Annotated in this window: 46 protein-coding genes (1 of these 46 cut by a window edge); 18 read left to right on the top strand and 28 right to left on the bottom strand. The window is 62.4% G+C overall.

What is annotated here, in order from left to right:
• From IEW06_RS20150 to IEW06_RS20040, 24 genes are all read right to left on the bottom strand, one after another.
• Window positions 1-424 (bottom strand): DUF6503 family protein (locus tag IEW06_RS20150; RefSeq protein ID WP_308422050.1); only part of this gene is annotated, 424 nt, incomplete at its 3' end.
• 85 nt (window positions 425-509) lie between these two features.
• Window positions 510-983 carry a DUF2625 family protein gene (locus tag IEW06_RS20145; protein WP_229743193.1) on the bottom strand — a complete coding sequence of 158 codons (474 nt, stop codon included), beginning with the start codon at window positions 981-983 and terminating at the stop codon, window positions 510-512.
• Window positions 984-1,393: 410 nt separating this feature from the next.
• Window positions 1,394-2,173 (bottom strand): DUF6122 family protein, encoded by a 780-nt coding sequence (locus IEW06_RS20835; RefSeq protein WP_229743192.1) that lies wholly within the window; start codon window positions 2,171-2,173, stop codon window positions 1,394-1,396.
• Window positions 2,174-2,196: 23 nt separating this feature from the next.
• A complete protein-coding gene (locus IEW06_RS20135) occupies window positions 2,197-4,584 on the bottom strand; it encodes a multicopper oxidase domain-containing protein (RefSeq protein WP_187734547.1) in 2,388 nt (795 codons plus the stop codon).
• 6 nt (window positions 4,585-4,590) lie between these two features.
• A complete protein-coding gene (locus IEW06_RS20130) occupies window positions 4,591-5,709 on the bottom strand; it encodes a DUF2231 domain-containing protein (protein ID WP_188548845.1) in 1,119 nt (372 codons plus the stop codon).
• A 319-nt stretch (window positions 5,710-6,028) separates the two neighbouring features.
• Complete coding sequence (locus IEW06_RS20125; RefSeq protein ID WP_187734544.1) at window positions 6,029-6,226, bottom strand: hypothetical protein; 198 nt, start codon at window positions 6,224-6,226, stop codon at window positions 6,029-6,031.
• Window positions 6,227-6,320: 94 nt separating this feature from the next.
• On the bottom strand, window positions 6,321-6,527 hold the full coding sequence (locus IEW06_RS20120; RefSeq protein WP_187734543.1) for a heavy-metal-associated domain-containing protein: 207 nt from the start codon (window positions 6,525-6,527) through the stop codon (window positions 6,321-6,323).
• A gap of 150 nt (window positions 6,528-6,677) precedes the next feature.
• The gene (locus tag IEW06_RS20115) at window positions 6,678-7,316 is read right to left on the bottom strand and encodes a hypothetical protein (protein WP_223285034.1); all 639 of its coding nucleotides are present in this window, start codon (window positions 7,314-7,316) and stop codon (window positions 6,678-6,680) included.
• A gap of 163 nt (window positions 7,317-7,479) precedes the next feature.
• A complete protein-coding gene (locus tag IEW06_RS20110; protein WP_187734542.1) occupies window positions 7,480-7,815 on the bottom strand; it encodes a four-helix bundle copper-binding protein in 336 nt (111 codons plus the stop codon).
• A 257-nt stretch (window positions 7,816-8,072) separates the two neighbouring features.
• Window positions 8,073-8,489 (bottom strand): response regulator, encoded by a 417-nt coding sequence (locus IEW06_RS20105; protein WP_187734541.1) that lies wholly within the window; start codon window positions 8,487-8,489, stop codon window positions 8,073-8,075.
• 22 nt (window positions 8,490-8,511) lie between these two features.
• The gene (locus IEW06_RS20100; RefSeq protein ID WP_187734540.1) at window positions 8,512-10,536 is read right to left on the bottom strand and encodes a PAS domain-containing sensor histidine kinase; all 2,025 of its coding nucleotides are present in this window, start codon (window positions 10,534-10,536) and stop codon (window positions 8,512-8,514) included.
• Window positions 10,537-10,775: 239 nt separating this feature from the next.
• Window positions 10,776-11,330: a helix-turn-helix transcriptional regulator gene (locus IEW06_RS20095; RefSeq protein ID WP_187734539.1), complete on the bottom strand. Its 555-nt coding sequence runs from the start codon at window positions 11,328-11,330 to the stop codon at window positions 10,776-10,778.
• 48 nt (window positions 11,331-11,378) lie between these two features.
• Complete coding sequence (locus tag IEW06_RS20090; protein WP_187734538.1) at window positions 11,379-11,690, bottom strand: DUF6122 family protein; 312 nt, start codon at window positions 11,688-11,690, stop codon at window positions 11,379-11,381.
• A gap of 3 nt (window positions 11,691-11,693) precedes the next feature.
• On the bottom strand, window positions 11,694-14,915 hold the full coding sequence (locus IEW06_RS20085) for an efflux RND transporter permease subunit (RefSeq protein ID WP_187734537.1): 3,222 nt from the start codon (window positions 14,913-14,915) through the stop codon (window positions 11,694-11,696).
• Window positions 14,916-15,013: 98 nt separating this feature from the next.
• Window positions 15,014-15,541, bottom strand: a complete 528-nt coding sequence (locus tag IEW06_RS20080) for a YybH family protein (protein WP_188548844.1) — start codon at window positions 15,539-15,541, stop codon at window positions 15,014-15,016.
• Window positions 15,542-15,579: 38 nt separating this feature from the next.
• Window positions 15,580-16,725, bottom strand: a complete 1,146-nt coding sequence (locus IEW06_RS20075; RefSeq protein ID WP_187734534.1) for an efflux RND transporter periplasmic adaptor subunit — start codon at window positions 16,723-16,725, stop codon at window positions 15,580-15,582.
• A complete protein-coding gene (locus IEW06_RS20070; RefSeq protein ID WP_187734533.1) occupies window positions 16,709-17,323 on the bottom strand; it encodes a hypothetical protein in 615 nt (204 codons plus the stop codon). The genes IEW06_RS20075 and IEW06_RS20070 overlap by 17 nt, the downstream gene beginning before the upstream one ends.
• A 1-nt stretch (window position 17,324) precedes the next feature.
• Window positions 17,325-18,584, bottom strand: coding sequence for a TolC family protein (locus IEW06_RS20065; RefSeq protein ID WP_187734532.1), 1,260 nt, complete (start codon window positions 18,582-18,584; stop codon window positions 17,325-17,327).
• 101 nt (window positions 18,585-18,685) lie between these two features.
• Window positions 18,686-19,240 (bottom strand): heavy metal-binding domain-containing protein, encoded by a 555-nt coding sequence (locus IEW06_RS20060; protein ID WP_187734531.1) that lies wholly within the window; start codon window positions 19,238-19,240, stop codon window positions 18,686-18,688.
• 46 nt (window positions 19,241-19,286) lie between these two features.
• Window positions 19,287-19,868: a DUF305 domain-containing protein gene (locus tag IEW06_RS20055; RefSeq protein WP_373285394.1), complete on the bottom strand. Its 582-nt coding sequence runs from the start codon at window positions 19,866-19,868 to the stop codon at window positions 19,287-19,289.
• Between the two features lie 197 nt (window positions 19,869-20,065).
• Window positions 20,066-21,025 (bottom strand): DUF8832 domain-containing protein, encoded by a 960-nt coding sequence (locus IEW06_RS20050; RefSeq protein WP_187734529.1) that lies wholly within the window; start codon window positions 21,023-21,025, stop codon window positions 20,066-20,068.
• 68 nt (window positions 21,026-21,093) lie between these two features.
• Window positions 21,094-21,225 (bottom strand): hypothetical protein, encoded by a 132-nt coding sequence (locus tag IEW06_RS20895; RefSeq protein WP_262891932.1) that lies wholly within the window; start codon window positions 21,223-21,225, stop codon window positions 21,094-21,096.
• 136 nt (window positions 21,226-21,361) lie between these two features.
• On the bottom strand, window positions 21,362-21,844 hold the full coding sequence (locus IEW06_RS20045) for a hypothetical protein (RefSeq protein ID WP_187734528.1): 483 nt from the start codon (window positions 21,842-21,844) through the stop codon (window positions 21,362-21,364).
• Between the two features lie 286 nt (window positions 21,845-22,130).
• Window positions 22,131-23,171 (bottom strand): DUF1259 domain-containing protein, encoded by a 1,041-nt coding sequence (locus IEW06_RS20040; RefSeq protein ID WP_187734527.1) that lies wholly within the window; start codon window positions 23,169-23,171, stop codon window positions 22,131-22,133.
• A 247-nt stretch (window positions 23,172-23,418) separates the two neighbouring features.
• On the opposite strand from IEW06_RS20040, the gene IEW06_RS20035 reads away from it, so the two are divergent.
• The 17 genes from IEW06_RS20035 to IEW06_RS19955 all read left to right on the top strand — a co-directional run bounded on the left by IEW06_RS20035 (window position 23,419) and on the right by IEW06_RS19955 (window position 43,134).
• Complete coding sequence (locus IEW06_RS20035; RefSeq protein ID WP_188548843.1) at window positions 23,419-25,692, top strand: heavy metal translocating P-type ATPase; 2,274 nt, start codon at window positions 23,419-23,421, stop codon at window positions 25,690-25,692.
• 4 nt (window positions 25,693-25,696) lie between these two features.
• On the top strand, window positions 25,697-26,074 hold the full coding sequence (locus tag IEW06_RS20030) for a cupredoxin domain-containing protein (protein ID WP_187734526.1): 378 nt from the start codon (window positions 25,697-25,699) through the stop codon (window positions 26,072-26,074).
• A complete protein-coding gene (locus IEW06_RS20025) occupies window positions 26,075-26,713 on the top strand; it encodes a helix-turn-helix domain-containing protein (RefSeq protein ID WP_229743191.1) in 639 nt (212 codons plus the stop codon). It abuts the gene before it with no gap.
• A gap of 99 nt (window positions 26,714-26,812) precedes the next feature.
• Window positions 26,813-27,427 (top strand): DUF305 domain-containing protein, encoded by a 615-nt coding sequence (locus IEW06_RS20020; protein ID WP_187734525.1) that lies wholly within the window; start codon window positions 26,813-26,815, stop codon window positions 27,425-27,427.
• A gap of 220 nt (window positions 27,428-27,647) precedes the next feature.
• Complete coding sequence (locus tag IEW06_RS20015; protein WP_188548842.1) at window positions 27,648-28,283, top strand: DUF305 domain-containing protein; 636 nt, start codon at window positions 27,648-27,650, stop codon at window positions 28,281-28,283.
• Window positions 28,284-28,356: 73 nt separating this feature from the next.
• Window positions 28,357-29,340, top strand: a complete 984-nt coding sequence (locus IEW06_RS20010) for a DUF4396 domain-containing protein (RefSeq protein WP_188548841.1) — start codon at window positions 28,357-28,359, stop codon at window positions 29,338-29,340.
• A gap of 536 nt (window positions 29,341-29,876) precedes the next feature.
• Window positions 29,877-32,087: a TonB-dependent receptor family protein gene (locus tag IEW06_RS20005; RefSeq protein WP_188548840.1), complete on the top strand. Its 2,211-nt coding sequence runs from the start codon at window positions 29,877-29,879 to the stop codon at window positions 32,085-32,087.
• A gap of 164 nt (window positions 32,088-32,251) precedes the next feature.
• On the top strand, window positions 32,252-32,602 hold the full coding sequence (locus IEW06_RS20000) for a DUF6660 family protein (protein WP_188548839.1): 351 nt from the start codon (window positions 32,252-32,254) through the stop codon (window positions 32,600-32,602).
• A 191-nt stretch (window positions 32,603-32,793) separates the two neighbouring features.
• The gene (locus IEW06_RS19995) at window positions 32,794-37,215 is read left to right on the top strand and encodes a CusA/CzcA family heavy metal efflux RND transporter (protein ID WP_188548838.1); all 4,422 of its coding nucleotides are present in this window, start codon (window positions 32,794-32,796) and stop codon (window positions 37,213-37,215) included.
• A 22-nt stretch (window positions 37,216-37,237) separates the two neighbouring features.
• The gene (locus IEW06_RS19990; RefSeq protein WP_187734520.1) at window positions 37,238-38,407 is read left to right on the top strand and encodes an efflux RND transporter periplasmic adaptor subunit; all 1,170 of its coding nucleotides are present in this window, start codon (window positions 37,238-37,240) and stop codon (window positions 38,405-38,407) included.
• Between the two features lie 2 nt (window positions 38,408-38,409).
• Complete coding sequence (locus IEW06_RS19985) at window positions 38,410-38,856, top strand: Fur family transcriptional regulator (RefSeq protein ID WP_187734519.1); 447 nt, start codon at window positions 38,410-38,412, stop codon at window positions 38,854-38,856.
• Between the two features lie 68 nt (window positions 38,857-38,924).
• The gene (locus IEW06_RS19980) at window positions 38,925-39,539 is read left to right on the top strand and encodes a hypothetical protein (protein ID WP_187734518.1); all 615 of its coding nucleotides are present in this window, start codon (window positions 38,925-38,927) and stop codon (window positions 39,537-39,539) included.
• Between the two features lie 50 nt (window positions 39,540-39,589).
• Window positions 39,590-41,683, top strand: a complete 2,094-nt coding sequence (locus IEW06_RS19975) for a heavy metal translocating P-type ATPase (protein WP_223285040.1) — start codon at window positions 39,590-39,592, stop codon at window positions 41,681-41,683.
• A gap of 3 nt (window positions 41,684-41,686) precedes the next feature.
• Window positions 41,687-42,040, top strand: a complete 354-nt coding sequence (locus IEW06_RS19970; RefSeq protein ID WP_187734608.1) for a DUF3703 domain-containing protein — start codon at window positions 41,687-41,689, stop codon at window positions 42,038-42,040.
• 92 nt (window positions 42,041-42,132) lie between these two features.
• Window positions 42,133-42,525: a metal-sensing transcriptional repressor gene (locus IEW06_RS19965; RefSeq protein ID WP_187734607.1), complete on the top strand. Its 393-nt coding sequence runs from the start codon at window positions 42,133-42,135 to the stop codon at window positions 42,523-42,525.
• A 54-nt stretch (window positions 42,526-42,579) separates the two neighbouring features.
• Window positions 42,580-42,852 carry a glutaredoxin gene (locus tag IEW06_RS19960; protein ID WP_187734606.1) on the top strand — a complete coding sequence of 91 codons (273 nt, stop codon included), beginning with the start codon at window positions 42,580-42,582 and terminating at the stop codon, window positions 42,850-42,852.
• Window positions 42,853-42,936: 84 nt separating this feature from the next.
• The gene (locus IEW06_RS19955; protein ID WP_187734605.1) at window positions 42,937-43,134 is read left to right on the top strand and encodes a hypothetical protein; all 198 of its coding nucleotides are present in this window, start codon (window positions 42,937-42,939) and stop codon (window positions 43,132-43,134) included.
• A gap of 192 nt (window positions 43,135-43,326) precedes the next feature.
• On the opposite strand, the gene IEW06_RS19950 is transcribed toward IEW06_RS19955, so the two are convergent.
• Window positions 43,327-47,646 carry a multicopper oxidase domain-containing protein gene (locus IEW06_RS19950; protein ID WP_188548837.1) on the bottom strand — a complete coding sequence of 1,440 codons (4,320 nt, stop codon included), beginning with the start codon at window positions 47,644-47,646 and terminating at the stop codon, window positions 43,327-43,329.
• A 674-nt stretch (window positions 47,647-48,320) separates the two neighbouring features.
• On the opposite strand from IEW06_RS19950, the gene IEW06_RS21055 reads away from it, so the two are divergent.
• Window positions 48,321-48,674: a DUF389 domain-containing protein gene (locus IEW06_RS21055; RefSeq protein WP_373285393.1), complete on the top strand. Its 354-nt coding sequence runs from the start codon at window positions 48,321-48,323 to the stop codon at window positions 48,672-48,674.
• Window positions 48,675-48,984: 310 nt separating this feature from the next.
• On the opposite strand, the gene IEW06_RS19945 is transcribed toward IEW06_RS21055, so the two are convergent.
• From IEW06_RS19945 to IEW06_RS19935, 3 genes are all read right to left on the bottom strand, one after another.
• A complete protein-coding gene (locus IEW06_RS19945; protein ID WP_188548836.1) occupies window positions 48,985-49,254 on the bottom strand; it encodes a hypothetical protein in 270 nt (89 codons plus the stop codon).
• A gap of 280 nt (window positions 49,255-49,534) precedes the next feature.
• Complete coding sequence (locus IEW06_RS19940; RefSeq protein ID WP_187734601.1) at window positions 49,535-50,929, bottom strand: toprim domain-containing protein; 1,395 nt, start codon at window positions 50,927-50,929, stop codon at window positions 49,535-49,537.
• Window positions 50,930-51,071: 142 nt separating this feature from the next.
• Window positions 51,072-51,431, bottom strand: partial view of a DUF3945 domain-containing protein gene (locus IEW06_RS19935; protein WP_188548835.1) — the 3' portion only. The gene runs 1,002 nt beyond the window's last position; only the last 360 of its 1,362 coding nucleotides appear in the window; the start codon falls outside the window, past its right edge — the gene reads right to left on this strand; its stop codon occupies window positions 51,072-51,074.

Below are 51,431 nucleotides of genomic sequence, written 5' to 3'. Positions count from 1 at the left end.
AGGCATCGTTCAGACCATAAGGCAATAAGGCAAAATAGATAACAGAGTTTACAGAGTTTGAGTAGGCCCGTTTTTTATCTTCTGACAGGTCAATCCTTTGGCCATTGACTTCCCGGTAAAAGCCGTTGTTCTGCAGCACGTCCTTCACATGGCCAGAAGAATCTCTAAAAGCTCTTGTATAGGTAAAAAAGCCATCATTTCTAAAAGCGGTATACTGCCTTTCTCGGAAGGTGAAGCGAACCAAGATTTTATCAAACAATTTGCCGCCGTGAGCTTTTATAGATAAGTCTACCACCTCCTGGGCTTTGCTTTTAGCCTTTATTGAAACGGGTATTTTATCGCCTCCCTTCTGGCACGAAAGAACCGCGACTGCGTGTATTACAGCCAAAAAAAATGTACAACCTCGAAACCAATTATTTCTCATAAAACCAGCTAATCATTTTTTTTATTTTTCTACATTCCCTTTCCTGTTGCAAGGAGAAGGCAATGAAACATCGAAAATGTGACCCCTAGAAAACCATATTCATCCTTGACACCGAAAAAGCTTTTAAAGCAAGTTTCCCAAGTTGCCTCGCCTTTATAACATCGTCGGCAATCAGCAGCATACCCGCTGGCTTGCCTTGGTTCCACTCCATCAGGGTCCTATTCAGGGCCGGACTGCCCGAGCCCAGGATCCGGAGCCACCCGCCATCCACCAGCAGCCCCCCGGTTTCATAGATGATAGCACCCAGGGGCGAGCGCGTGGTGACTTGCGCCGCCAGCAAGGTGCTATCGGCCCGCGCCGGGGTTTTGGGTAACACCTGCACCGGGTTTTTAGCTTCGCGCAGCCACTGCGAAACGAGCGCCCACCCAGGCTCTTGCTGATTGATTAGCTCCGCTAAGGGACGCGGGGCCGGGGTTTGAGCAGTGAGGCAAGCGCCAGTAGAGAGCAGCAGAACCAGACTAAGCCAGAAGCGAGAACTAGAGGGAGAAATACGGGCCACAAACTAAAAAGAAGGAAACGACCACCCAGCCAGGATCGGTCGTCTGCTAGGGATACGATATCGATAAGAGGGGATGGCCCGCCAGAGCGAAAAGCAAGGCAGGCGATACGTTTTCTCCTCTTCTCGCTTAGGCCGATCTAAAACTAGTGCTTCAAACTGGAAATGGGCTAATCTTGAGTGCCCAGAATGGTGCTAGGAGCTAATAATTATTCCAAGTCCACTCTTATAACTCACATTACGTTAACCAATGTTACTGCTTGGGGCTTGGGTTTGTTACACCAGTCGAGTGCCACGCCAAGCTTAACTATGACTTGCATAATTTCCACGGACCCACTTCTGGTACCTACTCAGTGGTCGTAAACGAGCACGTAGAAGTGCTCCTTCTACTTAACCTTCTCCGCTACTCTAACTTACTCAGCTACTTCACGGCCCAGTAGCTTCCGCACCCAGTTGCGCAAGGCATAAATACGAGAGTTGAGGTAGCACTCGCGGCAATGGCTGAAGTTCCATAAGCAGTCCACCGTGTCAGTGAAAAGGTGGAACAGCAGCCCCACGGCGACCATTTGCGTCGCCGGCAGCAGGAGCAGTAGCGCATACACGGGGATGGCATAAAAGGAGTGCAACGGGTGATACCCGATGCTGCAGCGCAACGGGTCGAAAATGGGTTTGGCCAGCAGGTGGTCCAAGTCGATGGCCATCGTGGCCAACATAATCAGGTAAGCGGTTTGCCACACCAAGGGGAAAAACACCAGCGCCAACACGACTGGGAAAACAAAGTGCAGGCCATAATGCACCAGCGTTTGGGCACTGAATAACGTGGGGGAGGCGTACTGGCGGGGCTCGCGCGGGGCCACCGGCCGGGTAGCGCTACGCACGGTATCCCCGGGCGTTGCTCTGGCATACCGGCGGCCTGGCTCGCCCGCTGGCTCCTTTTTCTCCCTGCGCACGTGGTCCCGCGTGTCCGCGACTTGGGGCCGCCCTTCCGCCTTTACCCGCCTGGGCAGGGTGGTGCGGTACTCCTGGGCGGTGACGGCCGTCGTCGTGTCGACGCGAGGTACCGGCCGCGAAGGGTGGTACTTGCCCGTATCTGAAAACGTAGGGACAATAGCGGAGGACCGGCAACCGGTTAATGCCAGGACCAGGCCGGCGGCGACGGACAGGAGGCGGCGGACAACAGACAAGGGCAGCATAGGCTGGACTATGATAGGCCGGATTAGTAGTGAATCGTCAGGCCGGCCCCCCACTTGTAGTCGCTGTCGTAGTTGGTGCTCAACGACACGTACTTGCTGACCAGGTAGCGAAAGGTGAGGTTATACTCCCGGTCCGTGTTCACCAGCAGGTCGGCGAAGAAGTTGTTGCTCAGGGGCAGGTCCGTGCGTTCCAGCTGCAGGCGCACCTGGCCGTTGCTGTCCAGGCGCAGCTCCGAGCGCACGAGCAGGGGCAGCAGGTAATAGGCTCCCACGTCGAACACTCGTCGGTTGTTTTTGGTGTTGCGTTCGCCTTCCGCGAGCAGCGTGCGGTTGTTGCGGTAGTCGAAGCCGACGAACGCGGCGAGAAACTGCCGGTTGTCGAGGTAGCGCAGCAGGTGGGTTTCGGTTTCGAAGTTACCCTGGTAGTTCACCCGGCCCTCGAATTCCAGCGCGTGGCGGTTGTTGGAGAGGGTAGTTTCCAGAAAAGTGCCTTGCGAGTGCGCCATCAGGTCGGCCCAGAGGTAGGGCCGGTTGTCTTCCTTTTTCAGCACCTTGTAGTCGGTGCGGGCAAATTCGTTTTGCGGGGAGCCTTCGTAGCTGATGACGCGGGCCATGCCGGCCATCATGTGGTAGAGGATGTGGCAGTGGAAAAACCAGTCCTGCTCCTCATTGGCGTCGAACTCGATAGTGACCTTGCCCATGGACTGAATGTCGAAGGTGTGCTTCATCGGCGAGTAGGCGCCCTGGGCGTTGACGAGCCGGAAAAAGTGCCCGTGCAGGTGCAGCGGGTGGCGCATCATGGTGGTGTTGGTGAAGGTCATGCGCACGTTTTCGCCCTTGCGGATGGGAATCTTGTCGGCCTCGGACAGGGTCTTGTTGTCGAACGACCACACGTAGCGCAGCATGTTGCCGGTCAGGGTCAGGTTGATTTCCCGCCACGCCTGGGTGGAGTCGAGCGTGGTGGGGTTGAGGGCCCGCAGCTGGTTGTAGTTGAAGTCGCCGGTGCTGCCCCCCATGTCCATGCCCGCCATGCTGCCCATGTCCTGCATGCTGCCCATGCTCTTGCCGGCTTTTTCCTGGGTATTCGCGGGCCGGTTCTGCGGCGAGGGCGCCGTGGTGGCGGGCGCCGCGCCGTGCTGCATGTCCATGCCCGGCATCTGCGAGCCACTAGCCGGCTTCTGGCCCGGCTGGCCCGACATGTCCATGCCTGTCATTTCCCCACTGCCCTGCTGCTGCTTGGTCATGCCGGCCCCGCCCATGTCCATGCCGCTCATGCCTTCCATGCTGCCCATTTCGCGCATCATCTGGAAGTAGTTGATGCGGGGCAGGTCCGGCGCTTTCATCGGCTCGCCCTCCCCGATGTAGGTGGAGGTGTAGCCCGTGATGTCGTTGGCCGTAGCCCGGAACTCGGCCGCGCCCATCGCGGGCACACTCACCAGCAGGTCGTAGGTTTCGGCCGTGGCAATTTCGAGCTTGGTGACCGGAAAGGGCTCCACGTTGATGCCGTCGGCGGCAATCACCTGCATGGGACCACCGGCGTACTGGAGGTAGAAATACGAGGAGGCGCTGCCGTTGATGACGCGCAGTCGCACCACCTCCCCGGGCTTGGCGTCCTTGAAATAGCCCTTTTCCTGCCCGTTAGTCAGAAACTTGTTGTAGTAGATGTCCGTCAGGTCCATGGCCGGCATGCGGCCCCACTCCTGCTTAAGCTTGTCCTTGAAGTAGCCGGCGGCCAGGGCCTCCCCGTAGCTCTGGGTGGCGCCTTTCTGCACGGCAAACCATTCGCCCGCGCGCTTGAGGTAGCGCAGCACTTCCTTGGGCTTGTGGTCGGTCCAGTCGGAGAGCACCAGCACGTACTCCTTCAGCTCGTGGGGAATCCGCTTGGGGTGGATGACGATGGAGCCGTAGAGTCCGGACTGCTCCTGCAGCATGGTGTGGGAATGGTACCAGTAGGTGCCGCTCTGAATCAGAGGAAACGTGAACGTGTGGGTGGTGCCCGGCTCGATGGGGGCCGTGTTGAGGTAGGGCACGCCGTCTTCCTCGTTGGGCAGCAGCAGGCCGTGCCAGTGGACGGAGGTTTCCATAGCCATCTGGTTGTGCACCCGGATGACGGCCGTGTCGCCCTCGTTGAAGGTGAGCGTGGGGGCCGGTATCTGGCCGTTGATGCCCATGGCGTGGCGGGTGCGGCCGGTGAAGTTGACCAGGCGCTCGTCGACGTACAAGTCATATTCCACGCGCTTGCCCACGTAGCTGCTGCGGGGCGTCACGACGTTGCCCCGCAGTTCGGCGGCGGGGGGGGCGGACTGGGTCAGGTGGGGCTCGGCGCCCTTAGTCATGCGCATGCCCGGCATGCTTTGCGCCCAGGCGGACAAGGTAGCCAGCAGCGCACCCAGTAGAAAGAGTATTCTCATTGTCAATTAGTTATTACTTTTGGGTTGGTTGCGCGCGGGGTTGTTGTCCTCGAAGCGAAACTTGTCCAGGGGACTGGGCATCGCCATGCCCGGCATTGTCCCCGCGCCCTTCCCTTCCATTCCCTTCATGTCGCCCATACTAGGCATGGATTCGCCCTTTTTCATGCCCGGCATGCCCGGCATGTCGTTCATGGACTGGCGGGTCGTGGCGGGCTTTTGACCGCCGGCGGGCGGCATGCCGGGCATGTTCTCCATGCCCTTCATCGTACCCATATTGCCCATGGCGGGCTGATTCCGGGGCGTATTTTTAGAGCGGGGGGGGCCCATGTCCATGCCCGGCATGTTGCTCATATCCATCGGGGCGGGCTGTGCTTTACGGCCGGGGGCCGGGGCGGAGGAACGCGGCGTGCTCATGCCGGGCATGTTCATCCCCGGCATATCCGCCATGGCCCCTGGCCGCGGGGTCTCGGCCGCCGGGGCCCGCGAGGGTTGGCCGCCGCGCGGTTGAGGGGGCATGTTCATGCCCTCCATTCTGGGTTGGGCCTGGTTGGGCGAGCCGCTGGCCGACGGGCCTGCGGGCGGCGGCTCGTGCGGTACAGGATCCAGGTGGGGCGCGTCGGTGCCGGGCGCCGGCATGTCCATGGCGGGCATGGCTTCCTCGCCCCCGTGGCCGTGGCTTTTATCGAGCAGGTTGCCCTGGGGCCCCACACCCTCTACGTAAACTAACTGGGCACCCCGGTGGCCGGCCACGGAGAGCACGCCGGCCGCGGCCACAGCCACAACCAGCACCAGCCCTTCGTAGGACCGGCGCTCAATCTTAAAGTATCGGCCTACGCCGGCCAGCAGCAGGGTGATGCCCGAGAGCCACAGGGTATAGCCCGCGTACTGCTCGTGGGCCGCGTACACCGCCGCCGCCCGGGGCGACAAACCAGCCGCCGCCGCGTGGAACACCGTGCTAGCCGCCAGGGCCCCGGCAAAGCCGCCGGCCATGATACCCAGCGTTATCCAGCGCACCGGGGGCCAGTCGCGATACACCAGCAGGCCCTGCAGGGCGGCCGCTAGCATAATCAGAACGATGGGCACGTGCACCACCAAGGGGTGCAGATTGGGAAAATCTGAAAACATAGAGCCGAATGGAATAAGGCTGGTACACGAGAAAACCCCGGCTCACCGCAAGCAGCAGCGCGGGGGACACATCCCGAAGGGCGAGGGAGAGAAGCGCTGACCGCCAGTTCTAGCCAAGTGGTCGGTGCTTTTCCTTGTGCTTCCATACGTGGTCAACTCTCCCCAATGTTTGCATGCACAGGGTCGCCCGGTTGCATAATTTCAAGCAGAATGGTTGACGGCTAAGCGTGCCGGACTCGGCTTTGAGCGGCTTTGGTGGGCCGCTAAAACGAAAAACGCCCGGCCGCAGGGCCAGGCGTTTACAACGAGCAAAATCAGCTTACTTGGCAGCGCAGCAGTCAGGGGCACCGGTCGCGCAGGCCGGCGTACCGGCCTGGGCGCAGTTCTCTACCAGCGGGCAATCGGGCGTGCCTTTTAGCGGGCAGTCCGCGGCGGTAGGCGCGGGGTTGGTAAAGCCAAACAGGGCGCCACCGGAGAGCAGCGCCGCAGCGCCGAACATCATCATTTTGCGTTTCATCGGTTCGAGTGGTTAGGGTGAGCCCGCCGGTACGGCCGCGGGATGGTACAACTAGCCACGGTCCGTACGCCGTGGGTAATGATAAAGAAAGTAATTAGGCTTTTTGAGCCTTGAAGCCGGCATCTTCCACGAGCGCCAGTACCTGCTCTTCGGTGACGTCGCCGGTCACGGTGAGCACCTTATTGGGGTTGGTCGTGTCCACCTGCCAGGAGGTGATGGCCTTCTCACCATTAAGGGTGGGCGTCACGGCCTTGATGCAGCCGCCGCAATTGATGTTGGTTTTGAATTGGAGCGTTTTCATAAGAAGAAATGAGTAGCGCCCAAGGCGGGCGGGTTCGGGATTAAAACACCCAAAAGTAGCGGCCCGTGCCCGGGAAGGGGTACAGAATTAGGCTTCTGGCTTGCATGATTTGAAGTCTACTCCCCGCGCTGGTACCAGTAACCAGTACCTTTAATGGTGGCCCATGCCCCCGCTTAGCAGGTGCTTGCCAAGAACAAAAAGTAGGCCCAGCGCCAGCAGGATCAGCAGCAGGTAACGACTCCAGGGGGTGGGTCCCGCCGACGCGGGCAACCCTCGTTCTACCCGATCGCGCCTTGCTTGTCGCCACTGACCGATGCGGCCCCAGGGCTTATAAACGGAAATAGCCGTGGCCGTGAGCAGCACCACTAGCGCGGCCGCGGCGTCAGCCAAGAGCTGCAGGCGCAGCCCGCGCAGATCGGTGGCGGACAGGTCCGTTTTCGCGGCTACGTCCGCTAGATAGGTCACGGGTTGCATGTGCAGCAGCAATAGCAGCGTGGCCCCCACCGTGAGCACCAGCTTGACCAGCACCCAGTAGTGCTTAAATAATCCCCAGGGGGTACCCAGGGCCTGCGCCACCCCCGTTGCGAGCGCGCCCAGGTTGGAGGGTACGATGACAAACCAGCCGCTCAGGCCCATGGCCAGGTAGGCCGCTCGCACCAACTGCGGGTCCGAGCTGACTAGGCCCGCGATGGCCAAGGCCAGAAAGGCAGCGACGGCCCCCAGCCAGCCCACGGAAAAGGTAATGTGAGCCGTGAGCACGAGCTTGCGCAGCGGCGGGGAGAATGACATGGGATGGGAATTGAGAGGCGGGAAATAAGTAGTAAAGCTACCGACCCCCGGGGTGGGTAGCCGTATAGAATTGCGTCGCAAACGTGCTTAAATTCCCGGCCGGCAGAAATGCGGAAGCCGGCCTGTAATGCTACAAGCCGGCTTTTCAGCAACGGAAACCCGACTAAGCGGTTACGCCGGCCAAACAGGCTTCTTCGCACTGCTTGCAGGCCTCAGCGCACATACGACAATGGTCGTGGTGCTCGCCGTGCTGGGCACATTCCACTCCGCAGGCATGACAGATTTGAGCACAGAGTTGCAGCAGGTGTTGGGCGTGCTCGGATCCACGGGCCACGAAGCGGGCAGTCAGGGCACAAATATCGGCGCAGTCGCGGTCCAGCTGAATACAGCGGGCCATCATCTTCACGTCCTGCTCTTGCAGGCAGGCGGTGGCGCAGTGCTCGCAGGCAGCGATACAGGCGTTGAGGGCAGCGAGGAGGCTTTGATTCTGATTGTGCATAGGAAAGAGGGTTAGGTGAACAGATAAGGCAACCCAACCGGGCCGCTATATAGGTATACCCCCCCTGCTATCTGCGGTTTTATATATTACATCCCTTCCCTTGCATGATTTTGGGATTTCTCCACCGTAACTGGCACCACTTCGGCCTTGGTTACAAGTTTGGTCCAACTGTTACATTTCCCTTCTTAGCAGGGGGAACTGGTAGTCAGTCGGCGCAGGGGAAAACCCGCGTGAATCGTGGAGGGAAGATCTTCCCCCTACCCGGGAGCCGGGAAATGCTCGGCTAGAATAGCGGTGACCTTTTCCTTGGTCAACGGTTTGCTCAGAAAGCCAGCAATGGGCTGTCGCTGGACACGTCCCAAGTCCAGGGGGTGGAGCGAGGTAGTAAGCATAATGATGACAATGGCTGACTGCTGGTCCCGGGGCAGCTGCGCGTACGCTTCGAGAAAGGCCAGCCCGTTCATGACAGGCATGTTCATATCCAGCAGGATTAACTGCGGGCAGGGCGCGGCGGCCGGCGCCGAGCAGGTCTGCACGATGGTGCGCAAGGCCTGCTCGCCATTCTCGGCGAGCAGCACCTGCTCCGCTACCCCCATCCGGGTCAGCAACAGTTTGTTGAGGAAATTGGTGGTGCTGTCGTCATCGACTAGGAGCACGGTAGTTAACGGCGGCATAGAGCAAAAGAAGAAAAGGCGCTTAGGCAGGAAAGGTGACGGTGAAGGTCGTGCCCTGATGGGGCTGACTCTGCACCGAAATGGTGCCGCCCGCATTCTCCACCAGGCGCTTGCTGATGTAGAGACCCACGCCCGTGCCTTCCACGTGCGTATGCAACCGTTGGAACAGGCCGAAGAGTTGGCGCTGCTGCACCTCGCTCATGCCCAAACCATTGTCTTGCACTGCCAGCACCACTCCATTGGGCGTTTGCGCGGCGCGCACCAGCACCACCGAAGGCCGGTCGGGTGCCCGATACTTGATGGCGTTACTAAGCAGATTGTAGACCACGCTCCGCAGATTGGCCGGGGCGAAGGACACGACCAACTCCGGCGTCAGGTCCACGGTGAGCTGGGTCTGGGCGGCCAGGAGTAGGGGGGTTAAATCCAGGCGGACATCCTCCACCACCTGGGCCAGCACCACCGGTTCGACGGGACCGGTGTGGGCCAGTTGCAGCCGGGTCATATCGGTGAGCTGAGTGATGGTCACCTGGAAGCGGGCGATTGTTTTGTCCAGCAGCGCCAGCAGGTGGGCCACCATCTCGTCGTGCTGCACGGCGGCCGGTAGCGTCTCGCGCAAAGCCAGGACAATGCTTTCGATGTTGGTGATGGGCGCTTTCAAGTCGTGCGAGGCCGTGTAGACGAACGTATCCAGGTCCACGTTGGTGCGCGTGAGCTGCGTGTTGCTTTGGTTCAGCTCCTCGTTGGTGACTTGCAACTCCTCGTTAATGGCCGCTAGTTCTTCATTTAAGTCCTGCACCTGCTGGCGGGCCCGTACTTGGGCGGTGACGTCTACGGCCACGCACATAATGCTGGTGGTACGTCCTTCGGCATTGCGCAGGGGCACGTAGCTGAAGTTATAATAGCCCGGTTCCCCGTCGCGATGGTGGGGCAGCTGCGCCGCCTGCTCGTGGGCCACGTACTCCTGGCCCGAGTGCCAGATCTGCGCGAGCAGGTCGCGGTAGCCTTGGTCGGCCAGGGCCGGGAGCAGGTCGAAGTAACGTTGACCCAGTATTTGGTCTGGCGTGCTGCCCAACATCTGCCCCATGCTGGGGTTCACGACGTCGAAGATGTACTCTTCCCCGCGTACCACGAAAATGGCGACCGGCGCCTGTTCGAACACGTCCTGCAACTGCCGCTGCTGCGCGGCGCGTTCCTGGCGTGCCAGCACCTGCTCGGTCACGTCGTAGGCAAAAATGGAGATGCCCGCTACCTGACCGTTTTCCCGGTAGGCCTGGTAGGTGAAGTTGTAGTAGGCGCGGCGCGGCGGCTGCCCGGGCGGGGGCTGCGCCGTGAAGGGCATCTCCTGACCAAAGTAGGTCTCGCTGGTCTGGTACACGCGGTCCAGCAGGTCCCCAAATCCTTGGTCTTGTAGCTCGGGCACCGCCACGGCCAGGTCGAGGCCTACGAGTTGGCGGCCGGGGAACAAGGCCTGGTAGGCGGGGTTAACGTACTCGAAGCGGTGGCCAGGGTCGCGCAGCAAGGCCACGAGCGCAGGGGTTTGCTCAAACACCCGGTAGAACGTCAGGCGCTCGGCGGCCTGGCGCTCGGCCTCGGCGCGGGCGTGCTGATCGGCGGCATGGCTTGCGCGCAGGTGCACTTGGGCCTGCACTTCGGCCGTGACGTCGCGCGCGGAATGGAGTATGTAGAGTACCCGGCCCTGCGGATCCAGTAGCGGGGTATTGAGCGGGTGCCAGTGGCGCTCGACGAACTTGCCGGGGCGCTCGGGGTCGGGCACATCGTAGTGCTGGGGGGCCATCTCGTGCGGCTGCCCGGTGACGAGCACCTGCGTGAGCGAAGCGCGCAGGTTATGCACACTCTGAGCCTCGGGCGAGAGCGGGTTGTCGGGGAAGGCATCAAACAGGTACTGCCCTACCAGGCGCTCCCGCTTCGTCAGCGTGGCCCGCAGGTAGGCGTCACTGGCGGCTTCAATCACCAAGGCCGGTGAGAGCAGCATGTAGGGTGTGGGCAGCGCATGGAAGAGGAGCCCTACATCTAGTGCAACTGGCATAGTTATAAGTCAAGAAAGCTCGTAGCCGTAACGAAGGTACACGGTTTACCTACCTGACCTAACACTGAAAAATCAGAGCGCTGCAAACGAGTACGACCTGCCTACCAGGCCTCATGCCTCTTAGCTGGAGTGAATTCTAAAGATAGCCAGACCCATTTCAGAGAGCTATGCTGCTTCGATGGTAACGGCTGCTGGAGAATTCAACCCAATTAAACCCATGTAATATTTAAACCAAACTTTCAATCAAGGCCCACCTCGGCCTGCTGCAGCCGGCGGTACGTGGAAGGCGAACAGCGGGTCAGGCGCCGGAACTGACCGGAGAAGTGAGCCAGGCTGCTGTACCCCAGCCGCCGGGCAATGAGGCCCACGCCGAGGTCCGACGAGGCCAGCAGCTCCTGAGCATAGGCCAGGCGTTCGCCGAGGAGGAAACCCGCCAGGGTTTGGCCGGTGCCCAGCCGGGCAAAGGCCGCGCTAAGCTGCGGATACGACAACCCCAGCTCCTGGGCCACGGCCGCCCCAAAGGCCCGGTGCCGCAGCACCTCCCCCGGTTGACGCAGCCGCCGGTTTACCGCTCCGCTCACTCGTTCCACCAGCGTCTGGTGCCAGGTTTCAAGCAGCGCGAACCGGGCCGCTTCCAGCGCGGCCCGCACCCGGGGCCAGTCCACCGCTTCCGCCGGGCCGGCGACCGTAGCGGCGCCCAGCCGCACGTCGAGCACCTGCAGGCCCAGCCCTTCCAACTCCTGGCGCACCACCCGAATGCCGCGCGCGCACACCATGTGCTTGATGTAGAGCACAGTGGTAGGCGAAGCAGCATCGGGGTAAGGGACCATTAGTGCGCGGCGTTAAGGCAGGTAGATGCCGCGTTGCCAGCACTCGATGTAGTCCAGCCCCATGTGCAGCAGAAAGCCCACGGCCCACACCCGGGTGCGGGCGGGCACGAGCAGCAGCCCGTAGCCGCCGATGGCCCAGTAGGTGTGGAAGGTGTGGAAGTTGATGCTGCAGCGGTCCGGGTCGTAGAAGGGCGTGGCCCACAGGTGGTCCAGGTCGAGCAGCAAGGCCGCGGCCAGCACCAGCCAGACCCGCCGCCAGTGGGGCCGGTAAAATCCCAGGGCGACGAGGCCAGGCACCGTGATATGGAGAAAAGCGTGGAGCATCCCTTAGCGCACGGGCAGTACCGGATTGCGGTCCCCGGCCGGCGTCAGCGGCTGGGCATCCAACTCCTGGGGGTGGTCGTCGAGGCTCACTTCCTGGTGGGAAGCAAAGTATTGGGCTAGGGCCTTCTCGCCCACCAGCCAGAACACGACGGGTGTGACGATGATGTCCAGGAACGTCGAGGAGAGCAGGCCGCCCAGAATCACGGTAGCCACCGGATACAGGATTTCCTTGCCCGGCGCGTCCTTGGCCAGCGTCAGCGGCACCAGGGCCAGGGCTGCTACCAGGGCCGTCATCAGCACGGGCACCAGACGCTCCAACGAGCCGCGCACAATCATGCGCCGGCCGAACTTCTCGCCCTCGTGCTCCACGAGGTGGATGTAGTGGGATATCATCATGATGCCGTTGCGCGAGGCAATGCCGGTGAGCGTGATAAAGCCTACCAGCGAGGCGATGCTGAACGTGCCCCCCGTGAGCAGGACTGCCACCACCGAGCCAATCAGGGCCAGGGGAATGTTGAGCATGATCTGGCCGACCATGTAGGTGGACTTGAAGTGCGAGTAGAGCACCAGGAAAATGCCGGCCAGCGAAAACAAGCTCAGCCACAGGATCTTCTGGGAGGCCGACTGCTGGCTCTCAAACTGCCCGCCGTAGGTCAGGTAGTAGCCCGCCGGCAGCTTGACCTGCTGGCTGACTTTCTGCTGAATCTCTTTCACGGTGGAGCCCAGGTCGCGCTCGGCCACGTTCAGGGAGATGGTAATGCGGCGCTGGGTGTTTTCGTGGTTGACGGTGTTGGGGCCGGGCTCGTAGAGAATGTCGGCCACCTGACTGACGGGGATCAGCGCCCCGGTGGGCGTTTCAATGCGGGTCTGGCCGATGGCGGTCAGGTCGTTGCGCTGGTTTTCGGGCAGCTTGACGATCAAGTCAAAGCGCTGCTGGCCGTTAAGCATCTGCGACACCACGGCGCCCTGAAAGAGCGTTTCCAGGTCCTGCACCACTTCGCCCCGCTCCATGCCGTAGGCGCGCAGGGCGTCCTCGCGGGGGCGGATGAGCAGCTGGGGGATCTGCACCTGCTTTTCCACTTGCAGATCGACCACGCCCGGCACCGTGGCGGCCGCGGCGCGGATCTCATTGGCGTAGCGGCGCAGCTCCAGCAGGTCGTTGCCAAACACCTTGATGGCGACCTGGGCCCGCACGCCCGAGAGCAGGTGGTCCAGGCGGTGGGAGATGGGCTGGCCGATGTTGACGTTCACGCCGGTGATCAGGCTGAGCTTGTCGCGCATGTCGGCCAGGATCTCGTCCCGGCTGCGCATCTCGCGGCCTTCCTTTTCCAGCTCCTCCTCGGTTTTGAAGGCCACCTCGATTTCCGAGTTGTTGACGGACTCGGCGTGCTCGTCGAGCTCAGCGCGGCCCGTGCGGCGCGCCGTATAGGCCACCTCCGGAATCTTGAGCATCTGCTCCTCGCCGATGGTGCCCAGGCGGTTGGACTCGGTGAGGGAGGTGCCGGCGGGCGCGGAGAAGTTCACCGTCAGCGAGCCCTCGTTGAAGGGCGGCAAAAACTCGGTGCCGAAGAAGGGCACCATGGCCGCCGCCATCACAAAGAGCAACGCGGTGGAGGTGAGCACCAGCTTGGGGTGCTGCAAGCCCCACCCCAGCAGGCGGGTATCCTTTTTCTTGAGCCAGCGCACCAGGCCCCCGTCGGTTTCGGGGTGGTCCATCTGCTTCATCTTCGGCAGCAGGTAGTAGCAGAGCACGGGCGTGATGGTGAGCGAGACGAACAGCGAGGCCACGATGCTGGTGATGTAGGCGATGCCCAGGGGCGCGAAAATGCGCCCTTCCATGCCCTCCAGGGCAAACAGGGGCAGGAACACGAGCACCACGATGATGGTGGCGTACACGATGGAGTTGCGCACCTCCGAGCTGGCGGCGTAGATGACTTTCAGCACTGGACGCGGCTTGGGTAGCTGCCGGTTTTCGCGCAGGCGCCGGTACACGTTTTCCACGTCCACGATGGCATCATCCACGAGCTCGCCGATGGCAATGGCCAGCCCACCCAGGGTCATGGTGTTGATGGAGATGCCCGCCGCCCGGAACACGAGCGCCGTCACCAGCAGCGAGAGGGGAATCGCCACCAGCGAGATGAAGGTGGTGCGCACGTTGAGCAAAAAGGCAAACAGCACAATGATCACCAGGATGGCGCCGTCGCGCAGGGCTTCCTCCACGTTGGTGATCGACGACTCAATAAACTCCGACTGCTTGAACAGGCGGGTGTTTACCTGCACATCCTTAGGCAGGGAGGGCTTGAGCTCCACCAGCGCTTTTTCCACGGCCTCGGTCAGGCCCACGGTGGCCGCACCCGGCTGCTTCTCGATGCTCAGAATCACGGCCGGCTTGCCGTTCACGCTGCCGTCCCCGCGCTTGAAGCGGGCGCCGAACTCTACGCGGGCGATGTCGACCACGCGCACCGGTGACTGCTCGCGGTAGCCCACGATGATGTTTTCAATGTCCGTGACCGAGCGCAGGCGGCCCAGGTTGCGGATGAGCACCTCCGAGCCGTTGCGGTCGAAGAAGTTGCCGGTGGTGTTCAGGTTGGAGTTGCGCAGCGCGTCCTCCACCTGGTTGACGGTGATGCCCGTCGCGTTCAGGCGGGCCATATCCAGCAGCACCTGGTACTGCAGGTTGTCGCCGCCAATGGGGATGACCTGGGCCACGCCGGGGATGCTGAGCAGGCGCTGGCGCACGGTGTAGTTGGCCAGGGTGCGCAAGTCGGCCGCGTTCGTTTCCTTGCCTCCCGACAGCCCCACGAGCATGATCTGGCCCATCACCGAGGAGATAGGGCCCAGCACCGGCGTGATGCCCGTGGGCAGCTGCTCGCCCACGGTCTGCAGCTTTTCGCTGACGATCTGGCGGGCGGTGAAGATGTCCGTGCCGTAGTCGAACTCCACGAACACCATGCCCAGGCCGATGGCCGAGTTTGAGCGCACGGCCGACACGCCGGTGGCCCCGTTCAGGGCCGTTTCCACGGGCAGCGTCACCAGCGCCTCCACTTCCTCGGGGGCCATGCCCGGGGATTCGAGGAAGACGGTCACGCGGGGACGGTCCAAGTCAGGCAGCACGTCCACGGGCAGCTGCTGGGCCGTGTACGCCCCAGCCAAAAGCAGGCCCACGGCGAAGGTCAGCATGAGCAGGCGGTTCTGCAGGGCAAAGCGAATTATCTTATCAAGCATCGGTGGTTAGCGCAAAAGAAGGCGGCGGGGTGCCGGCCCTTCGGGTAAGCCCAGGAAATGGGGAGGTGCTGCGGGGGTTGCGGTCGGCCGGTTCCGCCCTATTTTTTGGGGCGAGGGGTGCGAGCTGAGGAGTGGGTGGTCATGATTTGCCACTGGCCGGTGGCGTTCTTGCGCAACACGGACGTGGCCACCCCGCGGCGGACGATGGGCGCCTTGGCTTCCTTCTCCTTGGGATCGGGTTTCAGGTTGATGGTATAGGTGTAAGTTTCCGTGGCGAAGGCGTAGGGGCCATCCACCTGCACCGCGGCTTTGTAGTCGCTGAAGGTGAAGGCCTTGAACTCCTTCAGCTCCGGCGCCAGGTGGTGGGCGGCGTAGTGTTGGTAGGTGCCTTCCACGCCCCCCGACTCGAACACCTGCGAGTTGGCCGTGAACAGGCGGTGGGTGCCCGTGGTGTCCAGCTTCTGCACGGCCTGTTGGTACTTGGTCAGTGTCGTTTTGACGGCGGCCTCGTCAGCCGCGGACCCGGGGACAGAGGCCACAGCGGCCGGGGTGGTCTGCGCCTGCGCAGATTGGGTGGCAACAGAGAGGGTAGCGGTCAGCGCCGCGAAGGCAAGAATATCTTTCATGGGCGGGGAAGAGAAGGCCCCCGGTGGGGGCTGATAGATTACTGGTTGAGGTAAATGGATTTGAGCTGGTAGGTGCCCGTGGTGACGACCCGGTCATTTTCGTTGACCTCCCCCTGGGTTAGCACGGTCTGCTCGCCGTTGACGGCGCCGGGCTGCACGTACTGAATCTTAAAGCGCTCGGGCGCGGTGTGCACGAACACCACGGGCTTGCCGTTCAGGTCGGTGACGGCCGAGGTAGGCACCACCAGCTGGGGCTCGCTGCCGCCACTTTGGCCGACTACCTGCACGTTCACGGCCTGGCCCGCGCGGTAGGCGCTGCCGGCCGCGCCGTCGAGTTCGAGCACCAGCTGTCGGGCTTGATTCACGGGGTTCACCACGTTGCTGAACACCACCAGGCGGGCCGCTACCCCGGCCTGGCCCTGCAGGCCTTCCACCCGGAACTTCGCCCCGGGCGACACCTTGGCCATATCCTGGGCAAACACCTGGGCTTCGACCCGCAGCTTGCTGGGGTTGATGACGCGGAAGAGCTCATCCCCCTGGTTTACTTGCTGGCCCACGGCCAGCGAGAAAACGTCCACCGTGCCGCTGATGGGCGAGAGGATAGACACGCGGCGGTTGCTGGCCTGGTCGTTGTAAATGCTGGCGTTCTGCCGGGCCTGGCGCAGGCGCAGCTCGGCGGCCACCACGTCCTTGCGGGCGGCGATGTCGGCAATGCTTTGCAGGCGGGCGTACTCCTGCTGAGCCGCGCGCAGCTCGGCCTGGGCGTTGGCCCGCTCCGTGCTGAGCCCGATCTGCTCGGTCGCGGCCAGGGTTTGCTCGATGACGGCCAGCGTCTGCCCGGCCCGCACTTGCTGGCCCACCCGGGCGGGGAGGCTGACAATGCGGCCCGTTTGGGGCACCACAATCGGCCCTTCGCCGCCGGCGGCGGCCGAGACCGTGCCGTAGAGCGTGGCCCGGCTGTAGGTTTGCGAGAAGCTGGCCAGGCTGGTGCCTACCTTGAACAGAAACTGGCTTTCCTTGGGCAGCAGCACCTCATCGGTGAGGGCCAGGCCGGGGCTTGCGGGGGCGGCGGCCCCGTGGTCTTCTCCCCCGTGGCCGAGCACCGCGGCGGGTGGGGGCAACAGCACGGAGAGCACCAGCGTGGTGGCGGCCGCGGCGGCGAGGAATTTATGCTTGGTTTTCATAGACAGCAGGTGTAGGCGTGGAAAGGGACTCTTCGGCGCGGCGCGGGCGGCGGCGCAGCAGCAGGGCCGTCAGGCCAATGCCGAGGGCAAAGGCGCCCACCAGGGCCAGCACGGTTTTCCAGGAGGAAAACGGGGAGGTGGCCACCGGCGCGGCAGCGGCTACGGGCAGCTTTTGGCCGACCTTAATGCCTTCGAGCAGCAGCAGATCCGCTTGCTCCCCGGCCACGATGTTGGCCGTGAAGCTGTAGGTCTTGTTGGCCGGAAACTCCCCTTCCACCAGGTAAATGCCGGGTTCCTGCTCCGTCACCGCCCACTTCAGGTTCGCGTCTTCCGGGTTGGTCAGGGTCAGCTTGGCGCCCTTAATGGGGGCGTTGGTGGCGTAGTCGGACAGGAACAGGCGTAGGTCAGCGGGCTGGCCGCCTTCCAGTGGCTCGTAGCGCAGCAGCACTTCAAACTGTTCGGACAGGGCCGCCACGGAAAAGGAGGTGGCCCCGGCGGGCGTGCCGGCTTGGGCTCCCTCGCCGTGGTCTTCGCCCCCGTGGGCGTGGGCGCGGCTCACGAGCAGCAAACCCAGCAGTAGCATCAGCAGTTGTTTCATCTTATTCACCTCGCAGGTAGTTGAGCTCCACCAGCGCCTGCTGGTAGTCGCGGATGGTCGTCAGGTAAGTTTGTTGAATGGTGAAGGCCTGATTCAGACTTTGGATCAGGAACAGGTAGCTGATTTCGCCCGCCCGAAACAGGCGCTGCGACTGGCTGATGATGGCCCCTGCCTGGGGCACGCCGGTTTGCTCGTAGTACGCCAAGGAAGTCGAAAACTTGCGCGTGTCCGCCAGCGCCTGTTGGTACTGGCTGCCCAGCTCCAGGCGCTGGGTTTGCAGCTGGTAGTCAGCGGAGCGCGCGCGGGCCGTGGCCGCCTGCAGCTGGGAGCGGTAGGTCCAGAACCAAATAGGTACCGACACGCCAAACTGAAAGCGGTACTTGAGCGCCGAGTTTTCAAAGGCCTGATTCTGATAGCCTACGGTCAGCGCCGGCGTGCGCCGGGCCCGCACCAGGCTGATGCCGGACTGGCTCAGGGCCACACCCTGGGTGGCGTAGGCCAGGGCCGGGCTGCGCAGCAGGGCGCTGCTGTCTTCCTGGGGTAAGCCCCGAAGCAGGGCCGCCCCCGTTTGGGTGAGCTCCCGGCCCGTTTGGCGCAGGTCGGTGCTCGCCACCAGCGTCGCCGTGGGCTGGCCCAGCAGCAGGCCCAGGCGGCGCTGGGCGGCGCGCAAATCGTCGGTGGCCTGCTGCAGCTGCACGGTTATCTGCCGGGCCTCCGCGTCGGTGCTGATGCGCTGCAGGGAGGTGACTTCCCCGGCCGCGAATAGCCGGTCCGTGGCCAGGCGCAGGGCCCGATACAAGCTGTCCTGGGCCGTGAACTGCCGCACCTGCGCCGCGGCGAACTGCAGGTTCAGGTACGCAAGCCGGGTGTCGCGCAGCACGCTAGCGCGGCTGACCTCGCGGTTGCGCTCGGCCAGGGTGATGCCGGCCTGGGCCACTTGGCGCTGCCGGCGGTACACGTTGGGCAGGTCAATGGTTTGCACCACGCCCGGGGCCCACATCTCGCCCGTGGGCGCCGCCAACAGAAAGTCGGGATTGGCGGGCGCGAAGGAGCCCCGTTTGAGGGCGCGCTGCTCGGCGATGTCTTCGTCGGCCTGGCGCAGCCGCGGGTGGCGGCGCAGAGTCTGGGCCTCGGCGCTGTCCAGGCTCAGGACCGTCTGCGCCCGTACCGGCCCTGTGCCGACGCCCAGCAGCAGCCCCAGCACGAGCCCGAGCAGGGAAAACCAACTCCAACCTATTCCTTTCATTTCAGGGTACTTCATACAATCAGGTTTTAACTCGCCTTCGCGCCGTCCCCTACTGGTGGGGGACGGCGCGCGGCCCAGAGGCTTGGGGTCAGGATGGCCGCCCCGGCCGACGTTGCTTAGCTCTTTTTGACCAGGGCCATGCCGCACTTAGGGCAGCTGCCGGGCTTGTCGCTGGCACTGCCTTCGCACTGCATGGGGCAGAGGTAGGCGGCCCCCACGGCCTTCGCCTGCGCGGGCTTGGCCGCGTTCAGCTTCTCAAACCGCGCCGACAGGGTTTTGCCCCCCGCTTTCAGGTTGACAATGGCCGTGCGCAGGGCCGTGCCGGCGGGCAGCTTGGCGACCAGGTGGTCCCCGGTCGGGGTGAGCGCCACGGTGCTGGTTTTATTGGCCGTGGTCAGCAGCATCACCGAGCCGGTCGGCCGGGCGGGGGTTACCGTCGCCTCGTTGGCGTCGAGCAGGTACACGTGGAGCTCCGTGGGGTGCTGCACGAGTTCGATGTGCAGGGTGCCGGCCGTGCGTACGATGCCGCCGTGGGGGGACTTATGCGCGTGCGATTCGCCCGCGGCTTTGTGGCCGTGCGGCGCGGTATTGGGCTTGTGGCTGTGCTGGGCCGAAAGGGATAGAGGGGCGGCGAGCAGCGCAGCGGCTATCAGGAGGTGGGAGAATTTCATGGAGAGGGGGTTAAGAAAGGTAAAGAGAGGTAAGGGACCGCAGGGCCTACATTTTGTCGGCGTTCTGCTGGTGCCAGGCCTTGAAAGCAGCGATTTCCTGCTGCTGCGCGGTGATCATCTGCTGCGCCATTTCCTTCAGCTTGGTGTCCTTGCCGTGGGCCAGCTCGGCCTGGGCCATGTCCACGGCGCTCTGGTGGTGCACGGTCATCAGCATGTTGAAGTTCATGTCCGGGTCAGCCACGGGCTTGGGCATGTTCTGCATCATGCCGTCCATCGACGCCTTCATTTTGCTGGTGAAGGGGTCCGCAGGATCATTGGGCTTATAGTTGGTGGGGGCATTGTCGAGGCGGGTGGCCGCCGCTTCTAGTGCCGCGATTTCCTGTTGCTGGTCGGCTTTGATCTTCTCCGCCATCTGGCGCATGGTCGCATCTTTGCCGTCACGCAACTGAATGTCCGCCATGACTACCGCGCCCTTGTGGTGCTCGAGCATGTGGTGGGCAAAGTCGTGGTCGGTGTTGCCCTTGGGCTTAGCCGCGTGCATCTTGGTCATCATCTCGTTCATGGCCACCAGCTGCGGCGAGCTGCCGGCCGCGGCGGCACTATCGTGGCCCATGGCCGAGTGGTCCATGCCCGCCATGTCCCCGGAGGCAGTGCCTTCGGATGTGGTCGTTTCGGTCGTGGTGGCGGTGGAATCGGCCGTCTTATCGCTGTTGCAGCTGGTGATCAGCAGGGAGCCCGAGCAGAGGGCGGCGAGGAAAAAAGCGGAGTGTTTCATACGGGTTGGTTGAGAGAGGTGAAAGGAAGCCGGGGACGAGCTGCGGCCCGTTAGCTGACGGCGGGACCGCCGACGTTAATGGTGAAGTCGCCGGTGTGAATCTTGCCCCCATGGTTGAACTGCAGGAAGACACGGTAGAGACCGGGCTTCTCGAAGTTGGTGTTGAAGCCGATGTTAGGGCCCTTGTCGGCCTGGTCGTTGGGGTGCACGTGCAGGTACTGCTCCGTGTCCTCGCTGATCACCACCACGTGGCCTAGGGCGCCGAGGTAGTTCTCCAGGTTCGTCACGGGCTGGCCGCCCTGGGTGATGTTGATTTTCATGCCCAGCAGCTGGTCCGTTTGCAGGGGCTTGTCAAAGGAAAGGGTAGCCTGGTAGCCGTCCTTCTCCCACTGCATATCGTCATTTTTAAACTTGACCGGCGTGTAAGCCGGGCCCTTGACAGTGAGGGGCTGACGGCCCAGCTGGTGGCCAGCGCCCGTGGGGGTGTAGTCCTGAAACAGCACATAGTCGCCGCCCTTGGGGAAGGTGTACTCCACCTTATAGTCGCCCGCGGCGGTGTACTCAGGATGCTCGTGGTAGAACTGGCCCAGGTCCTTGGAGACGATGATCAGGTGAATTTTCTTTTCGTGGACCACGGCCAGCGGCACCGGCGCGGACTCCTTACCCGTTTCGCGAGGCGTGAACGCCAGCGTGGTGGGCTGCCCGGCGGTGACCTCCGTAGGGGTCGGTACGAGCTTCATCTCGTAGGATTTGCCGTTGGCTACCTGATCGTTGTGCTCCAGGTTCATGCCGCACTTGGGGCACTTCTCCCCTTCCTTGGTGCTGGTGACTTCGGGGTGCATGGGGCAGGCGTAGGTGTGGCCGCCGCTGTGCTCGGCGGTGCCTTCGGCCGGGCCGTTGGTGGGCGTAGTGACGGTGTTGGTGGCGCTGCTGGACGCGGATTCGGACGAGCAGCTGGCCGTGGTGAGCAGGCTGGCCACAGCCAGCAGGGAAAGCGGTAAGCGGTACATAAAGAAGGGATTGGGGGTTGAACAGGGGGCCACTTAGGAGGTAAGCAGCCCAGGGCGCCGCCGGGGCGTTAGGCCTGCCACTGCTGCCAGAGCACGAAGCCCAGCACGGCGGCCACCCCGGCGTAAAGCAGGAAGGAAAGCAGGCGGCGTACCGGCCCCCGGGGGGGAGGGGCGCCTGCCTCTTGGCAACAACTCTTCATTGTCGGGCAGGTAAACCAGGAAGAAAAGGAGAAGGTGGGGGGAGCGCACTTAGGCGCTCGGAGGACACGCCAACGCAAAGGCTCGCCCCGGACATAGCATAGCTATCCCGGGGCGAGCCTTTGGCACGTCAAGGAATCAGACCGTCAGGGACTGAATGAAAATCCGGATATCGGGTATTTTAGGGGGTAGGTGCTCGCGGAGCACCAAAACGACGGCGTGGGTGCGGTCCCACTGGCCGGCGGCCGGCCGGAAAAAGAAGTCGGTGCTGGCCGGCAGCAGGGCCGGAGCGGTTGATACCAGGTGCTTTTCGCCGGGCGTCGCGAGCGACTTAAGAATGGCAGCCGAGTTGTCCTGGCAGCAGTCCTGGTCTTTGCCCGCGGGCTTGGAGTCGTGCTTAGCAGTGGCGTGCTTCGCTAGCTTCTGCTGCGCTGTTTTCTTCGCGTGGCCCTGGCAGCCGGGGTGCGAGGGTTTTTCAGCCACTACCAAGGCCTTAGCCACCGGCGCAACCGGCACGGGCTGGAGGGTGGCGCACCAGCACTGGCCCACGAACACGTTGACGAAGACGAGCAGGAAGCTCGTCGCCAGCAAACGGCGGAACAGGAACAGGCTACGGAACATAACGGGTGCTAAGCAGCTGCAAAACTAGGCTTCTGCGCAGAAAGTGCAGCACTGCTCCTTTACTGTTATTTCCAAGGAAGAGTTCCAGCGTGGGTCAATCGCCCCCTGGGCCCCAGGGTCAAATAGGCGCTTTACAAGGCATATAACAAGTTTCTGACTAAGGAATGACCCGCGGACAGCTTTGGCGACCGCAAAATTATGCAAGCGTGCGACCCAATTATATAAATCGGTGCCGGGGAATAATGCCCCCTTGCCCCCAGTAAACCCCCGCTGGGCTCGGTTTTGGTTAATGCTTCATAGGCACCCCGGCGGGTGATTTCCCCTTACCGAGTTGATCCAGGGCGGCTCGAAAGCCCGTGGCCAATTGCGCAGCCGGGCCGCGCCCGTAATAGTGCAAGAACATCATCCGGGGCTGATCGAAGAGCATGTGGTTGTGGACGGCCACCACCTCCAGGTTGTGGGCCCGCAGGACCTTGATTACTGGGTTCACCTCGTGCTCGAGCATGGTAATGTCCCCCGCGATGTGGCTGTCGGCCTGCTTGCCGGCAAAGGCCGCCCACGAGTTCAGGCCGATGGCGGCCGTCATCTCGGTGCCCATCATGATTGACTGCAGATCGGCCCGGCCCACCGTGTACTTGTAGGTGGGACCGTTCACTACGCCCTGATACCCCACCAGCTTGTCCAAGGCCGGCAGGTCAAACAGCTCCTTGCCCGTGGGCGGCCCGGCGCTAGGCGGGGCGTTGGTGCCCGGCTGCGCCGGCGTGGTCGCCACGGCGGGCTTCGGTTGATTGGCCGGCAGCAGCTTGGAGTCTTTCAAGGCCGCGGCAAACTTCTGCGCCAGCTCCGCCGGCGAGCCCATGCCGTGAATGTGCATGTAGAAGATGCGGGGCTCCTCGTAGAAGAAGTGGTTGTGTACGGCGCCGATCTCTAGGCCCTGCGCCAGCGCCGCTGACATCAGTGGGTTGACTTCTTCCTGCAGCAAAACGGTATCACTCATGAGCATGGCGGACTTACCGTCCAGGGTGTGCTTGAGGGCCACCCAGCCGCCGAAGCCCAACGAGATGGGCACGGGCTCCCCTTTGATGGTTACCTTCAGATCGTTGCGGGGCAACGCCGTGGTGTGGGTTGCTTGGGGTTCCACATAAGTGCCTTTCTTGCCCAGCGCGGCTTCCACGGCCGCTATTTCCGCGGCCGTGAGCGCCGGGGTTTTAGCGGCGACCGAGGCCGCTTCACTAGCCGGAGCTGGCAGGGTGCCCAGCAAGACCGGGGTGGTAGCCAGCGCGGCCGTCTTGAGCCAGGCACGGCGGGAAAAGCGGGAATCAGGCATATAGCAGAGCTAGAATAGCGTTACACGGCAGTTTATACGCAGCCTACGTAAAGCGCCAGCAGAGAGTACAGCGGATCGGCTTTAGCCCTACCCCTAGCCACCGGATCGGCGCTTCAAATTATGCAAGTTTGAGGTAGGATTTCGTACCAACTCCGGGCGTAACCCGCCGTTCCTTTGTAAGGTGTTTATGGGTCCTGTTCAGTTGCTACGTATGCTCCTGTCCGGCACCCTTTGCCTCTACCCTCTTATGGAACCTACCACTAAAACCGAGACCCTGGACATTGAAGGCATGACCTGCGCCTCCTGCGCGTCCTTCGTCGAAAAGTCCCTGACCCGTACCCCCGGAGTGCATCGGGCTGTGGTCAACTTTGCCACGGAAAAAGCCACCGTGGATTACGTGCCCACCCAGGCCACTCCCGCCACGCTGAAAGAAGCCGTCGTGAACGCCGGCTACGGCGTCACCGAGCGCGCCCCCGACACCAGCGCCGCCGACCGGCAGGCCGAAATCGACCAGCAGAAAGCGCTGGCTTACCAAAAGCTCAAGCGCCGCTTCTGGGTGGCTACCGCCTTGGCCGTGATCATCATGCCCCTGAGTATGCTCATGCTGTGGCCGGCCCTGATGCAGCGCATTAATATGCAGTGGCTCAACTACGGCCTGCTCGTGCTCACCCTGCCCGTGCTGCTCTACAGCGGCCGCGAGTTCTTTACCTCGGCCTGGAACGGCTTCAAGCACCGCGCCGCCAATATGGATACCCTCATTGCCGTGGGCACCGGCGCGGCCTTTCTCTACAGCCTGGCTGCCACGGTAGCACCCGACTGGTTTATGCGCCGCGGGCTGATGCCCGAAGTGTACTACGACACCACCGCCACCATCATCGCCCTGATTCTGCTGGGCAAGGTGCTGGAGCTGCGGGCTAAAACCCAGACCTCGGCGGCTATCAAGGCCTTGATGGGGCTGCAGGCCAAAACCGCCCGCGTGGTGCGCCCGGGCGGTCAGGAAGTAGACGTGCCCATTGAGCAGGTCCAACTTGGCGACCTGGTGGTCGTGCGCCCCGGCGAGAAGGTGGCCACCGATGGCCTCATCGAGGAAGGCCACTCGGCCGTGGACGAGGCCATGCTCACGGGCGAGAGCCTGCCCGTGGAGAAGAAAACGGGGGACCCCGTATTTGGCGCTACCCTCAACAAAACCGGCTCCTTCCGCTTCCGCGTCACCAAGGTCGGCGCCGACACCATGCTCGCGCAGATTGTCAAGCTGGTGGAGGATGCCCAGGGTAGCCGCGCCCCCATCCAGCGCCTGGCCGACAAGGTCAGCGCCATCTTCGTGCCCACGGTGGTCGTCATTGCCATTCTCACCTTCGTGCTCTGGTTTGATTTGGCCCCCGTGGAAGCGCGCCTGCCGCTGGCTTTAGTCAACTTCGTGGCGGTGCTTATCATCGCCTGCCCCTGCGCGCTGGGATTGGCCACCCCCACCGCCATCATGGTCAGCACCGGCAAAGGGGCCGAGCATGGCGTGCTGATTCGCAACGCCGAGGCCTTGGAAAAGGCCTATCAAGTCGATACCGTGCTGCTCGATAAAACGGGCACCATCACCCGCGGCGAACCGGCCGTCACGGACTTTGTGCCGGCGGATGGGCAGCCGGCTGACCAACTCCTGCAGGTCGTGGCAGCGGTGGAACGGCAGAGCGAGCACCCGCTGGCGGAAGCCGTGGTGCGCTACGCCGATGCCCAACAGGCCCCTGTGATTTCCGCCACGGGTTTCCAGGCCATCGAAGGCAAAGGGGCTAAGGCGTCCGTGAATGGGCAGGCGGTGCTCATCGGTAATGCGCGGCTGCTGGAGGAAGCGGGTATTATGCTGCCGGAGGCCGTGCGCCGGCAGGCTGAGGAGTTGCTCGCCCAGGCCAAGACTGTGCTATATGTCGCCGTTAACAAGCAGGCCGTGGGCCTTATCGGCGTGGCCGACACCGTGCGGGAGACCTCGGCCGCAGCCATCAAACGGCTGCAGGCGATGGGCATTGAGGTGGTGATGATGACCGGTGACAACCCCCAGACCGCAGCCCAGGTGGCCGGACAGGTCGGCATCAAGCGTTTCTTCGCCGAGGTGCTGCCCAGCGGCAAGGCTGGCAAGGTGAAAGAGTTGCAGGCCGAAGGGCGCACGGTGGCCATGGTCGGCGACGGCATCAACGACGCGCCAGCCCTCGCGCAGGCCGACATCGGCTTGGCCATGGGCGGCGGCACGGACGTGGCGATGGAAGCGGCCGGCATCACGCTCATGCGCTCGGATCTACAGGGCGTGGTCACCGCCATTGACCTCTCGCGCCAGACCATCCGTACCATCAAGCAAAACCTGTTTTTCGCCTTTATCTACAACACGTTGGGTATTCCCATCGCGGCCGGGCTGCTGTACCCCTTCTTTGGGCTGCTGCTCTCGCCCATGCTCGCCGCCGGGGCCATGGCCCTGAGCTCGGTGTCGGTGCTCACCAACTCGCTGCGGCTGCGCAGCTTCTCTCCCGTTAAAAACTAAGTGTATGGATATCGCCGAAATCATCGTGACCCTGACGGGTGTGGCCCTGGCCGGGTTTGTCATCTGGTACTTCTTCTTCTCCGCGCGCCAGACGGCCAGCGCCGTCTCTTCATCCAGCGGGGTGCAGGAGGTAGATATCACCGTGAAGGGCGGCTACTCGCCCGACGTGATTGAGGTGGAGCGCGGCAAGCCCGTGCAGCTGAGCTTCTACCGGGATGAAGAAAATAGCTGCTCGGAGGAGCTGCTCATGCCCGACTTCAGCATCCGCCGGGACCTGCCCGCCTTCAAGACCACCCTGGTGGAGCTGCTGCCCCAGCAGGCGGGTACCTTTACTTTCACCTGCGGCATGGGCATGCTGCGCGGGAGTCTGGTCGTTAAATAAGTGAGTTTTCCTACCATGACGCACCACGTGAACCCCTCGCACACGCTGCCAGCGCCCGGCACCCGGCGCCTGCTGATTAAAAACATGGTCTGCCCCCAGTGCATCCGCGTGGTGCGGGAGGACTTGAGCGCCCTGGGTTTGCAGGTGCATCACGTGGCCCTGGGCGAGGCCGACGTGACCGTGCCCGGGGAGGCCGAGCCGGACTGGGCCGCGATCCGCGCGACCCTGCTAGCGGCGGGCTTTGCCCTGCTGGAAGACCCCCGGGCGCAGCTGGTGGAACAAATCAAAACCCACCTGGTCACCCTCATTCACTACCCACCGCCGGGCCCGCGCCTGCTCAACTACTCGGATTCCCTGGTCGAGGAGCTGGGCCGCGACTACCACTACCTTTCCCACCTTTTCTCCGCCGAGGAAGGCCTCACCATTGAGAAGTTCATCATCCGCCAGAAGGTGGAGCGGGCCAAGGAGCTCATCGGCTACGGCGAGCTGACCATCGCCGAAGTGGCCCAGCAGTTGGGCTACAGCAGCCCGGCCCACCTCTCGCGGCAGTTCCGGCAGGTGACGGGCCTCACGCCCACCGAATTTCAAAAGCTGGGACCGGCCAGCGCCGCCCGGCGTAGCTTAGACTCCTTGGTGTAGGTCGCTAAATTATGCAAGAGAAAAGGCCGGTGGCATAAAAACCGGGGCAGTAAGCGGGGGGTTTGTATAGCTCACCCTACTCCCCCCTGTCCCGTGAATATGTTCCGCCTTTTCCGATTGCCCTTGTTGTTACTGCTCGTTATTAGCGTCCTGTTCACGGCCTGTCAAAAGGGCCACGACATGGACGACATGGCTATGGACAGCGCTTACATGAACATCATGATGGACATGATGACGCAGATGGATGCGCAGGTTAAAACGCAGGACCCCGATCACGACTACGCCGCCCAGATGGTCCTGCACCACGAGGCCGCCATCAAGATGGCGGAAGAGCAGCTGCGGACGGGCACCAACCAGGAAATGAAAACCACGGCCCAAGCCGTTATTACCAAGCAACGCGCCGAAATCGCCCAATTCAATGCCTTCCTGAACGGGCACCAGCCCATGCCGCCCTTCGTTCCGCAGTTCAACCAGCTGCAGAAAACCAACATGGACAAGATGATGGCCGCCAGCGACGCCCGCAGCATGACGGCCAAACCCGACGTTGACTTTGCCCAGCTCATGGTCGACCACCACCAGGCGGCCATCGACAACTCCGAGGCCCTGCTGCAGTACGGGCGCAACGCCACCACTCGCGCCCTGGCCCAGGCTATTATTGCCGACCAGCGCCAGGAAATTGCGGCGCTCCAGAATTGGCTCACGCGCAATCGTTAGTCCCGCCTCACCCACCAAAAAAGGCAGCTCCCCATGAGCTGCCTTTTTGCGTTTGGGGTGCCGGTAATGTAGAGAGCGTTGCCCCGCTCGGCCCCAGCAACTGCGTAAGCGATTGATAGGCAGCGGGAAATTATGCAAGCAGAAGCGAGTGGAGGATAAATCCACGGCGCTGTCGGGCCGTTTTGGTAGATATCTATGTCTCACTAATTTACTACCTGCTATGAACAAGTTTTTTCGCTTCCCCCTCCTCGCGCTGAGTTTACTGAGCATCAGCCTCTCGATGGTCAGTTGCAGTAAAGATGAGGGGGGCTTGGTCCTGGTCACCCCCCACGATGCGAGCCCGTACATGCGTAACATGCACGAGGGGATGACCCTGATGGAGTCGATGCCGAAGACCCAGGATCCGGACATCGATTACGCGAGCATGATGATTGTGCATCACCAGATCGCCATCAAAAACAGCCAGGAGGAGCTCCGCAGCGGCAAGGACAGCGAAATGAAGGCCATGGCGCAGATGATTATTGCAAAGCAGGAGGCGGAGATCGCCCAGTTTCAGGCTTTCCTGGCGGGCCACCCCGCGCACGCCCCGGCCGTGCCGGCGTTCAATATGCTGCAAATGATGAACATGACGCAGATGATGCAGGCCGTCGATCTGCGCCCGCTAACGGGTAATCCGGATTTTGACTTTGCCCAGCTCATGGTCGACCACCACCAGGCGGCTATTGAGAACTCGGATGCCCTGCTCAAATACGGCCGGGAAAATGTGACCAAGGCTTTGGCCGAGCAAATCATTGCCGACCAAAAAATGGAAATCAAGGAATTGCAGGAGTGGCTGCTGGCCAACAAGAAATACTAGGCCCGCTTTCCTCCTCTACTAACGGCAGTGGGCTTTTTAGCCCGCTGCTTTTTTTCATGTTACCCTTCTGCCCATGAACACGCACAATACCCCGTGGGCCCCCGCCTGGGCGCTCTGGCTGTGGTTCGCGCTCACGCTGGTCTCCGTGCTGTATGTGGCCTGGGACCTGATTACCCGGACCCCGGAGATGAAGGTGATGAAGTGGGGCTGGGTGCTGGTGACCCTGTATACGGGGCCGGTAGGCCTGCTTATCTACTGGTTTTCCTGCCGGGAGCCCTCCCCCGGCACGCACGAGGCGTTTGTGGCGCCGCTCTGGAAGCAGGCCGTAGGCTCCACGATCCACTGTGCGGCGGGCGACGCGACGGGCATTATCGTGGCCGCCGCTATCACCGGCTACTTCGGTCTGAGCATGGGCGTGGACATCTGGATAGAATACGCCGCCGGCTTTGCCTTCGGGCTGTTCATTTTCCAAGCGCTGTTTATGAAGGACATGATGGGCCTGAGCTATGGGGAAGCCCTGCGTCAGTCTTTTCTGCCGGAGTGGATGTCGATGAACGCCATGATGGCCGGCATGCTGCCTACCATGGTCATTCTGATGAGCCGCGACATGCGCGCCATGGAAGCTACGTCGCCCTGGTTCTGGGCGGCCATGTCGGCGGCAACCCTAGTGGGCGTGGTGGTTTCTTACCCGGTCAACTACTGGCTCGTTAAAAACCAGCTCAAGCACGGCATGGGTACCGAGCGGGCGCTGGGCAAAGGCGGCACGGCGAAAGAAGAAGTCAGTTTGCCGGCGCATGACGGCCATTTTATGGCTAGCATGTCGCCCGCCCTGCCCCCGGCCGCCGCGCACGCGGGGCACACCAGGGCCGCGCTGCCCATGGACATGGCGGGCGGCGGCCGGGTATCGGGCTTGCGCAAGGCGGTTGTCACCTTGCTTACGCTGCTCATGCTCGCGGTCGGCTACTGGCTGGCGGCCCGCTACGGGGACTTATCAATGCGACCGGGGACGCCCATGGAGGCTATGCCGGGCATGGACATGCCGGGCCACCAGATGTAAATAGCCCGCTGCCGTCTTTCTGGATAGGCCCTTCCGATGTTAGGCTTAGCTGCCGCGCCAGCCGAAGGCCGGCGGATGACGCCCCTGCGTTGAGTTGCCTGCTCTTGAGTGCTTCTGGGCATCCTAGACGCTTTATTGGCCGGGGGCAGGTAGCCAACCGCACCAACAGGCCATCCAACGAACCCTGCTGGGTTACTTTCGGGCCGTTGGTGGTGCGCTTAGTTTCGGGGTAGAGCAACCACCGCCCGTTAAGTGCTGCTGTTCAGGCTGGCCTTGATTTTCTTGTGTGGCTTGTACTACTTAATTAACTGCGCCCTAAAGTGAGCGCTGCGCCATTTCACTACGCCTACGGCCTAAGCTGTTACGGTGAACAACTGGAAATTATGCAAGCCACAGTTAACTTTCTTTATTTGTACAAATTCTAAATAGATCTACCTTTGTGCCATTATTACCCCTAAGGCACTCTGATGACCCGTTTCGCATACCCTAACTCTGCCCTTATTTGGGGCAGTCTGGCGCTTTTTACCCTACTTTGCTTGCCGCCGGCCCTAGCGCAGCAAGCCCCCGCCGCGGATACCACCCGCCACCAGACCCTAAGCGAAGTCACCGTGACCGGCGCGGCCACGCATTTTGCGGCGCCCGTGGATGGCACCACCATTACGGCTGGTCGCCGCAACGAGCTCATCACGCCCCGCGACGTCAATGCTAATTTAGTGCAGAACAACATGCGCCAAGTGATGGCCCGCATTCCCGGCCTGATGGTGTGGGAAAACGACGGCTCTGGTCAGCAGATTAACGTGGCCACCCGAGGCCTGAGCCCCAACCGCAGCTGGGAGTTCAACACGCGCCAGAACGGCTACGATATGAGTGCTGACGCTTTTGGCTACCCCGAGGCCTACTATAATCCGCCCATGGAGGCGGTGGAGCGCATCCAACTGCTGCGCGGCGGCGCGGGCCTGCAGTTCGGACCCCAGTTTGGGGGCTTGCTCAACTACGAGCTCAAGCGCGGCGCCCGCGACAAGAAAATCGAATTTGAAACCAGCAACACGGCTGGCTCCAACGGCTTGTTTAACTCCTACAACGCCGTGGGCGGCACCGTAGGCAAGGTAAACTACTACGCCTACTACCGCCACCGCCAGGGTGACGGCTGGCGGCCGTCCAACCAGTTTCGCGTCGACGATGTGCACGGCAACGTGCACGTGGCCCTCACCGAGCGCCTGACCCTGAACGCGGAGCTGACCTACCTGACCAACCGCTTGCAGCAGCCCGGCGGGCTCACGGACGCGCAGTTCGCCCAAGACAGCCGCCAGAGCACTAGAGAGCGCAACTGGCTCAGCACCCCCTGGCTGATTCCGGCCCTCACCCTGGACTACAAGGCTAGTGAGCGGACGCGCGTGAACCTGAAGACCTTTGGCCTGGTGGCGTCGCGCAACAGCGTGGGCTTTGTGGCCGGGCTGCCCGCCCCGGACAGCGTGAACCGCCGCACCCAGCAGCTGGCTGCCCGCCAGGTGGACCGCGACGACTACCGCAACCTGGGCGCCGAGCTGCGCCTGACCCAGGACGTGGACCTGCTGGGCCGCACCCACACGCTGGCCACCGGTTTGCGGGCCTACCGCGCTACTACCTTGCGGCGCCAGCGGGGCACGGGCACCACGGGCTCCGACTACGACCTGAGCTTGACCGGCAACGGGCTTTTCACCAACGAGTTTGATTTCACTACGACCAACGCCGCCGCGTTCGCTGAGCTGCTGCTGCACCTGAGCCCCCGGCTGAGCGTCACGCCGGGCCTACGCTACGACTACCTGCGCAACACGGGCCGCGGCTACCTGGGCCGGACGGCCAACGGAGGCGAAAACCGCGTACCCGACCAGCAAAGCCAGCGCAACGTGCTGCTCTATGGCTTGGGCGCTGAATTTATCGTCTCGCCCACGACCAACCTGTACGCCAACTACTCGCGAGCCTTCCGGCCCGTGCTCTTCGGCGATTTGGTGCCGCCGGCCACCGCGGACGTCATCGACCCCAACTTGAAGGATGCGCGCGGCTACACGGCCGAAGTGGGGTACCGCGGCAACTATAAGAACTGGCTGCGCTTCGATGTGGGCTACTTCTTCCTCAACTATGAGGACCGCATCGGCACCATCCGCCGCCCCGTGCCCGGGGGCACGGTGGGCCAGACCCAGCAGTTTCGCACCAACCTGGGCCGCACCCAAACGCACGGGCTGGAAGCCTACGCCGAGCTGGACCTAATTCACTCGCTGACCGGCAATTTCAACTTGCCCCACCTCGATCTGTTCGCGGCCCTGAGTTTGCTTGACGCCCGCTACGGCAGCCTGCCCGTGACCACCCTCACTGGCACCGGCACCGGCACCCAGATTGTGGAAAGCAACCTCGACGGCAAGGTTGTGGAAAACGCCCCGCGCCAAACCCTGCGCACGGGCCTCACCTTCGCCCACAAAGGGCTGTCCATGACCGGGCAGTTCAGCCACGTGGGCAAAGTGTACGCCGATGCCAACAACACCGAGGAGCCCACGGCCAACGCCCAGACCGGCGCCATTTCGGCCTACCAGGTCGCCGACTTTTCCGCCACCTGGAAGCTGGGTCAAAAGGGCCGCTACCGCCTCAGCGGCGGGATCAACAATGTGTTCGATGCCCGCTACTTCACCCGCCGGGCGGGCGGCTACCCCGGCCCCGGCATCCTGCCCGCCGACGGCCGCACCTGGTTTGCTGGCCTGGGCCTGACGCTGTAGCCGCGCGAGCGAATAGCGACAGTAAGCGAGGCAAGGTAAGCTGGAGATGGCCTGACAAGAGCACACGGGAAGGCTTACCTAGAAGTACTTACCCTCACACACTTATTCCTCACTAGGAACCTTTGCCGGAGCAAGACAGTAAAGGGGGAGCCGACAAGTTGCTCTTGTCGTTACCTTTGCCACTGATGCGCCTGCTGTCTCTGTTTTTCGCCCTCTACTTCGCGTGCCTGTCAACGATGACGTGCACGGACGAGGTAGTAGTGTGCCAGGACCAGACACCCACCACCGTCACCGCGGCCTCCCATTCGGACGGCGGCTCGGATGCTCTGGGCGATTGGTGCTCGCCCCTGTGCCAGTGCCACTGCTGCGGGGGCGTCGTCATGACCTGGTCTACCCCCGCGGCTGGGGACTTTCCCCACCCGGTGGAATGGGGCAGTAGCCCCCCCCACGGCCAGCTGGTCATGGCGGCCCCCACGCGGGCCTTAGGCGCGGTGTGGCAACCGCCCCGGGCCTAACCCTTCCTTTTTTTCCTGCTGACTTCCCGCCCGGGTCGCCGCTTGCTGTGTGCAAGTGGGCCACCCGGCCGCGGGGCGTACTGCGCCCCCTCGCAAGTCATTCCGCCCCAACCGCTTCCGCTGTCACTAGCCGAAGTCGCCGGGCCGCAGGGTCCTTTTCGGAAGTGTTAGACTTAACCCCCTCGCCACGGATGTTCGACCGGCTGATTCATTTCTCCATTCACAACAAGCTCATCATCGGAATACTGACCCTGGCCCTGGTGGCCTGGGGCAGCTACTCGTTAAGCCGGCTGCCGATCGACGCGGTGCCGGATATTACCACCAACCAGGTCGTCGTCTACACCGTGGCCCCCTCGCTGGCCGCCGGCGACATCGAGCGCCTCGTCTCCTTTCCCGTCGAGCAAAGCTTGGCCACCATCCCCAACCGGGAGGAAGTGCGCTCCTTCTCGCGCTTCGGCCTCTCGGTGGTGACCATTGTCTTCGAAGACGATGTCGACATTTACTGGGCCCGCCAGCAGGTCGCGGAGCGCCTGCGCGAAGCCGAAAGCCAGATTCCCGAAGGCATCGGCCGGCCCGAGCTGGCGCCCGTCACCACCGGCCTGGGCGAAATCTACCAGTACCTGGTGCGCGCCAAGCCCGGCTTCGAGAAAAAGTACGACGCCCGCGAGCTGCGCACGATTCAGGATTGGATCGTGCGCCGCCAGCTGCTGGGCACGCCCGGCGTAGCCGATGTGGCCAGCTTTGGGGGCCTGCTTAAGCAATACGAAATTGCCCTCGACCCCACGCGCCTGCGCTCCCTGAACGTGACCGTAGACCAGGTCTTCCAGGCCGTGGCCGCCAACAACCAAAACGCCGGCGGCGCCTACCTCGATCAGAAGCCTACGGCTTATTTTATCCGCACCGAAGGCCTGGCCGAGAACGCGGCGGACCTGGGCAACATCGTCGTGCGCAACACCCAGGGTGGCCTGCCCGTGCTGGTGCGCGACGTGGCCGACGTGCGCCTGGGCTCGGCCGTGCGCTACGGGGCCATGACCCGCAACGACGAAGGCGAAGTGACCGGCGGGCTGGTGCTCATGCTCAAGGGTGCCAACGCCAACGACGTGATTACGGCGGTAAAAACGCGCATGCAGACGGTGGAGAAATCCTTGCCCGAGGGCGTGGCCATCGACGTGTACCTGGACCGGTCCGAGCTGGTGGGCCGCGCCATTGGCACGGTGAAAACCAACCTGATGGAAGGCGCCCTGATCGTGCTCTTCGTGCTGGTGCTCTTCTTGGGCAACTGGCGGGCGGGCTTGGTCGTGGCCTCCGTGATTCCGCTGTCCATGCTCTTTGCGATTGCCATGATGCGCCTGTTCGGCGTGTCAGGCAACCTGCTCTCGCTCGGGGCCATCGACTTTGGCCTCGTGGTGGACGGCGCGGTCATCATCGTGGAGGCCATCGTGCACCGCCTGCACAACCACGTGGGCATGGCTTCCCCTCCGGAGGGTGCCAACGGCCGGCTGACTCAGAACCAGATGAACGAGGCCACCTACGAGGCAGCCTCCAAAATCCGCTCTTCGGCCGCCTTCGGGGAAATCATCATCCTCATCGTGTACCTGCCGCTGCTGGCGCTGGCCGGCATCGAGGGCAAGATGTTTGGCCCCATGGCCCAGACCGTGGCCTTCGCTATTGTCGGGGCTTTCATTCTCTCCCTGACCTATGTGCCCATGATGTCGGCGCTGGCCCTGAGCCGCAACACCCAGCACCAGCCCAACTTCTCGGACCGGATGATGCGCTGGCTGGAAGCTCGCTACCGCCCGGTGCTGGAGTGGGCGCTGCGCCGAAAAGCCGGGGTGCTGGCTTCGGCCGTGGCGCTGTTTGCCGGGTCCCTACTCTTGTTTCGCACCTTGGGCGGGGAGTTCATCCCCCAACTGGCCGAAGGGGACTTTGCCATCGAGATGCGCACCCTGACGGGCTCCTCGCTGAGCTACACCATCGACAAAAGCCAGCAGGCCGGGGCCATCCTCAAACAGCAGTTCCCCGAAGTCCAGGAGGTGGTCGCCAAAATCGGCGCGGCCGAGATACCCACCGACCCCATGCCGGTGGAAGCGGCTGACGTGATGGTCATCTTGGAGAAAGACCAGGATAAATGGACGTCAGCCGACACGCAAGAGGAGTTGGCCGAGAAAATGGCCGAAGCTTTGGAAGTAATCCCGGGCGTCACCTTCGGCTTTCAGCAGCCCATTCAGATGCGCTTCAACGAGTTGATTTCCGGGGCCAAGCAAGACGTGGTGCTTAAAATCTACGGCGAAGATCTCGCCCAGCTGGCCACTTACGCCGAACGGGCGGCCCGCCTGGTGCGCCAGGTCGAAGGGGCCGAAGACGTGTACGTGGAGCAGGTCACCGGCCTGCCCCAAATCGTGGTCAAGCTGGACCGCAACCGCCTGGCCCGCTTTGGCCTAAACACGGACGACGTGAACCGCACGGTGCAGACCGCGTTTGCCGGGCAGACCGCCGGGCAGCTCTTCGAGCAGGAGCGCCGCTTCGACGTGGTGCTGCGCCTGGCCCCCGAGCTGCGCCAGAACATCAACCAGGTGCGGCAACTGCTCATCGCCACGCCGGCCGGCGAGCAGGTTCCCCTGGAGCAGGTGGCCACGGTCGACCTGCAGGAAGGCCCCAACCAGATTCAGCGCGACGACGCCAAGCGCCGCATCACGGTGGCCTTCAATGTGCGGGGCCGCGACGTGGAAAGCGTCGTGACCGAGCTGCAGGGCAAAGTGGACCGCCAGCTCCCGTTCGCCCCCGGTTACTACACCAGCTACGGGGGCCAGTTCGAGAACCTGCGCCAGGCCACCGAGCGGCTGAGCATCGCTGTACCCGTGGCCCTGGGGCTCATTTTCACCCTGTTGTTCTTCACCTTCGGCTCCCTCAAGCAGTCGGTGCTCATTTTCACGGCTATTCCGCTCTCGGCCATCGGCGGGGTGCTCGCCTTGTGGCTGCGGGGCATGCCCTTCAGCATCTCGGCCGGGGTGGGCTTCATCGCTCTGTTCGGAGTGGCCGTGCTCAACGGCATCGTGCTCATCGGCTACTTCAATCAGCTCAAAGAAGAAGGCCACAGCGACCTCTACCAGCGCATTCTAGAAGGCACCCAGGTGCGTTTGCGGCCGGTGCTGATGACGGCCACCGTCGCCTCGCTGGGCTTCCTGCCCATGGCCCTGTCCCAGTCGGCGGGCGCCGAAGTGCAACGCCCCCTGGCCACGGTGGTCATCGGGGGACTAGTCACGGCCACGCTGCTTACCCTGTTGGTGCTGCCCATACTCTACGCCCTGTCCGAGCGCAACGCTAAACCCCAGGAAGCGGGAAAGCGGCACCCTACGGCTGCCGTCCCGGTGTCGGTGGTGTTGCTACTGGCGCTGGCGGGGCTGCTTGGCAGCGCACCCGTCCAAGCGCAAGGGGCGCTGACGGCTACCCAGGCCGTGGGGCAGGCCTTGCAGGCCAACGGCACGGTGCAGGCCGCCCAACGTTCCCTGGAAGCCCAGCAGGCCCTGCGCCGCACCGCCGTCGATGTGGGCCGCACCACCATCCTGGGCACCTACGGGCAGGTGAACTCCCCCCTTTCCGACAACGTGCTCAGCATCGGCCAGTCGCTGGCCCTGCCTGGCTACTATAAGGCTCAGGCCGGCCTGAGCCAGGCCCAGATTGGAGCCCGGGAGCAGCAGCTTTTGCAGGTGCAGGCGGAGCTGCGCCGGCAAGTGCGCCTGAGCTACGAGCGGGCCGTGCACGCCCGCCACCGCCTGCGCACGCTGCGCGGGCAGGACAGCATCTACGCCGAGTTCTTGCGCTCCGCGCAATTGCGCTTCAAGACCGGCGAAGTAGCCCGCTTAGAGCCGGCTAATGCGCTGATTCAGCAGGGCGAGACCCAGAACCTGCTCACCCAGGCCCGGGCTGACTACGCCATCGCGCAGCGCCAGCTGCAGGCCCTGTTGCAAACGGCCCAGCCGGTGGCCATTGCCGACAGCACCCTGCGCCTGTTGCCCGTTTCCCCGCCCCCCGCCGATACGGCGGCGCTAGCCGCAACCCCCCAGGCCCGGGTGCTGCTGCAGCAGCTGGCCGAGCGGCGGGCCGAAACCCGGGTGGAACAAGCCCAAGGGCTGCCTCAGGTGACGGTGGGCTACACCAACCAGTCCCTGCGGGGCACCTACGAGATAGAAGGGCAAACCTCGACCTACGGGGCCAGCGACCGCTTCCAGAGCGTGCAGGCCGGCGTAGCCATTCCGCTGGTGCGCGGACCCCAGAAGGCCCGGGTGCAGGCCGCCAAGCTGCAAGAGCAGGTCGCCACGACGGCTTACCAGCGCTATCAAGTCGAAGCCGCCGCTCAGCTCGACGAGCTGCGCCTGCGGCTGCAGGAGCAGCGCCAGCGGGTGCAGTTTTACGAGCAGACGGGCTTGCCCCAAGCCACGGTCATCGTGCGCCTGAGCCAGCGGGCTTATAAGGCCGGCGAAACCACCTACTCCGAACTGCTGCTCAACCTGGAGCGCGCCCTCTCAGTGCGTACGGCCTACCTCGACGCCGTGCTCCAGCATAACCAAACCGCCATTGACCTAGACTACCTGCTCGGCACGGCAGTCCAGTAACCCATCTCTCGACTTGATTTACATGAATAAAATTGCATCTCTGGTGCTGCTGTTGGCCCTGACCTTCCAGGCGGGCTGCAGTGCCGATAAGAAAGAAGGCGCGGACGCGGAACCTGCCACCGCCGCCAAAGCAGCAGAAGGCGAAGAAGCTTCCGACATGGTTACCCTCTCGGCGGCCGAGCAGCAGGCGGCCAGTCTGAAAACCGCCCGCCTAACTGACCGCCCCATGGGCGCCGGCCTAGCCGTGAATGGGACTCTGGACGTGCCGCCCGAAAGCGCCGTTTCCATTACCGCCCCGCTGGGTGGCTTCGTAGAAAATACCGAATTGCTGCAAGGCACCCGGGTACGCAAGGACGAAGTGCTGGCCACCATCCGCAACCCTGAGTTTGTGACCTTGCAGCAGGACTACCTGGAAACCCGCGCCCGCCTCGACTACGCCCGCACCGAGCTGGCCCGGCAGAAAGAACTCTACGAGCAGGAGGTAGCCCCCCAGAAAAACTATCAGCGGGCCCAAGCTGAGTACAACGCCCTGCAGGTGCAGACCAACGCCCAGGCGGCCCGGTTGCGGCTGGCCGGCCTGCCCGTAGGAGGGAAGATGGTAACCACTGCGACTGTTCGCGCGCCGCGGGCTGGCTTTGTGCGGGCCGTCAACGTGACGGTGGGCCAGGCCGTGACCGCCACTGAGGCGATGTTTGAAATTGTGGACCCCGAGCACCTGCACGTGGAGCTCACCGTCTTCGAGCGCGACGTGGCCCGGGTGCAGAAAGACCAGCTCATTCGCTTCACCCTGGCCAGCGACTCCACCGGCTCCCACCGCGAGCGCACGGCCCGGGTGTACCTGGTGGGCAAAGCCATCGGCGCGGACCGCACGGTGCTTGTGCACGGCCACCTCGACCAGGAAAACGACCCGGCGCTGCTGCCCGGCCTTTACGTGCGGGCCCTGATTGAAACGGGCCGCACCCAGGCCCCTACCCTGCCCGACGCGGCCCTGGTGCGCTTCGAGGGCCGGAACTACGCCTACGCCGTGGATGGGCCCGGGCGCTACCGGATGGTGCCCGTGACTCTGGGCCGCAGCGAAGATGGCTTCACCGAAGTCCTCCTGCCCGAAGGGGTGCCGGCCACCACTACCTTCGTCACGGACGGCGCGTACTCGCTGCTGGCCAAGATGAAAAACGCCGAAGAGGAAGAATAGTCATGGCCCACCCTCTCGAAGACACTTTAATCGCTAAGCAGATAACGCCCACCGCCATGCGCTTGCTGGTCCTGGACGTGTTAGTCCAGCACGCGGCGGCGCTGAGTCTAGCCGACGTGGAGGAACTGCTCGGGCATGCCGACCGCATCACCGTGCACCGCACCCTGAAAACGTTCACCGATAAGGGCTTGGTGCACCGCATTGAGGACGGCAGTGGCGCCGTGAAGTTCGCCCTGTGCGAGCCCAGCTGCACGCCCGAGCACCACCAGGATTTGCATGTGCATTTCTTCTGCACCCGCTGCCGGGAAACCGCCTGCCTACCCACAGTGGCCGTGCCGGTCATTCGCTTGCCCGGCACCTACCAGGTGCAGGAAACTAGTCTGGTGATGAAGGGCCTGTGTGAACGTTGCGTGAACGACTTGCCAACCGCTGCCCCAACAATGCAATAGCATTGCATCGCCCGGAGCCCGAGGTTTGTCTTCGTAACCGGCGGTGCTTTTTCCCTGACCCGCTTCCCATGCTAGAACTACTCATCGGCGCCCTTGTGCTAAGTCTACTCCACGCGTCCATTCCCAACCACTGGGCGCCGGTGCTGGCCGTGGCGCGGGCCGAGGGCTGGCCCCTGCGGCGGGCGGTGGGGGTGACGCTGGTCGCTGGGCTGGCCCACGTGCTCAGCACTGTAGGCATCGGGCTGATGCTGGGCCTGCTGGGCTGGCGCCTCTCGGCCCGTTTCGAGCAGTTTGCCAGCTGGGTAGCGCCGCTGCTACTCATCGCCATCGGCCTGCTCTACGCCTTTTCCGGGCCTGGTCACACCCACCCCGACCCGCGGCCACTGAGCCGGCGCCCGCCGCGCCGGCGCCTGGTAGTAGGGCTGGCCGCGACCATGTTTCTGGCCCCCTGCCTGGAGATTCAGACCTTCTTTCTGGCTGCTGGCACCCACGGGCCGGCAGCCCTGGCCCTGATCATGAGCGTGTACCTGCTAGCCTCCGTGTCGGCTATGTGTGCGCTGGTAGCGCTGGCCCACCGCAGCCTGCAGCGCCTCAACGTCGACGGATTGGCCCGCCACGAGCGGCAGCTGACCAGCGCGGTGCTGGTGCTGGTGGGCCTCGCGGGCTTTTTCGTAGACTGGTAATCCACTGACCTCCAGCGACTTTGTTTTACTTGGAATTAACTTTCTGACTCATGCCTGACCCATCGATAGATAAAATTAACGAGGAACTGAACACTGCCAAGCAGGTGCAGCTGGAGAACGTGGGTGCCCTGACCCGGGACCAGCTCACTCCAGAGGCCTCGGCCAACCCACAGGGCCACGACGTGCCCGGCCACGACCACGCCCCGACCGCCGACACCAAGCCCGACGCGCACGCCGGCCATAGCCATGCCAGCGGCGATGACCACGACCACGGCCCTGCTGAAGCTAGCCCCTACTTGTGGCCGGGCGTCAGCCTCGTGCTGTTGCTCAGTGGCCTGGCGCTGGATTATTTCAGCGAGGAGGTGCCCTTTTTCACCGGCGCCATGCGCCTGGCCTGGTATGGGATAGCCTTTCTGCTGGTGGGCTGGAAAGTTATCCGCTCGGCCATTCAGAGTATCCCCTCCGGCAACGTGTTCAACGAGTTCCTGCTCATGAGCCTGGCCACGCTCGGTGCCTTCGCCATCGGCGAGTACCCCGAGGGCGTGGCCGTGATGCTGTTCTATACTGTGGGCGAATTGTTCCAGGACGCGGCCGTGAACCGGGCTAAGCGCAGCATCCGAGCCCTGCTCGAAATCCAGGCCACGGAAGTCACGGTGGTGCGCGGGGGCCAATCCTTGGTGCTGGACCCCAAGCAGGTCCAGTTAGGTGACACCATTGAGGTGAAGCCGGGCGAGAAAGTGGCCCTCGACGGGACCTTGACCCAGGGGCCGGCCAGCTTTAACACGGCGGCGCTCACGGGGGAGTCGGCTCCCCAAAGCAAGCAAACCGGGGACGTGGTGCTGGCCGGCATGATCAATCAGGAATCGCTGGTGCAGGTGCTGGTCACGGCCACCTATCAGGACACTAAGCTGGCTAAGATTCTGGCAATGGTACAGGACGCGGTGGGGCGCAAGGCCAAAACGCAGCTCTTCATCACCAAGTTTGCCAAAACCTACACGCCCATCGTGGTGGTGCTGGCCACCTTGCTCCTCGTGGTGCCCTACTTCGTCGTCGACGATTACGTATTCCGCACCTGGCTGTATCGGGCGCTGGTGTTTCTGGTGATTTCCTGCCCCTGCGCCCTAGTGGTGAGCATTCCGCTGGGCTACTTCGGGGGCATCGGGGCCGCCTCCCGCGCGGGCATCCTGCTCAAGGGCTCCAACTTCCTGGACGTGCTGCGCGAAATCGACACCGTGGTAATGGACAAAACCGGCACGCTCACCCAGGGCGTATTTGCCGTGCAGCACGTGCAGCCAGCACCAGGTATCGAGCCCGCCCAGCTGCTGAGGCTGTTGGGTGCTCTGGAAGCTAAATCTACCCATCCCATTGCCAAGGCTGTGGTCCAGCACGTGGGCTCCGCCGCTGCGAACGTGTCGGTGGAAAACGTGGAAGAAATTGCCGGCCACGGCCTGCGGGGCCGCGTAGAGGGCCGCGATGTGCTGGCGGGCAACGCCAAGCTGCTTACCAAATACGGGGTGGCCTACCCAGCCGACGTCGACCAGGTAGTAGACAGCATCGTGGTGGCGGCCCTGGATGGCCAGTACGCCGGCTACCTGACCGTGGCCGACGCCCCCAAGGCCGATGCTCAGCAGACCGTGCGCGAACTGCGGGCCGACGGCATCACCAAACTCGTGATGCTCTCCGGCGACAAGGACAGCATCACCCAGCGGGTAGCGAAGGAGTTGGGCATTGACGAGGCTCATGGGGGGCTGCTACCGGAAGACAAAGCGCGCTACGTGCAGCAGTACCTTAATGAGGGCCGCAAGCTGGCCTTCGTGGGCGATGGCGTCAACGACGCGCCCGTTGTCGCCTTAGCCGACGTCGGCATTGCCATGGGCGGCTTGGGCTCGGACGCGACTATCGAAACGGCGGACGTCGTGATTCAAACCGACCACCCCAGCAAGATTGCTACGGCCCGCCGCATCGCCCGGGCGACGCATACGGTCGTGTGGCAGAACATCTGGCTGGCGTTTGGCGTGAAAGCCGTAGTGCTAGCCCTGGGAGCCGGCGGCCTGGCCACCATGTGGGAAGCGGTGTTTGCCGACGTGGGGGTGGCTTTGCTAGCTATTTTGAACGCGGTACGCATTCAGCGCATGAAGTTTTAACCGATGCAAACCCTGTTTCTTCCTTCCCGCCTGCACCCCTACTTTCACCAGGAGCTACTCGCCGCCCGGGCGGCCTATGCCCGGCGGGATGCCGCCGACGCGTTTCATCATCTGGAGCGGGCGCACGTGCTGGGGCAGCGCTGGGCCGTGTCCCACACCCACGTGCACCTGCTCATGCTGGCGCACGGGCTACGGACGCTTAACCCGCGCGAAATCCTGGGGCAGTTGCCCCGTATCGTGTTTGGTTTCCTGGGCTCCATGGTTGGCCAGGTGCCCACGGGCAATACCGGGGGCGCCAACGTAAAAGCCGAGCAGCCCATGCCCATTCCCGAGGACTTGCAGCAACTGCTGCGGTAAGGCGGGTGGCGCGGAAGGCCCTCCGGATTTGTTTGACTGTTTGCTTGACGGATACCCCCCCAAGGCGTTGATATTGCTCGAAATTCTGGTTTATGCTCCCCAAAGACCTTACCCGCGACCTGAAGAGCCGCCTGAACATGCTGGCCGGCCAGCTCCACGGCATTGTGAAAATGCTGGACGCGGAAACCACCGAGCCCGAGCAGATTCTGGTGCAGTTCAAGGCCGTCACCAACGGGCTGAGCACCGCCGAGCACCTGCTGCTGGACGAGGTGTTTCGCAAGGGCTTGGCCCTGCAACTCGTCGACGTAGTGGGAGCTTGCCCCGGCGACTGTCAGGATGCCGGGCGCATTGAGGAGCTGCGGCACGAATTCCCGAACCTGACGGAAGCCGAGTTGACGCAGAAGATGCAGGAGCTGCGCGAGATTGGCGGGCGGCTGGAGCAGCACAATGCCGAGCGGGAGAAAAAAACTGGAAATAACGCTTGACCGACACCCGGGGAGCGGGCCGAGCTTTGTGCTATTACTTATCAACGCCCTTCCATGAAACGCATTATAGAAGTTTTCACCGCCGGGTGCCCCTTGTGCAGCCCCGTGGTTGAGTTGGTCAAAAGCACCGCCTGCAGCAGCTGCGACATCATCACCCATAACCTGACCGAGACCGAAGCGGGTAATCCGGCCCTGCGCCGGGCCCGCTTGCTGGGCGTGCAAACGCTGCCCGCCGTGGCCGTCAATGGCGCCTTGTTGGATTGTTGCCGCACGGAGGGCATCACCCGGGAAACCCTAGAACGGGCTGGTATTGGGCAAGCCGCCTAACGCTGGCCGTTTGCGACGGGGCGCGGCCCGTTTGTTCTTCGCCTGGCTGCCGTCCCCAGCCGGTTCACCTTACTCGTTTGTTCGATGAAACAGAAAGTTTTAGTCGTAGCCTCTGCCGTCCTGTTGGCCGGAGGGGCCGTGTTTGGCTTCACCAGCCCCGCCCCAACGGCGGACTGCCCTATGAAGGGTACCCCGGAGTGTCCCCTCCTAAAGGATTGCCCGGATAAGGGTACGGCAGCCTGTACGCTGGCCGGCGTACCCGCTTGCTGCGCGCAGAAGTAGGCGCGCTGTTTACCAATCCAAGCCTTAGGTAGCGTACTCAGGAAAGGCAACGCTTATCCGCTTGAATAGGCTGGGCAGCAATGCTCATACAGGTGCTACCATAGGTTGCCACACTTTTACCCTAAAACAGAATTTTTAGGGTAAAAGTGTGGCAATTCTAGTTTCAGACATAGGAGACTGGCAAGCAGTCCACTATGTCTGCTTTTTAGCCCACCGATACCCCGCCAGGATTCCCCAGCCTAGCCCAGCCAAACCAGCCATCACCAGGGGCACCGTTAACCAGGGGCTTGTTTTCGGCTTGGTGACCCTTAGAATGCCCCACAGCCCTTGGGGCACCATCCACTTGAGAATCCCATCGCGGTAGGCATGATCGCCCCGGTGCTGGGGGCTGAAGGCAAAGGTGCGGACCGTCCCCGCCGAAATGGCGCCTTCGGACGACACCCAGCGCCGATGCGTCGGGGAAAGGAACCGCCATTCTGGCCACGCCACGCCGTGCACCGTGAAGCTATGGTTGCGGGGCTTGTCACAGGCGCCGAGCAGGTGCAGGTGCACGGTGCTTCTAACCGGCACCCGGAAGATCGGGGTAGCCGGGGAGTGTTTGGAGAGCAACTTGCCGTCGCGCCACTCCGGATCTGCGGGCTCGGAGCGGTAATTATACCCCTTCTGGCCCTGGTCTTCGTGGTCCGTTTCGTCTTCCCCGTGCCCGGGTGGTTCATCCGGGATGGGCCAGCGTAATTTACCTCGCCAATACAGCCGCAGGCCATTCTGCAGCAACAGCACTGCTTCCTCCACCCGTTGGGGTGGCATCCAGGGCCGCCGCACCACTACGGTTGCGCGCACGCCGTACCACGCTGACTCGGTACCTGTGGCGGTGGAGCGACCCTTTCGCACGCGGTAAGGCGTGGCAAAGCGGTCCTCGACAATGAGGGCCCCGATGAGCCCGTGATGGCGGTGGTTGCGCACGTCAGCCATATCCTGGAGCAGTATGGGCCCCAAGGGTTGATTGGCGTTAGTGTGGGGCGGCCGGTACGTATTCCAGGTATAGGTCACACTGTCGCCGGGCGCGGCCGTTTGCTCACCAAACAGCATGTTGCGTCCCACGTTGGCGCCGTCGCTGAAGCGAACATCGTAGCGCAGCAGATCGGCGTGCATGGATACCTGGGCCGACACCGGGCGCTGGGGTCGAGGGAGCGGTCCGGGTCCTTGCTCTTCCACCGGCACTTGCGGAGCAAACGGTTCCGGTCGGGGCATGAATCCCTCCGGCAGCTGATTCTCCACTGTCACCTGCACCCACTCACCCTCCCGACACCGTAGCACCAACGGTTCTGGTTTAGTCGGGGCCGGCACAAGGTGCTCGTGGCCGTAGGGCGGGGTGTAAGCGATTAGCTCGTAGATGAGACCGAACGGGTCGACCAGATCGGGCTCCCGGTACACCAGCCGCTTGGCTTTGACGGCGACGCGGAAGCGTCGCATCTGGAACACCGGGGGCGGCAGCGGCACGGCCGTGGGCAAAGCATCAAGGAGGACCAAGGGCAGGGGTTCCCTCGCCTCATCAACGGTTACGTCCTGCGGAAAAACCCGGATCAGCCCCCAGCAGCCCAGCCACAGATCGTCGGCCGCCGAGAGCTTGTAGAGGTAATCGCCCGCCCCGTAAGGTTCGCGATTGATGAAGGTAAAGGCTTCAGACAGGCCAAACGTCTGCTGGTTGCGCAGGGCCGAATCGGTGCTGCCCCGAAAGCGCTGCCAGCGCATGCCGTGGGTTTGGAAGCTGTGCTGTTCCTCGTGGGAACCCTGAATCATGCGAAACCAAATAGGGTCGCTTTCATAGGCTAGAAACCGGGTCGTATAGGGATCCCGGTTATAGGGCCCTAGCGACGTAAACCAATAAGCTGGATCCACCGTCAGTCCCCCTTCCCGGAGCCGTTCGTGAATCGGGTCGCTACGGTAATTCAAGGCCATCACGCCCTGGTCGCCGTGCCCGCCCGGATGATCGGGTGGGTTTAGGGGCCTGTCGTTCCGGTCCCACATCGGGATAAAGTCGGCGATGCCGAGGCAGAATTCCCGGAACGCCCGCCGGCCTTCAAACTCCTCGCGTAGCGTGACTATTGCTTGGAGCCCGCTGACAATCTCGTAACCCTGGACGTGATGAAAGAACCGGGCGTCGGTGGGTTCCACGAGCAGGGCGCCGAAGAGGCCGTGTTTCTGGCGGTAGTTGGCGAAGAGGTGATCGTGGAAAAAGATGGTCCCAAACTCCTGATCGAGCCACCAGCGGTAGACCATTTTCATGCCCACTACGGGGCCACTCATGTAGTTCCAGCCGGTACTGGCTCCGTCCGCGCAAATGGGATCAAACTTGACCATATGCACGTGCAGGGCGCACTCCCCTTCCCAGGCCCGCTTTGAACAGGGAGGGAAGGCCCGATCAAACGCCGTCTCCTCAATATCCAGCCGCGTCTGATTGTCCAGGGTCAAGTTTAGGATCTGCTGGTGCAGGGCGCGAAAAAACAGAGGCTCCTTGGGTATCGGGTTGTCCTCCGAATCACGTCGGGTATCAGGATCCTCCTCCGCATCCAGATAATACAAGTGCCCATGTTTATCATGCCAGCCGTAACCATTATAGTCAATGCGCTGCTTAGCAACGACTACATCGTGGCACACCTCGCGCTCCACGTTCCAGGTGTCAAACGTGGACCGCCACTGGGCTGCTTGCTGCTGGGCAAACGGATTGCGGGTAAACATCTCCCCCGGGACGGGACAGGCATTGAAGGCATTGCGCTCCAACCGCGTCGGCACCGGGCGGTAATTAAAATCGGCCGGCATGTCCGCCGCCAGCAGCGAGTCAAATGGGTGGCACCGTTGCTCCCTAGCCTGCCAGGGCCGGTCAGGCCAGGGCGGGATGGGCGATTTCTGCCGTAGTTGACCGGGGATGTAGAGGGGATAGCCCGGGTGCGTGCTCGTCGGGGCGGGCGGAGGAACCCGATCGGGCAAGGGCAACAGGCGCTCAATGCGCGTCCTGTCTGGGTACCTTCCGATCTGCCGGCCGGCATATACACTCCCGGGCAGTTCACTGCCCGCGAGCCAAGGGCCGAGGGCGCCGGTCTGCAGGGTTTCAAAGGTGCGAAACAAGCCCCACATGCCTTCGTGAAAATGCGGATACAGGTGGCAGTGCCAAATGATGTCACCCGCTACTTGGTGGCGATTGCCGGCCCCCCACACGGGTTCAATCGTGTGGGCCGTCTGGGGGCTGACGGAAATGGCATCGATGCGCGGGGATCCGTTGAACTGCCCGGTATAATCTGTAGCCTCCGGCACGGCATGCCACTCGTAGAGGTGCAGGTGAAAGACGTGGGTTTCCTTGACCCCCGCGTGCACAAAGCGAATGCGCACGGGGTCGCCGATGTAGGCTTTCAGAATCGGCGTGGCCGGGTCCCCAAACATCCAGGAGCTGTGATGCTGCTCCTCGTTGAGGACGGGCCGACCCTGAAAGTTGTGGCCGGTGCGCTCCAGCCGCCACAACTTGTGCTCTCGGTTTATCATAGGCTCAGCGCGGTAGGAAACCGGCATGATCGGCGGCAGGCCGTCGCGGCACCCGTGATCGCCGTGCCCGCCGCCCGAACCTGGGTGGGGACACGGGTCTTCTTCCGGTTCCTCATCATGGGAGGGGCAAAACTCGGGCTCGTCGTGAAAAAAGATGACAAACTCGCGGTGGCCGACGGCGTGAAAATCGGGATAGGCGATGGGGGGCGGCCAATGATGGGTAGGCAGCTGGGTCGGGGAGATAGTCACGTCGGGGTTCTGCGCGTCTCCCTCCGGCAACACGTCCAGGTACAGCCCATCTAACTGCCGAAAGCTCCCATCGAGTCGCCGCGATCGCCGCCCACTCACTGGGTCACGCCAGATAGATCCTGCCGGCTCGATAACCAAGGCCCCAAACAGGCCGTGCGCGTTCGTGCCGTCCTCGCCCCCCGAGTAGTTGCCCCCATCGTGGAAGGGAAAAACACCTTCGTGGCGGCATTGCCAGGTGTAAATGCGGGTGCCATGTGGCGGGGTCAGGCTGTGCGGATTCTTCCCCACGTCCGAACCGTCCTGGGTTTTCACCGCATACCCGTCGGCGACTAAGTGCAGGCCGATCCAGCGTTCGGAGATCTTATTGCGCAGCACGACCTGAACTTCGGCTCCGGCCGTGGCGCGTATCACGAGGGGGCGCACCAGGGGATGCACCCGCGCATCTTGATATCTAGTAGGAAGGGGAATTATGCCTAGCTGATGTGCCCGGGGCAACGCCGCGGCGTGCAAAGCCGCTAGGTTCGCCGGCGGAACCATACGGGACCGGGCCTCGAGGTAGCGCAGGACAGGAACATTAGCGGTCAGGGCGAAGAGCAGGCCATTATGATCGTGATCGCCTTCGCGATTGAAATAAATGGTCATCTGCAGGGCCGTGATGTCGTAGGTGAGCGTGGCGACTGAAGGTGAGCCTGCTTTTGGATTGCCCCCGGGTAGAATAGATTTCATACTAGCTGGTATAGACAAGTGAATAATGAAGGGATAGCGATATGAATTCGGCGCTTTCTAGAGAATCCCGTGGCTATCCAGCCCCACCGGATAGTGCTTCTCCCCAAAGCGTATGATGGGATAAATTCAAGCTCCTCCGTCATAGTCCGCCCACGTCATAGGAGCGACCGGCTATCAATCGAGAGCTACCTGGGGGTTGCTTAGCGGAGGGAATAAGGAGTTGTGCCTAGTAGTGCTATTTGCTGCCGTCAGGCTTTAGAAGCGCGGACGCAGAGCGAGCCACCACCGGTAAAGTCCTGCTGTTGTCCTTTACCTCGTAGCTGGGGCAAGCCGGAAGGGCTTGCAGGGCTCACAACTACCGCGTAAATACCTCATACTCCCCCATAGCAGCGTAGAAGCGGAAGCAACCTGCCGCGCCGTTGGGGTAATTTGCACTAGAGGTGTGGTGACGGGGTAGAGAACGGAGCGAGTCAGCGTTTAAGCGTACATCAATATACAGAGCTAATTGTATACATGCAAAGAAAACTTGAATTTATGCAATTGCAGTGCATAAGGTCCCTTTGTCATCAATAGGATCCATAACGCCGCCCACCTCGGACCTTATCTGTGAACTTGCCTTTCTGCTAGCTATTTTAAACGCAGTGCGCATGAAGTCTTGAAAACTTTCGCCAGCTATTCCGCCTTTCTTATCCCTCCCTGCCAATCTACCACATGGAAGTTCAGCCTTCTCCCACCAACCGCCAACGGGCCGAGCGTGGGCAGGCCCTTTGATTGCGATGGCCTTTATTCCCGCCGCCGCCTTGATCGGGGCCGGGCTGGCCGTGGGACGCCTAGATATGGCGCTCGAAGGGCTGGAGTGGTATTTATTTCGCGATACTGGAGTTCCCGCATTCCAGTCGCGGCTACGTCCTCAGCGACGGTTCCCCGAGTGGTCCCGTTACCCGTTGCGTGCCGGCTGTCCGCGTATTCCCCGGAGGAGAGAAGCAGAGCCAAAAGAGAGGCCAACTAGTCATTTCAGAAAGAATTAGGTGGGTACCTTTCCGAACCCGACTTGCTGAACCCATACGTTACCCCCTCTGCTACGCCCGCTTCTCCACCCTCGACCAGAACGGGGACACCCCACTCGATAGCTTGACCACGGCGGGGCGTGCCCGTATTGTCCACGATGATCCTATGTCTTCCTTAGGATCCCACTCCCTGGCTGGTGTTTGGGGCGAAACATAGGGACGATAACGGGGCCTTATCGCACCCAACCTATCTCCCTGATAAAAGCGCAGGAGCCGCGTTTTACGCGCTTCATTTGCCTAGGATGGAAGAAGAACTGTACTAGCGAGCTTTTCATCCCCCAAGAGATAAGTCAGTGAGGTCCACGTAGCAGGCGTAATCTTCTAGATCGGCCTTGCTGGTAAAGGTGCGCACCCGCTTGATCAACTCGTTGGCGACGTGATCGTAGGACAGTTCCACGAAAAAGCCGGCTGGCAGGTGGTATAAGCCCACGGTATCTTCCTCCTCATAGCGGGTGGCCAGGTAGGTGCCTTCCTGCCAGACCACCTGGGCTTGCTCGGAGAAGGGAAGGCCTAAGAAGGTAGTATGGGCGGTAGGCATCATGGGTGGCGTTAAACAGGGGCAGCGCTAGCAAGGTCCGTATCTACCTTGCCCTGATAGCTAAGAGGATCCTAATCGTATACTTAAGGTAGCCAGCGCTAGCTAGGTACTGTTTGGCATAGGACTTAAATGCCATGCTTTGCAGGGTTTAATCATCTCGGCGCACGTCGCCCCGTCGGTGGCCTTCGCCTCGTCCTCGGTGACGGTTGACCTAACGGTGGGGTAGTCGAATTCCACCGCCCTGTGGTGGGACGGAAGGAGCCGGCGACACGCCGGGCGAAAGTTATCGGCGGATCCCTCGTCGCCGACTCGCTTCCTCCACAGCGGGCTGTTCCGGCGTCAGCGCAGTTGTTTTTCCCTTAAGGCTTTCTTTCAACTGGTCGTTCCAGTCAGAAGCCCGCGACTTTTCCAAATCCATCTTCACGCTCATCGGGTAGCTTTGCATCAGGGCCCGGTTGAAAAACTCGAGGGCCTCTACTCGTTTCGGGATGTGAAACTGATAGCGGTTGTCGGCTTCTTTCCCGGCCAGGATCAACTCGCTGTGCAACGTGTGGGTCGGGGGCGCATGGCGGCCGGCCAACTGGAAATACCCTTCCGTTATCTGCTGATTATAGTTTTTCGTCTGCTCGTGTAGCTTGCGGAAGTAGGGCTCCTGATCCGAGTGGATGGTTACCGTTAGTTGGCCAGGCAAGCTGCGCTCGATATGCATCGGCGTGGACACGTGCGCCAGGCCCGTAATCAGCTGGGTATCGAACACATGACCCGCCACATTATTGTCGAAGGCGGGCTTCACCGTCTTTAGGTTCTGGTTGGTAATGAGCCGCCGGATTTCGACCACCTGGTTATCGGTCAGCTGGCCCGACGTGGAGGCGTACATCGTGTTGGTGGGTTGCTTGAGCTGATAGTGCGAGAGGGCGTCAAAGGCGCTCTCCGTCACCAAGAGAGTGTTGGTCTTCGGGCCACTGTTCGAGAGCCACAAAGCCGATGAATTTAGCGAATCAGCGGCCTGGGCCATGGGGCCATGGGCCTTGATTTCCAGCCCGACAATCTTGTCATTGTACACCTGCGGAAAGGCCGTATTGATAAACTTGTAGGGCTGGCCGGTCTTACTGACGCCCTCGTGCACGTGGTTCAGGATGCGCCCCTCAAAACAGCCGTTGCTGAGCGTCTCATTGGTCAGCCCTCGGGCATTCAGGTAGCTCGTATCCGTGAGCGGAGCCGTCTTCAGCAGGAAGTCGGGCACGTACTGATCCCCGCGCTGCACCGGGGCAATTGCCTGCTGCAACTGCGGACTCGTCTTGCGCTGGGAGGCTGGTAGGCTGAGGAAGCGCCGGGCATTATCCATGACGCTGCCCCAGATACTCTTGCCACTGCTGGCTTGAATGCCCGCAATGCGGGGGTTTTCCAGCCGGTTTTTCAGGAAGTCAATGACACTGCCCTTGTCGCGGTCGTCGGCGCGGTTGAAATACAGGTAGTCGCCGGAAGGGGCTTTGTACACAATCACCTGGTCCAGCTTCGCCTTGCCGCGATAATCAAAGGTGTGGAACTTGCCCTGGTCGAGGGCGGGGCCGCTTAGCTGGCGGTGGTGCTCGTAGCCGAGCGTCAGGACTAAATCGACCAAGTTAATCGCCTGCTTGACCTGGTCGAACGTGAGTTCAGGTTCACGGGGCGTCTGCATGGACAACGAGAAAACGGGACTGCTGCATTATTGCGGTGTGTGTATGTGCGTGGGTAGTGGACTGGGGCGGGGTACTCCTTACTGTAAGAAGAAAATCAGCTCCCGGAAGGCCTGGAAACTGATTTTCGCAAAACTAGCAGATTTACATTCTCATTTTGGGGTGGGGGGCCACTGGTTCCACCTTTTCGGCTGGCTGTTGCGCTACGTGCGGCTGGACGTCGCGGAAGCTAAGCGTCCGCTTGACGGGGTCGAGCACGACCGTCGCGTCGAACAACTGGCTTTTTTGGTTGGTCATCCCCGTTACTTTCGTCGGGTAGCCCCCCAGGAGCTGCTGGTTCTGCTGCGGGCTCAGCACAACGCCCAGCAGCTCTTTAGGCACCGCGATACCCTCCCGGCGCACGGCGACCACTCGGTTCATTTCCTGGTCAATGGCCACGTAGGCGGCAAAGGTCTGCCCTTTGCCATCGCGGAAGCCCTCGCTCAGCGGTACCACGCCGTGCGT

Origin of the sequence: Hymenobacter qilianensis, assembly GCF_014638675.1 — a bacterium.
Taxonomy (GTDB): domain Bacteria; phylum Bacteroidota; class Bacteroidia; order Cytophagales; family Hymenobacteraceae; genus Hymenobacter; species Hymenobacter qilianensis.
Note: the sequence above shows the minus strand (reverse complement) of the source record. Positions and strands in the feature narration are given on the sequence as shown.

What these genes read in the sequence shown, in the direction of transcription:
- IEW06_RS20835 (WP_229743192.1), bottom strand. Translation starts at nt 2,173, where the DNA reads ATGCTGCCCTTGTCTGTTGTCCGCCGCCTCCTGTCCGTCGCCGCCGGC.
- IEW06_RS20135 (WP_187734547.1), bottom strand. Translation starts at nt 4,584, where the DNA reads ATGAGAATACTCTTTCTACTGGGTGCGCTGCTGGCTACCTTGTCCGCC.
- IEW06_RS20130 (WP_188548845.1), bottom strand. Translation starts at nt 5,709, where the DNA reads ATGTTTTCAGATTTTCCCAATCTGCACCCCTTGGTGGTGCACGTGCCC.
- IEW06_RS20125 (WP_187734544.1), bottom strand. Translation starts at nt 6,226, where the DNA reads ATGAAACGCAAAATGATGATGTTCGGCGCTGCGGCGCTGCTCTCCGGT.
- IEW06_RS20120 (WP_187734543.1), bottom strand. Translation starts at nt 6,527, where the DNA reads ATGAAAACGCTCCAATTCAAAACCAACATCAATTGCGGCGGCTGCATC.
- IEW06_RS20115 (WP_223285034.1), bottom strand. Translation starts at nt 7,316, where the DNA reads ATGTCATTCTCCCCGCCGCTGCGCAAGCTCGTGCTCACGGCTCACATT.
- IEW06_RS20110 (WP_187734542.1), bottom strand. Translation starts at nt 7,815, where the DNA reads ATGCACAATCAGAATCAAAGCCTCCTCGCTGCCCTCAACGCCTGTATC.
- IEW06_RS20105 (WP_187734541.1), bottom strand. Translation starts at nt 8,489, where the DNA reads ATGCCGCCGTTAACTACCGTGCTCCTAGTCGATGACGACAGCACCACC.
- IEW06_RS20100 (WP_187734540.1), bottom strand. Translation starts at nt 10,536, where the DNA reads ATGCCAGTTGCACTAGATGTAGGGCTCCTCTTCCATGCGCTGCCCACA.
- IEW06_RS20090 (WP_187734538.1), bottom strand. Translation starts at nt 11,690, where the DNA reads ATGCTCCACGCTTTTCTCCATATCACGGTGCCTGGCCTCGTCGCCCTG.
- IEW06_RS20085 (WP_187734537.1), bottom strand. Translation starts at nt 14,915, where the DNA reads ATGCTTGATAAGATAATTCGCTTTGCCCTGCAGAACCGCCTGCTCATG.
- IEW06_RS20080 (WP_188548844.1), bottom strand. Translation starts at nt 15,541, where the DNA reads ATGAAAGATATTCTTGCCTTCGCGGCGCTGACCGCTACCCTCTCTGTT.
- IEW06_RS20075 (WP_187734534.1), bottom strand. Translation starts at nt 16,725, where the DNA reads ATGAAAACCAAGCATAAATTCCTCGCCGCCGCGGCCGCCACCACGCTG.
- IEW06_RS20070 (WP_187734533.1), bottom strand. Translation starts at nt 17,323, where the DNA reads ATGAAACAACTGCTGATGCTACTGCTGGGTTTGCTGCTCGTGAGCCGC.
- IEW06_RS20065 (WP_187734532.1), bottom strand. Translation starts at nt 18,584, where the DNA reads ATGAAGTACCCTGAAATGAAAGGAATAGGTTGGAGTTGGTTTTCCCTG.
- IEW06_RS20060 (WP_187734531.1), bottom strand. Translation starts at nt 19,240, where the DNA reads ATGAAATTCTCCCACCTCCTGATAGCCGCTGCGCTGCTCGCCGCCCCT.
- IEW06_RS20055 (WP_373285394.1), bottom strand. Translation starts at nt 19,868, where the DNA reads ATGGACCACTCGGCCATGGGCCACGATAGTGCCGCCGCGGCCGGCAGC.
- IEW06_RS20050 (WP_187734529.1), bottom strand. Translation starts at nt 21,025, where the DNA reads ATGTACCGCTTACCGCTTTCCCTGCTGGCTGTGGCCAGCCTGCTCACC.
- IEW06_RS20895 (WP_262891932.1), bottom strand. Translation starts at nt 21,225, where the DNA reads ATGAAGAGTTGTTGCCAAGAGGCAGGCGCCCCTCCCCCCCGGGGGCCG.
- IEW06_RS20045 (WP_187734528.1), bottom strand. Translation starts at nt 21,844, where the DNA reads ATGTTCCGTAGCCTGTTCCTGTTCCGCCGTTTGCTGGCGACGAGCTTC.
- IEW06_RS20040 (WP_187734527.1), bottom strand. Translation starts at nt 23,171, where the DNA reads ATGCCTGATTCCCGCTTTTCCCGCCGTGCCTGGCTCAAGACGGCCGCG.
- IEW06_RS20035 (WP_188548843.1), top strand. Translation starts at nt 23,419, where the DNA reads ATGGAACCTACCACTAAAACCGAGACCCTGGACATTGAAGGCATGACC.
- IEW06_RS20030 (WP_187734526.1), top strand. Translation starts at nt 25,697, where the DNA reads ATGGATATCGCCGAAATCATCGTGACCCTGACGGGTGTGGCCCTGGCC.
- IEW06_RS20020 (WP_187734525.1), top strand. Translation starts at nt 26,813, where the DNA reads ATGTTCCGCCTTTTCCGATTGCCCTTGTTGTTACTGCTCGTTATTAGC.
- IEW06_RS20015 (WP_188548842.1), top strand. Translation starts at nt 27,648, where the DNA reads ATGAACAAGTTTTTTCGCTTCCCCCTCCTCGCGCTGAGTTTACTGAGC.
- IEW06_RS20010 (WP_188548841.1), top strand. Translation starts at nt 28,357, where the DNA reads ATGAACACGCACAATACCCCGTGGGCCCCCGCCTGGGCGCTCTGGCTG.
- IEW06_RS19995 (WP_188548838.1), top strand. Translation starts at nt 32,794, where the DNA reads ATGTTCGACCGGCTGATTCATTTCTCCATTCACAACAAGCTCATCATC.
- IEW06_RS19990 (WP_187734520.1), top strand. Translation starts at nt 37,238, where the DNA reads ATGAATAAAATTGCATCTCTGGTGCTGCTGTTGGCCCTGACCTTCCAG.
- IEW06_RS19985 (WP_187734519.1), top strand. Translation starts at nt 38,410, where the DNA reads ATGGCCCACCCTCTCGAAGACACTTTAATCGCTAAGCAGATAACGCCC.
- IEW06_RS19980 (WP_187734518.1), top strand. Translation starts at nt 38,925, where the DNA reads ATGCTAGAACTACTCATCGGCGCCCTTGTGCTAAGTCTACTCCACGCG.
- IEW06_RS19975 (WP_223285040.1), top strand. Translation starts at nt 39,590, where the DNA reads ATGCCTGACCCATCGATAGATAAAATTAACGAGGAACTGAACACTGCC.
- IEW06_RS19970 (WP_187734608.1), top strand. Translation starts at nt 41,687, where the DNA reads ATGCAAACCCTGTTTCTTCCTTCCCGCCTGCACCCCTACTTTCACCAG.
- IEW06_RS19965 (WP_187734607.1), top strand. Translation starts at nt 42,133, where the DNA reads ATGCTCCCCAAAGACCTTACCCGCGACCTGAAGAGCCGCCTGAACATG.
- IEW06_RS19960 (WP_187734606.1), top strand. Translation starts at nt 42,580, where the DNA reads ATGAAACGCATTATAGAAGTTTTCACCGCCGGGTGCCCCTTGTGCAGC.
- IEW06_RS19955 (WP_187734605.1), top strand. Translation starts at nt 42,937, where the DNA reads ATGAAACAGAAAGTTTTAGTCGTAGCCTCTGCCGTCCTGTTGGCCGGA.
- IEW06_RS19950 (WP_188548837.1), bottom strand. Translation starts at nt 47,646, where the DNA reads ATGAAATCTATTCTACCCGGGGGCAATCCAAAAGCAGGCTCACCTTCA.
- IEW06_RS19945 (WP_188548836.1), bottom strand. Translation starts at nt 49,254, where the DNA reads ATGATGCCTACCGCCCATACTACCTTCTTAGGCCTTCCCTTCTCCGAG.
- IEW06_RS19940 (WP_187734601.1), bottom strand. Translation starts at nt 50,929, where the DNA reads ATGCAGACGCCCCGTGAACCTGAACTCACGTTCGACCAGGTCAAGCAG.